This is a genomic window from Paracoccus caeni, assembly GCF_016629665.1.
Classification (GTDB): Bacteria; Pseudomonadota; Alphaproteobacteria; order Rhodobacterales; family Rhodobacteraceae; genus Paracoccus; species Paracoccus caeni.
Genome location: NZ_JAEPRQ010000006.1, coordinates 1 through 56,269 on the forward strand (window position 1 = coordinate 1; position 56,269 = coordinate 56,269).

The 56,269-nt window shown below is 62.2% G+C and carries 49 protein-coding genes and 1 pseudogene; 20 read left to right on the forward strand and 30 right to left on the reverse strand.

What is annotated here, in order from left to right; genetic code table 11:
* The first annotated feature begins 419 nt into the window (after positions 1–419).
* Positions 420–890, forward strand: coding sequence for a hypothetical protein (locus tag JJJ17_RS14610; RefSeq protein WP_200687719.1), 471 nt, complete (start codon positions 420–422; stop codon positions 888–890).
* Between the two features lie 293 nt (positions 891–1,183).
* Positions 1,184–1,654 (forward strand): hypothetical protein, encoded by a 471-nt coding sequence (locus tag JJJ17_RS14615; RefSeq protein ID WP_200687721.1) that lies wholly within the window; start codon positions 1,184–1,186, stop codon positions 1,652–1,654.
* A 115-nt stretch (positions 1,655–1,769) separates the two neighbouring features.
* On the opposite strand, the pseudogene JJJ17_RS14620 reads toward JJJ17_RS14615, so the two are convergent.
* A pseudogene (locus JJJ17_RS14620) lies at positions 1,770–2,042 on the reverse strand (integrase core domain-containing protein); the annotation flags it as partial.
* Between the two features lie 258 nt (positions 2,043–2,300).
* Between JJJ17_RS14620 and JJJ17_RS14625 the strand changes: the two are divergent.
* On the forward strand, positions 2,301–2,624 hold the full coding sequence (locus JJJ17_RS14625; RefSeq protein ID WP_200687722.1) for a hypothetical protein: 324 nt from the start codon (positions 2,301–2,303) through the stop codon (positions 2,622–2,624).
* A 165-nt stretch (positions 2,625–2,789) separates the two neighbouring features.
* On the opposite strand, the gene parE is transcribed toward JJJ17_RS14625, so the two are convergent.
* Together parE and JJJ17_RS14635 are read right to left on the reverse strand one after the other, a co-directional pair.
* Positions 2,790–4,751, reverse strand: a complete 1,962-nt coding sequence (gene parE / locus JJJ17_RS14630; protein WP_200687723.1) for a DNA topoisomerase IV subunit B — start codon at positions 4,749–4,751, stop codon at positions 2,790–2,792.
* Positions 4,752–4,895: 144 nt separating this feature from the next.
* Positions 4,896–5,555: a glutathione S-transferase family protein gene (locus tag JJJ17_RS14635; protein WP_200687724.1), complete on the reverse strand. Its 660-nt coding sequence runs from the start codon at positions 5,553–5,555 to the stop codon at positions 4,896–4,898.
* 115 nt (positions 5,556–5,670) lie between these two features.
* Between JJJ17_RS14635 and JJJ17_RS14640 the strand changes: the two genes are divergently transcribed.
* Both JJJ17_RS14640 and JJJ17_RS14645 read left to right on the forward strand, forming a co-directional pair.
* Positions 5,671–6,351, forward strand: a complete 681-nt coding sequence (locus JJJ17_RS14640; protein WP_200687725.1) for a DUF1007 family protein — start codon at positions 5,671–5,673, stop codon at positions 6,349–6,351.
* The gene (locus JJJ17_RS14645) at positions 6,348–7,280 is read left to right on the forward strand and encodes a nickel/cobalt transporter (RefSeq protein WP_200687726.1); all 933 of its coding nucleotides are present in this window, start codon (positions 6,348–6,350) and stop codon (positions 7,278–7,280) included. Before JJJ17_RS14640 ends, JJJ17_RS14645 begins: the two co-directional genes overlap by 4 nt.
* A gap of 60 nt (positions 7,281–7,340) precedes the next feature.
* Here JJJ17_RS14645 and JJJ17_RS14650 read toward each other — a convergent pair whose 3' ends face one another.
* Entirely contained in the window at positions 7,341–9,026 is a 1,686-nt protein-coding gene (locus JJJ17_RS14650; protein WP_200687727.1) for a D-alanyl-D-alanine carboxypeptidase family protein, read from the reverse strand.
* Between the two features lie 273 nt (positions 9,027–9,299).
* On the opposite strand from JJJ17_RS14650, the gene clpS reads away from it, so the two are divergent.
* Genes clpS through JJJ17_RS14665 form a run of 3 tightly spaced genes read left to right on the forward strand, consistent with a single transcriptional unit; the run spans position 9,300 to position 11,449 of the window.
* Positions 9,300–9,617 carry an ATP-dependent Clp protease adapter ClpS gene (gene clpS, locus JJJ17_RS14655; RefSeq protein ID WP_234464132.1) on the forward strand — a complete coding sequence of 106 codons (318 nt, stop codon included), beginning with the start codon at positions 9,300–9,302 and terminating at the stop codon, positions 9,615–9,617.
* A 6-nt stretch (positions 9,618–9,623) separates the two neighbouring features.
* A complete protein-coding gene (locus JJJ17_RS14660; protein ID WP_200687731.1) occupies positions 9,624–10,646 on the forward strand; it encodes a class I SAM-dependent methyltransferase in 1,023 nt (340 codons plus the stop codon).
* Positions 10,643–11,449 (forward strand): SDR family NAD(P)-dependent oxidoreductase, encoded by an 807-nt coding sequence (locus JJJ17_RS14665; RefSeq protein ID WP_200687733.1) that lies wholly within the window; start codon positions 10,643–10,645, stop codon positions 11,447–11,449. Before JJJ17_RS14660 ends, JJJ17_RS14665 begins: the two co-directional genes overlap by 4 nt.
* Before the next feature lie 6 nt (positions 11,450–11,455).
* On the opposite strand, the gene JJJ17_RS14670 is transcribed toward JJJ17_RS14665, so the two are convergent.
* Entirely contained in the window at positions 11,456–12,055 is a 600-nt protein-coding gene (locus tag JJJ17_RS14670) for a hypothetical protein (protein WP_200687735.1), read from the reverse strand.
* Positions 12,056–12,170: 115 nt separating this feature from the next.
* Here JJJ17_RS14670 and xth point away from each other — a divergent pair, with 115 nt between their 5' ends.
* Positions 12,171–12,956 carry an exodeoxyribonuclease III gene (xth, locus tag JJJ17_RS14675; protein WP_200687737.1) on the forward strand — a complete coding sequence of 262 codons (786 nt, stop codon included), beginning with the start codon at positions 12,171–12,173 and terminating at the stop codon, positions 12,954–12,956.
* A 4-nt stretch (positions 12,957–12,960) separates the two neighbouring features.
* On the opposite strand, the gene JJJ17_RS14680 is transcribed toward xth, so the two are convergent.
* Entirely contained in the window at positions 12,961–13,221 is a 261-nt protein-coding gene (locus JJJ17_RS14680; RefSeq protein WP_200687739.1) for a hypothetical protein, read from the reverse strand.
* A 40-nt stretch (positions 13,222–13,261) separates the two neighbouring features.
* The gene (locus JJJ17_RS14685) at positions 13,262–14,149 is read right to left on the reverse strand and encodes a cation diffusion facilitator family transporter (RefSeq protein ID WP_325168826.1); all 888 of its coding nucleotides are present in this window, start codon (positions 14,147–14,149) and stop codon (positions 13,262–13,264) included.
* A gap of 191 nt (positions 14,150–14,340) precedes the next feature.
* Here JJJ17_RS14685 and JJJ17_RS14690 point away from each other — a divergent pair, with 191 nt between their 5' ends.
* Positions 14,341–14,679 carry a YnfA family protein gene (locus JJJ17_RS14690; RefSeq protein ID WP_234464133.1) on the forward strand — a complete coding sequence of 113 codons (339 nt, stop codon included), beginning with the start codon at positions 14,341–14,343 and terminating at the stop codon, positions 14,677–14,679.
* Positions 14,680–14,697: 18 nt separating this feature from the next.
* On the opposite strand, the gene JJJ17_RS14695 is transcribed toward JJJ17_RS14690, so the two are convergent.
* Both JJJ17_RS14695 and JJJ17_RS14700 read right to left on the reverse strand, forming a co-directional pair.
* Positions 14,698–15,027: a hypothetical protein gene (locus JJJ17_RS14695; protein ID WP_200687743.1), complete on the reverse strand. Its 330-nt coding sequence runs from the start codon at positions 15,025–15,027 to the stop codon at positions 14,698–14,700.
* A gap of 127 nt (positions 15,028–15,154) precedes the next feature.
* Positions 15,155–17,017, reverse strand: a complete 1,863-nt coding sequence (locus JJJ17_RS14700; protein ID WP_200687745.1) for an extracellular solute-binding protein — start codon at positions 17,015–17,017, stop codon at positions 15,155–15,157.
* 377 nt (positions 17,018–17,394) lie between these two features.
* Between JJJ17_RS14700 and JJJ17_RS14705 the strand changes: the two genes are divergently transcribed.
* Positions 17,395–18,177: a 3-hydroxybutyrate dehydrogenase gene (locus JJJ17_RS14705; RefSeq protein ID WP_200687747.1), complete on the forward strand. Its 783-nt coding sequence runs from the start codon at positions 17,395–17,397 to the stop codon at positions 18,175–18,177.
* A gap of 55 nt (positions 18,178–18,232) precedes the next feature.
* Here JJJ17_RS14705 and JJJ17_RS14710 read toward each other — a convergent pair whose 3' ends face one another.
* The 3 genes from JJJ17_RS14710 to JJJ17_RS14720 form a co-directional block, all read right to left on the reverse strand.
* A complete protein-coding gene (locus JJJ17_RS14710; RefSeq protein ID WP_200687749.1) occupies positions 18,233–19,396 on the reverse strand; it encodes an NAD-dependent epimerase/dehydratase family protein in 1,164 nt (387 codons plus the stop codon).
* 117 nt (positions 19,397–19,513) lie between these two features.
* Positions 19,514–20,188, reverse strand: a complete 675-nt coding sequence (locus tag JJJ17_RS14715) for an ABC transporter ATP-binding protein (RefSeq protein WP_200687751.1) — start codon at positions 20,186–20,188, stop codon at positions 19,514–19,516.
* Positions 20,185–21,699, reverse strand: a complete 1,515-nt coding sequence (locus JJJ17_RS14720) for a hypothetical protein (protein ID WP_234464134.1) — start codon at positions 21,697–21,699, stop codon at positions 20,185–20,187. The genes JJJ17_RS14715 and JJJ17_RS14720 overlap by 4 nt, the downstream gene beginning before the upstream one ends.
* A 119-nt stretch (positions 21,700–21,818) precedes the next feature.
* On the opposite strand from JJJ17_RS14720, the gene JJJ17_RS14725 reads away from it, so the two are divergent.
* On the forward strand, positions 21,819–22,658 hold the full coding sequence (locus JJJ17_RS14725) for an ABC transporter permease (protein ID WP_200687753.1): 840 nt from the start codon (positions 21,819–21,821) through the stop codon (positions 22,656–22,658).
* A 134-nt stretch (positions 22,659–22,792) separates the two neighbouring features.
* Here the strand turns inward: JJJ17_RS14725 and JJJ17_RS14730 are convergent, their stop codons facing one another.
* Complete coding sequence (locus JJJ17_RS14730) at positions 22,793–24,160, reverse strand: dicarboxylate/amino acid:cation symporter (protein ID WP_200687755.1); 1,368 nt, start codon at positions 24,158–24,160, stop codon at positions 22,793–22,795.
* 210 nt (positions 24,161–24,370) lie between these two features.
* Here JJJ17_RS14730 and JJJ17_RS14735 point away from each other — a divergent pair, with 210 nt between their 5' ends.
* Both JJJ17_RS14735 and JJJ17_RS14740 read left to right on the forward strand, forming a co-directional pair.
* Positions 24,371–26,065, forward strand: coding sequence for a sensor histidine kinase (locus JJJ17_RS14735; protein WP_234464135.1), 1,695 nt, complete (start codon positions 24,371–24,373; stop codon positions 26,063–26,065).
* Positions 26,062–27,402, forward strand: coding sequence for a sigma-54-dependent transcriptional regulator (locus tag JJJ17_RS14740; RefSeq protein WP_200687759.1), 1,341 nt, complete (start codon positions 26,062–26,064; stop codon positions 27,400–27,402). Before JJJ17_RS14735 ends, JJJ17_RS14740 begins: the two co-directional genes overlap by 4 nt.
* Before the next feature lie 39 nt (positions 27,403–27,441).
* Here JJJ17_RS14740 and JJJ17_RS14745 read toward each other — a convergent pair whose 3' ends face one another.
* The 5 genes from JJJ17_RS14745 to JJJ17_RS14765 form a co-directional block, all read right to left on the reverse strand.
* Positions 27,442–28,281, reverse strand: coding sequence for an ATP-binding cassette domain-containing protein (locus tag JJJ17_RS14745; protein ID WP_200687761.1), 840 nt, complete (start codon positions 28,279–28,281; stop codon positions 27,442–27,444).
* Positions 28,278–29,141, reverse strand: a complete 864-nt coding sequence (locus JJJ17_RS14750; protein WP_200687763.1) for an ABC transporter ATP-binding protein — start codon at positions 29,139–29,141, stop codon at positions 28,278–28,280. Before JJJ17_RS14750 ends, JJJ17_RS14745 begins: the two co-directional genes overlap by 4 nt.
* 3 nt (positions 29,142–29,144) lie before the next feature.
* On the reverse strand, positions 29,145–30,056 hold the full coding sequence (locus tag JJJ17_RS14755) for an ABC transporter permease subunit (protein ID WP_200687764.1): 912 nt from the start codon (positions 30,054–30,056) through the stop codon (positions 29,145–29,147).
* A complete protein-coding gene (locus JJJ17_RS14760) occupies positions 30,053–31,060 on the reverse strand; it encodes an ABC transporter permease subunit (RefSeq protein ID WP_200687765.1) in 1,008 nt (335 codons plus the stop codon). The genes JJJ17_RS14755 and JJJ17_RS14760 overlap by 4 nt, the downstream gene beginning before the upstream one ends.
* 79 nt (positions 31,061–31,139) lie before the next feature.
* Positions 31,140–32,720, reverse strand: a complete 1,581-nt coding sequence (locus JJJ17_RS14765; RefSeq protein WP_200688068.1) for an ABC transporter substrate-binding protein — start codon at positions 32,718–32,720, stop codon at positions 31,140–31,142.
* A 649-nt stretch (positions 32,721–33,369) separates the two neighbouring features.
* Between JJJ17_RS14765 and JJJ17_RS14770 the strand changes: the two genes are divergently transcribed.
* The gene (locus JJJ17_RS14770) at positions 33,370–34,128 is read left to right on the forward strand and encodes a hypothetical protein (protein ID WP_200687766.1); all 759 of its coding nucleotides are present in this window, start codon (positions 33,370–33,372) and stop codon (positions 34,126–34,128) included.
* Positions 34,129–34,154: 26 nt separating this feature from the next.
* Here JJJ17_RS14770 and glmS read toward each other — a convergent pair whose 3' ends face one another.
* Both glmS and glmU read right to left on the reverse strand, forming a co-directional pair.
* Positions 34,155–35,972 (reverse strand): glutamine--fructose-6-phosphate transaminase (isomerizing), encoded by a 1,818-nt coding sequence (glmS, locus tag JJJ17_RS14775; RefSeq protein WP_200687767.1) that lies wholly within the window; start codon positions 35,970–35,972, stop codon positions 34,155–34,157.
* Positions 35,973–35,976: 4 nt separating this feature from the next.
* Positions 35,977–37,317 carry a bifunctional UDP-N-acetylglucosamine diphosphorylase/glucosamine-1-phosphate N-acetyltransferase GlmU gene (glmU, locus tag JJJ17_RS14780; protein WP_200687768.1) on the reverse strand — a complete coding sequence of 447 codons (1,341 nt, stop codon included), beginning with the start codon at positions 37,315–37,317 and terminating at the stop codon, positions 35,977–35,979.
* Positions 37,318–37,430: 113 nt separating this feature from the next.
* On the opposite strand from glmU, the gene JJJ17_RS14785 reads away from it, so the two are divergent.
* Complete coding sequence (locus tag JJJ17_RS14785; protein ID WP_200687769.1) at positions 37,431–38,105, forward strand: HAD hydrolase-like protein; 675 nt, start codon at positions 37,431–37,433, stop codon at positions 38,103–38,105.
* A 6-nt stretch (positions 38,106–38,111) separates the two neighbouring features.
* On the opposite strand, the gene JJJ17_RS14790 is transcribed toward JJJ17_RS14785, so the two are convergent.
* Both JJJ17_RS14790 and metE read right to left on the reverse strand, forming a co-directional pair.
* Positions 38,112–38,594 carry a DUF2867 domain-containing protein gene (locus tag JJJ17_RS14790; RefSeq protein ID WP_200687770.1) on the reverse strand — a complete coding sequence of 161 codons (483 nt, stop codon included), beginning with the start codon at positions 38,592–38,594 and terminating at the stop codon, positions 38,112–38,114.
* 133 nt (positions 38,595–38,727) lie between these two features.
* Complete coding sequence (gene metE, locus JJJ17_RS14795) at positions 38,728–41,007, reverse strand: 5-methyltetrahydropteroyltriglutamate--homocysteine S-methyltransferase (protein ID WP_200687772.1); 2,280 nt, start codon at positions 41,005–41,007, stop codon at positions 38,728–38,730.
* Between the two features lie 95 nt (positions 41,008–41,102).
* Between metE and JJJ17_RS14800 the strand changes: the two genes are divergently transcribed.
* Positions 41,103–41,981 carry a LysR family transcriptional regulator gene (locus JJJ17_RS14800; RefSeq protein ID WP_200687774.1) on the forward strand — a complete coding sequence of 293 codons (879 nt, stop codon included), beginning with the start codon at positions 41,103–41,105 and terminating at the stop codon, positions 41,979–41,981.
* Between the two features lie 30 nt (positions 41,982–42,011).
* Here the strand turns inward: JJJ17_RS14800 and JJJ17_RS14805 are convergent, their stop codons facing one another.
* From JJJ17_RS14805 to JJJ17_RS14830, 6 genes are all read right to left on the reverse strand, one after another.
* Positions 42,012–42,482, reverse strand: a complete 471-nt coding sequence (locus JJJ17_RS14805; protein ID WP_200687776.1) for a CinA family protein — start codon at positions 42,480–42,482, stop codon at positions 42,012–42,014.
* The gene (locus tag JJJ17_RS14810; RefSeq protein ID WP_407673369.1) at positions 42,479–42,982 is read right to left on the reverse strand and encodes a phosphatidylglycerophosphatase A family protein; all 504 of its coding nucleotides are present in this window, start codon (positions 42,980–42,982) and stop codon (positions 42,479–42,481) included. Before JJJ17_RS14810 ends, JJJ17_RS14805 begins: the two co-directional genes overlap by 4 nt.
* Before the next feature lies 1 nt (position 42,983).
* Complete coding sequence (locus JJJ17_RS14815; RefSeq protein ID WP_200687778.1) at positions 42,984–44,132, reverse strand: bifunctional 2-C-methyl-D-erythritol 4-phosphate cytidylyltransferase/2-C-methyl-D-erythritol 2,4-cyclodiphosphate synthase; 1,149 nt, start codon at positions 44,130–44,132, stop codon at positions 42,984–42,986.
* Positions 44,129–46,309, reverse strand: a complete 2,181-nt coding sequence (gene purL / locus JJJ17_RS14820) for a phosphoribosylformylglycinamidine synthase subunit PurL (RefSeq protein WP_200687780.1) — start codon at positions 46,307–46,309, stop codon at positions 44,129–44,131. Before purL ends, JJJ17_RS14815 begins: the two co-directional genes overlap by 4 nt.
* Positions 46,310–46,481: 172 nt before the next feature.
* Positions 46,482–47,024, reverse strand: coding sequence for an RNA 2'-phosphotransferase (locus tag JJJ17_RS14825; protein WP_200687782.1), 543 nt, complete (start codon positions 47,022–47,024; stop codon positions 46,482–46,484).
* A gap of 455 nt (positions 47,025–47,479) precedes the next feature.
* A complete protein-coding gene (locus tag JJJ17_RS14830; RefSeq protein WP_200687784.1) occupies positions 47,480–48,385 on the reverse strand; it encodes a LysR family transcriptional regulator in 906 nt (301 codons plus the stop codon).
* Between the two features lie 161 nt (positions 48,386–48,546).
* Here JJJ17_RS14830 and JJJ17_RS14835 point away from each other — a divergent pair, with 161 nt between their 5' ends.
* The 3 genes from JJJ17_RS14835 (at position 48,547) to ccmE (ending at position 53,282) form a co-directional block, all read left to right on the forward strand.
* Positions 48,547–51,936 carry an indolepyruvate ferredoxin oxidoreductase family protein gene (locus JJJ17_RS14835; protein WP_200687786.1) on the forward strand — a complete coding sequence of 1,130 codons (3,390 nt, stop codon included), beginning with the start codon at positions 48,547–48,549 and terminating at the stop codon, positions 51,934–51,936.
* 65 nt (positions 51,937–52,001) lie between these two features.
* Positions 52,002–52,814 (forward strand): glutamate racemase, encoded by an 813-nt coding sequence (locus JJJ17_RS14840; RefSeq protein WP_200687788.1) that lies wholly within the window; start codon positions 52,002–52,004, stop codon positions 52,812–52,814.
* A gap of 18 nt (positions 52,815–52,832) precedes the next feature.
* Complete coding sequence (ccmE, locus tag JJJ17_RS14845; protein ID WP_200687790.1) at positions 52,833–53,282, forward strand: cytochrome c maturation protein CcmE; 450 nt, start codon at positions 52,833–52,835, stop codon at positions 53,280–53,282.
* Between the two features lie 52 nt (positions 53,283–53,334).
* On the opposite strand, the gene JJJ17_RS14850 is transcribed toward ccmE, so the two are convergent.
* Entirely contained in the window at positions 53,335–54,009 is a 675-nt protein-coding gene (locus tag JJJ17_RS14850) for a YjbF family lipoprotein (RefSeq protein WP_200687792.1), read from the reverse strand.
* Positions 54,006–56,186: a YjbH domain-containing protein gene (locus tag JJJ17_RS14855; protein ID WP_234464136.1), complete on the reverse strand. Its 2,181-nt coding sequence runs from the start codon at positions 56,184–56,186 to the stop codon at positions 54,006–54,008. Before JJJ17_RS14855 ends, JJJ17_RS14850 begins: the two co-directional genes overlap by 4 nt.
* Positions 56,187–56,269: the final 83 nt, after the last annotated feature.

The following is a 56,269-nucleotide window of genomic DNA, read 5'->3' on the forward strand; positions in this document are numbered from 1 at the left end:
CCTCAAAGAAGGCCCACTCATCGTCGGATATCAGGTTGCGCGCCAAGCCCATCTCCCAAGTAGAGATGAGCTTGAATCATAGGACGCCTGCCAGCGGAATCCCTTTTGTCAACACAATCTAGGCGAGTTTCCACGCATCCAGTGGATGCGAGAATTAAACGATATAAATACAGATTGCCGGATCGTGGGACAGGGAGAATGCGGAATTGGGATCCGAAATATGAAAAAACAACTTATGATATGGGTATGGAGGAATTTCTTAAGCATACTCGTGAGGCATTGAGAAACGCTATAATCAATCAGAAGGGTAAGTTCCCCGGGAGAGAGTGGAGCGGAGTTTCTCGAGGAGGTCTTCGAATGGAAGGCTACGTAAAGCAAGCAGGACCAAACACATTTGAAGTCCAAACGGGATATTTTGTATGGTGAACATAGGTAAAAGACAGCCGACTTGGGGTGAGCGTGTTGCGTTGGGAAAATATATTTCCGTCATTTTTTTATCCGATATGCCGGCGATAGCTATCGGTGCTGCTTTTTCGCGTGGTTCAGATATGACCGAGGGGATATTGAAGGCTGCTGCGGAGGGTAGAGACGGCATGGCAATCAACGACTCCGTCGTCAGCTTTCCGAATGAACTTGCGAGCGAATATGGCGGACCAGAAGAGAGGTTCGGTTACGTCGAGATGGGAAATATGGCTTTCGGCTACGATGATGGCTTGGTTAATGTTCCCTTCGCCGAAGCATTGAAAATGTTTGAGATCTTGGGAAAACATTACTTGGCCTACCGCCCCGACCGAACAAAAGAAGTTAACGAACTACTGGCTCAGGCGCGCATCACTTTTGCACGGATGCAGCGTGACCACGAAAGGTGGAAAGGTCAAAACACACCTTGATCCTGGGGCTGAATCGACCTGTGATGTTGCGCCAGTCCTACGGGCCAATTAGAAAATGCGATGTAAGTCCTCACGGCGAGGAATTGGAGAAATATAAAATTCTGGTAAGCATACAAATTTCAGCGGTGTGGCCGCAAGATTTTTTCTGCGTATATTGATAAGGCGTAATGAATTGTTCTATAAATAATATGCAATGGTTCCCGAGGAATATTGAGGCGTATTTCCCGGTGCGATCTTCTGGCGAGGATATATAAAAAGGCCTGAGTTAATTTTTGATACAAAAATGTTTTTTTATGATGATGGAATACCGAACCCGTCCAACATGGGACGAACAAGTGGCACTTGGAGACGAGCTTAGAGAAATTTTTTCTTCTAGCATGCCGATGGCGGCGTTGGGCGTGGCATTTTCAGACGGACCAAAAGCTACGGAAGGAATATTGAACTCTGCTGCGGAAGGAAAAGATGGCATGGCAATCAACGACTCTATCGTCAGCTTTCCGAACGAACTTGCGAGCGAAGATGGTGGACCGGAGGAGAGGTTCGGTTATGTGGAGATGGGAAATCTCGCGTTTGGGTTCGAAGAAGGTTTGGTTAATGTTCCCTTCGCTGAAGCATTGAAAATGTTTGAGATCTTGGGGAAACATTACTTGGCCTACCGCCCCGACCGAACAAAGGAAGTTGACGAGTTACTGGCTCAGGTGCGCATCACCTTTACACGAATGCAAAGTGACCACGAAAGATGGAAAGGTCAAAACACACCTTGACCCTGGGCCTCAAGCGGCTGGTTCTGCCGTCGAACGCTCACCGTCCGTCGTCAGAACATTTGGCGCATATCGGGTCGTAGATTAGCGGAGAGTGGGCGTCGTCTGGGGTTTGGTGTTATGCGGCGATCTTTCGGTGCTGCAAGCGCCGATGTTCGATGGTCTGTCGCTTGATCCTTTCGCGCTGTTCGATGATGGCCGGTGCTCTACCGAAGTAAGCATCGGCAGGCGTCACGTTGACCAGGCTCTCGTGGTAACGCTAATGGTTGTAGTGCTCGACGAAGGCCTCCATCTGGGCTTCGATGTCGCCGGGCAGGAAGTCGTTCTCCAACAGGATGCAGCTCTTCAGGGTCGGGTGCCCGCGCTCGATCTTGCCCTGGGTTTGGGGGTGAGCGTGAAACACAAGGCCACGGACAAGGGCATCCATTTTATCAACACAATCTGGCCGAGTTTCAGGGGAAACTCGCCCGTTAATCATAGATTAACACTCTCATTTTACACATATATTTCTTGATCGCGAAACTCGTTGCAACTTACTGGCCAAACGGGTGCCTGCAAGGAAGGATATGATATGCGTCGCTTGGTGTTGGTGGTGATGGGGTGTGTGGCCCTTGTTCTCGGGGGCTGCGCCCATACCGAAATTCAACCGATGACAAGGGACACGTTCAAGGTCGCGACCCATGCGGCCCCGGCCTGTGGTCCGGCGGGCGCGCGCAATGTCGCCTTCAAAAGCGCCGCGATCGAGGTGATCCGTCGGGGTAGCGACAAATTCGCGATTCTTGGCGATCAAAGTGACAGCGGCTTGCAGGGCAACTTCTATTCCGGCTTCCAGCAGAACTATTCGCAAGGGATGGTGGTGAAGATCATTCCCGAAAACTCGCCCGAGGCGCGGAATGCCCTGTCGGCGCGCGAGACGCTGGGCGCGGATTGGCAGGAAATCGTGGCCAAGGGGACGCCGACGACTTGTGAGTAGGGATTTCAAACCGGCGCACACCGCGCCGGTTTTCCGCTACGCTGGATGAATGCAACGGGCTTCCGATGGGCTGCCGGGGACTTGGTTGAAATTCAGATGCCGCGGATCGGACGTTCAGGCAACACGCGGGCGTTGCCTGTCAGGCTGCCGCGCAGAAGCAACTGGTCAAACGTCCAGCTCTTCCACGAAACGGGCGTTTTCCTGAATATATTCAAAGCGCAGTTCCGGTTTCTTGCCCATCAGACGCTCGACCAGATCGCCGGTTTCGCCACCTTCATCATCATCGATAGAGACCCGGATCAGCTTGCGCGTTTTCGGGTTCATCGTCGTGTCCTTCAGATCCTTTGCGTCCATCTCGCCCAGACCCTTGAAGCGTTGCACGTCGATCTTGCCTTTGCCGCCAAGACCTTTGGCCAGCATCTTTTCCTTCTCGGCATCGTCGGCCACATAAATGCGGTGCGCGCCCTGCGTCAGCCGGTAAAGCGGCGGGCAGGCGAGATAAAGATGCCCTTTGTCGATCAGCGGGCGCATCTGGGTGAAGAAGAAGGTCATCAGCAGGCTGGCGATATGCGCGCCATCGACATCCGCGTCGGTCATGATGATGACCTTGTCATAGCGCAGGTCATCGACGTTGAATCTGGAACCCATGCCGACGCCAAGCGCCTGACAAAGATCGTTGATTTCCTGATTAGCCCCCATTTTCGACGACGCCGCGCCCAGCACGTTCAGGATCTTGCCGCGCAACGGCAGAAGCGCTTGATTGGTCCGCTCTCGCGCCATCTTGGCGCTGCCGCCCGCGCTGTCGCCCTCGACGATGAAAAGCTCGGTCCCGTCGCGATTGGTGGCCGAGCAATCGACCAGCTTGCCCGGCAGGCGCAGCTTCTTGGTTGCCGATTTCCGGGCGGTTTCCTTTTCCTGACGGCGACGCAGACGCTCTTCCGCGCGCAGGATCAGGAAATCAAGGATCGCGCCTGCGGATTTCGTATCCGCCGCCAGCCAGTTGTCGAAATGGTCGCGGACCGCACCTTCGACCAGACGCGCCGCCTCGGTCGTGGCCAGCCGATCTTTGGTCTGGCCGACAAATTCCGGCTCGCGGATGAAGCAACTGACCAGCGCGCAGCCGCCGGTCAAAAGATCGTCGCGGGTGATGTTCGCGGCCTTCTTGTTGCTGACCCGTTCACCATAGGCGCGGATGCCCTTCAGGATCGCGGCCCAGAAACCGGCCTCATGCGTGCCACCTTCGGGCGTGGGCACAGTGTTACAGTAGGACTGGATGAAACCGTCGCGCGAGGGTGTCCAGTTGATCGCCCAATCGACCTTGCCGGGCGCGTTGAAACGCTTGAAATCGACGCTGCCCGCGAAGGGCCGTTCGGCATAGGTGGACGCGCCGGTCAGCGTCTCGCCCAGATAATCGGCCAGACCGCCGGGGAAATGGAACACCGCCTCTCGCGGGGTTTCGCCGTCGTCGATTTCGGATTTCCAGCGGATTTCGACGCCCGAGAACAGATAGGCCTTGGATTTGACCATCTTCAGCAGCCGCGCGGGCTTGAAACGGTGATGGCCGAAAATATCCTCATCGGCGTGGAAGGTGACGGTGGTGCCGCGCCGGTTCGGGGCGGCACCGATCTTTTCGACCGGGCCCTGCGGGATGCCGCGCGAGAAGCGCTGTTCGAACAGTTCCTTGTTGCGCGCGACCTGCACGATCATGATGTCCGACAGCGCATTGACCACCGAGGCGCCGACGCCGTGCAATCCGCCCGAGGTCTGATAGGCATCGCCCGAGAACTTGCCCCCGGCATGCAGCGTGCAGAGGATCACCTCCAGCGCCGATTTGCCCGGAAATTTCGGATGAGGATCGATGGGGATACCACGGCCATTGTCGCGGATGACCACGCTGAAATCGGCCAGCAATTCGACCTCGATCCGGCTGGCATGGCCTGCGACCGCCTCGTCCATCGAGTTGTCCAGAATTTCCGCGACCAGATGGTGCAGCGCGCGTTCATCGGTGCCGCCGATATACATGCCGGGCCGTTTGCGCACCGGCTCCAACCCCTCCAACACCTCGATCGAGGCGGCGGAATAGTTGCTGACGCTCGCATCGGCGGCGGAAAGAAGATCGTCGGCCATCGTTCTGCTCATCTTGTTTTTCTGGGCTTGCCCCGACTATCTCACGCGCGGGGGCACCACGGCAAGGGGTTGTGGTTCATTGCAAGGGACGGCGCAAGGTGTAGCGCCGCCCTGATGCCATTCAAAGGGGCAGGGGTCCCAGCCTTATTCCGGCTCTGCCAGACGCTCGACCCACATCTTGCGGAAGGCGGGGCGAGCCTGACAGCGGTCAAGCCATTCGCGCAACGCCGGAAACTGGCCCATCAGCTCGTGATCAGATTGGGCATAACGCAGCACCTCGGCCATGTTCAGATCGGCGACGGTAAAGCGGTCTCCAACCAGATATTTGTGGGTCGCCAGATGCTGTTCAAGCGCCAGCAGCGGACGGACCAGACGTTCGGCCGCGTTGGCGACGATGGCCGCATCTTCGCCGGACTGCTGCTGGCCGGGTTTGTGCAGGAACAGGATGGTCAGCGCGTCCGGCTCGACCGCGGTGGCGGCGTAAAAGCTCCATTGCTGCATCAGCGCGTCTTCGGTCGCGTCGGCGGGGCCGATGGGGCTGCCGGATTTGCGGGCCAGATGCAGCGTGCAGGCAAGGGATTCGCTCAGCACCAGATCGCCGTCTTCAAGCACCGGGATCGCACCGGCGGGGGAAAGCTCCAGAAAGGCGGGAGAGCGGGTGTTCAGCGGCGCGTCCGGGGCGTCGGGATCAGGCAGGCGGTAGGCCTGAATCACCGGGATCTGCCGGAAGGGCAGGTCGAGTTCGTGGCACAGCCAGATGATGCGCGAGGCGCGCGACCGGGTGACGCCGTGGATGGTCAGCATGCGGGGCTCCTTCTCTTGCGCGCAGGTTATGCGCTGCGGCGATGGATTTGCAATCACGTGAATTGCGCGCGGGAAGGGGGCGGTTTAACAGTCCTGGACCCAGAATGAGAGCGATATGCTGACCCAGCCGATCCGATCCCTGTTGTCCCTGCCGCTGCTGCTAGGCCTGCCGCTGATGGCCACCGCGCATCCGCATGTCTATATCGATGCCGGCTTAGGGCTGGTCTATGACGGGCAGGGGCGGCTGACCGGGGTCGAGGTCGAATGGGCTTATGACGAGCTTTATTCGCTGCTGATCGTCGAGGATCTGGGACTGGATCAGGACGGCGACGGTGTCCTGCCCGAGGATGAGCGGGCGGCGCTTCAGGGCTTCGATACCGACTGGGAGCCGGGCTTTGACGGACGGTTGTATCTGCTGGTCAACGGGCAGCGGCAAGAGCTTTTGCCGCCCGAGAATTTCGACGCCGATTATCGCGATGGCCGGGTGCTGTCCCGACATCTGCGACCGCTGGCCCAGCCTTTGGCGGGGGATGCGGCGCTGACCGTTCAGGTGCATGACCCGGAATTCTACGTCGATTTCACCATTCCCAAGGAACCGGGGATCAGCGGCAGGGATGACTGCGACACGGTTCTGGTCCATGGCGATCCCGCCGCCGCGCCCGCCGCCTATCGCGACGCGGTCAATGCCGCGCTGGCCGAGGCGGATGATCCGATGGTCAACGAAGAGGTGCTGATCGTCGATATCGGCGGCGTCGGTGGTGATGAGGTGCAGGTGCAATGCGGAGCGGCGGAATGAAGGCGGCGCGGATCTTGGCGCTGATCGGGCTTGCGGTCGGGCTGTTGCTGGTGGCGCTGTGGTATAGCGGGGCGTTGAGTGGGTTGGAACGCTGGGCCGCCGATCAGCAGCGTGAGGCGCAGACGCTGATGGCGGGCGCGTTGCGACGGCTGCGGGCCGGAGAGCCGGGGGCGACGGTGGCGTTGCTGTCGATCTGCTTCGGCTATGGCGTGGTTCATGCGATCGGGCCGGGCCATGGCAAGGTCTTGATCGGCGGTTATGGTTTCGGGACGCAGGTGCCGCTGGCGCGGCTGGCGGGCTTGTCGATTGCGGCGTCTTTGGCGCAATCGCTGGTGGCGGTGGTTCTGGTCGCGAGCGGGATCAGCCTGCTGAACCTGTCGAGAGAGCGGCTGACCGCGCTGTCAGAGGATCACATGGCCGATCTCAGCGCGATCCTGATTGGCTGCGTCGGGCTGTGGCTGATCTGGCGTGGTATCCGGCAGGTGCTGGTGGCCGCCCGGCCTACGCCTGCGCATCATCACCATGATGATCACCACCACCACCATCACCACCACGACGAGACCTGCGGTTGCGGTCATTCTCATGGGCCGAGCGTCGAAGAGGTCGCGCGGACCCGCAGCCTGCGTGATGCGGTTCTGCTGATCGCGGGGATCGCGATCCGGCCCTGCACGGGGGCGTTGTTCCTGCTGATCCTGACATGGCGCATGGGCATTTTCGGGCAGGGCGTCGCCGGAGCCTTCGCAATGGGCCTTGGCACGGCGGTTGTTTCACTTGCCGTTGCCGGGTTGTCGGTCTGGGCACGGCGCGGTGGCATGGCGATGCTGCCGCAAGAGGGCCGGTTTGCCGAGATGGCCAGATGGCTGCCGGGGGTGATGCAGCTTGCGGCGGGTAGTGTCGTGGCCTTGGTCGCAATCGCCCTGCTGCGATAAAGCGGAAACGAAAAAGGCGGGCCGAAGCCCGCCTTTTCGATTGCGACAGATGCCTGTCTATCAGGGACCGACGACCTGGCATTCGCGCGACTGGGCGCGGAACCGTTCACAGGTCAGTTGCGCGTCGGATTTGGTCAGGTTCACGAAGCTGGCCTCGAACCCCCGATTGGTATCCGCGATCCTGCGGCTGGCGCCGTCCAGCGTGGCACCATCGCTCAGCGCGGTTTGCACCAACAGATGCTCGGCCCCCGCACGCGAGGTGAACATGCCCAGCGTCACCCCCCAGCTACGACCGCTATTGGACGGGCGGGACACGATCTCGACCGCTTCCGGGTTGGCAAGATCGCCTTCGCCCATCGCGGCAAGGATCACGCCTTCCGAACGCGGCTTTGGAGCGGGCGAGGCCATCAGCGACATCGATGTGCCACCACCGCTGCTGGGCACAGCCTCGGCAACAGCGCGGGCGATGTCGTCGGGATCGGTGCCGGAATTGCCGGTCGCCGGGGCGCTTGCCACCAGCGAGGCATTACCGCGAGAGCGTGGTGCAGGCACCGGGCGCAGCGAGGCGGCCAGAACCGCCTCTTTCGCAAGGCTTGCAGAGGGGGCGGCCTCTTCGGCGCTGGCAACGGCTGTCGCCACCGCATTCTCGACCGCAGCGGGCGAGGCGCCTGGACGCAGCAAGGGACGAGCGCTGGCCGCAAGGGCAAGACCGCCGACTGCCGCAGCGGCAGGTGCCGCCGCAACCGGGGTCGCTGCGGCGCGTTCGACCGCTTCGCTCAGCGCGTCGCGGTTGACCCGCACCGGCGGCAGCGAGGTTTGCAGGACCAGTCGTTGCGCAACCGGCTGCGTCGCCGCCGGTGTCGGCTCGACCTGCGCGCGGCGCACGACGGTCTGGGCCAGAAGGCGCGGGCTTTCAGGGCGGACTTCGCGAACGCGGTCGGGCACGCGGCTGAAGCTGGAATCCAGCAGTTGCGCCATGGTCTGGTTACGCTGCGCGGTCGAGGTGCCGCCGAACACCGTGGCGATCAGCCGTTTGTTCCCGCGTTGTGCCGAGGCGGTCAGGTTGAAACCCGCAGCCCGCGTATAGCCGGTCTTGATCCCGTCGGCGCCCGGATAGTCGTCCAGAAAACGCTTGTTCGTGGACGAGACCTGCGCAATCCCCGCATCGGCCGAGCGGCGCGAGAAGATGTTGTAATATTGCGGGAAGTCGTAGAACAGCCGACGCCCCAGAATGCTCATGTCATGGGCGGTCGAATAATGTCCCTCGGTCGTCAGGCCATGGGCATTGCGGAAATTGGTGTTCTGCATGCCAAGCGCGCGCGCCATCTGGGTCATCTGCTGGGCGAATGCTTCTTCCGAGCCCGCCAGACCTTCGCCGATCGTAGTGGCGGCGTCATTGGCGGATTTGATCGCGGCGGCGCGGATCAGGTAGCGCAGCTCGATCCGCTGCCCGGCGCGAAGGCCAAGTTTCGACGGCGGTTCTGCGGCGGCGTTGGATGAGACAAGGAACTGCGAATCCAGCCGGACCTGTCCCCGTTCGATGGCGGTGAAGGCCAGGTAAAGTGTCATCATCTTGGTCAGGGACGCGGGGTGAAGCCGCGTATCTGCGTTCTGGCGATAGATCGGCTGGCCGGTTCGCGCATCCATGACATAGGCGGCGAAAGGGGCAGCCGACAGGCTGGCCGGTACAATCGCCGCCAGCAGGATGAAAGCCCACAGCCGGGCTGTCTGGGAAAATCTGGTCACTGTCGCGGTCTCTCTGCCTCAAGCAGGCGTGTCATTTGTTGCACACCCGTCATTAATAAAGCGACAATAGCACGCAAACTTTCGTCATGAAACCTCGCATTTGAGTTATTTTGCGCAGGATGCAACAACCCGCGCGGGGGTTTTATCGGCCTCGAAATGGATTATATTGTTGCGCATCCCCGGCCTGCTGCGCGTATTGCAAGCAAGGGTCGATGGTGAAACACCTGACATGAAAGCGCCTTGCCGCGCATACGGATCGTGATGACGCATTGGATGACTGACAGCGACAAGCCCGATGACCAGGTCGAACTGGAGGTGAAGCCGCGCGCCAAATCTCAGCGTCCGCCGCTTTACAAGGTATTGATGCTGAACGACGACTTCACGCCGATGGAGTTTGTCGTGCATGTTCTTGAACGGCTGTTCAGCATGACCCACGCTCAGGCGATCGAAATCATGTTGACGGTTCACCGCAAGGGAATCGCAGTGGTCGGCGTCTTCTCGCATGAGATCGCCGAGACCAAGGTGGCGCAGGTCATGGAACTTGCCCGCCGCCAGCAGCATCCGCTGCAATGCACCATGGAAAAAGAGTAGGCACCGATGACATCGCGATTGTCGCTGGCCCTTCCGGATGGACCACCCGGAGGCAAGGTTCTGGTTATCGGCGCGCGTGGCGATGCCGATCTGACGGCGCTCGATCCGGCGCAGACTACCATCCTGCAGGGACATTTCCCCGATCACCGGGCGCTGTCGGGACGCGGTTTCAGCGTCTCGCCCAAGGTTGAGGGCGGTTTTGACATGGCGCTCGTCTGCCTTCCGCGTGCGAAGGCACTGGCGCGGGCCGAGATTGCCGAGGCGGCATCGCGACTGCCTGCGGGCGCGTCGCTATGGATCGACGGGCAAAAGACCGACGGCGTGGATTCGGTGCTGAAGGATATTCGTGCGCTGGCCCCGGTGGATGAGGTTCACAGCAAGGCGCATGGCAAGATTTTCAAGGTCGTGATCCCCGACGCTGACTGGTTGCCCGCCGACTGGGCGGCTGCGGTGCAAGAGATTGCGCCCGGCTTCGTGACCCGGCCGGGGGTGTTTTCGGCCGACGGCATCGATCCCGGTTCGGCGATGCTGGCGCGGCTGCTGCCGGAACGGCTGCCGACGCGGTTGGTCGATCTGGGGGCAGGTTGGGGCTGGCTGTCGGCGCAGGCGCTGCAGCATCCGGGCGTCGAAGTGATCCATCTGGTCGAGGCCGATCACGCCGCGCTGGAATCCGCGCGCGATAATATCCACGATCCGCGCGCGCAGTTCCACTGGGCCGATGCCCGCGATTTCACCCTGTCCGATCCGGTGAATGGGGTCATCATGAACCCTCCATTCCATGACGGGCGCACCGCCGATCCCCGGCTGGGCGGTGACTTCATCGCCGCTGCCGCGCGTCTTCTGACCGGGGCGGGGCGGCTGTGGATGGTCGCGAACCGGCATCTGCCATACGAGACGATGCTGGCCAGCCATTTCGCGCAGGTGCAGGAACTTGGCGGCGATAGCCGTTTCAAGGTGTTCGAGGCCAGCGGGGCAGGGCGGGGAACCGCCCGGATTGCCCGGAAAGCGAACGGGAAAGGGCGCCGATGAGCCTGTCGATTCAGGGCAAGACGGCAATCGTGACCGGCGCCGGGCGCGGCATTGGCCTTGCCATTGGCCAGTATTTCGTCGAACGCGGCGCGAATGTCGTCTTTGCCGACAAGGACGAGGCGGCGCTGGATCAGGCGCTGGAGGAATATGGCAGCGACAATCGGCAGGTCCGCCGTTTTGCCGGGGATCTGGTGGAAAAGCTGGCTCTGGCGAATCTGCTATCGACCACGATTGATGCCTTCGACCGGGTGGATATTCTGGTCAACGCGCACCGCCAGATGAAGCGCGGCGATGCGCTGGATACCGATACCGATCTGGTCGATCAGATGCTGCGGCAGAATCTGCTGTCGGCCCATCGGCTGTCGCAACTGGTGGCGAAAAGGATGATCCGGCAGTCGGAAGAGGCGACCGAAACCGGCGAGGCCGGGGCGATTGTCAACCTGACCACCATGGCGGCGGATCGTCCGACGCCCTCGATGCTGGCTTTTTCCATTGCCAGCGCCGCGCAGGAACAGGCGACACGAGGGCTGGCACTGGTGCTGGCGCCGCATCGTATCCGGGTGAACGGGATCAGATTCGGCAGCGTCATGTCGCATGATCTGCAGGCGGCGTTGAAGGAAAAGCCCGATCAGCGCGATTTGTTCATTCAGGGGACGCCGCTTGGTCGCATCGCGTCACCCGACGAACTGGTCGAGACGGTGCAGTATCTGGTCAGCGATGCCGCGCGTTTCGTGACCGGGCAGATCCTGACCGTCGATGGCGGCAGGTCGCTGATCGATCCGGTCGCGGCGCAGCTTTTCTGACCGCTATCAGCCGCAGAGGATCTGACGCAGCTTCAGATCCTGATCGAGATAAAGCAGATTGCCCCGCAGCCCGTCCTGACCCTCGCCCGCCAGCAAAGGTCCGATCTGGTCGCGGAGCCGGTCCCAACCGTGCCGCGTGGTTCGCCAACTGGCGATTTGGCAAAAGGTCTGGTCGGCGGCATCGGCCACCACCATCCGCCCATTCTGCTCGATCAGCGTGACCACATGGCCGTGGCGGCGGGCGGTGCTGGCGCGGAAATCCAGCGGCGCGTCAAGCTGGGTCCAGTCGGTCTGATCGCCGAAAAGATCGACCTCGCTCTGCCAGTCGCTGCCGAAGGCGAAACGCAGCGTCCAACTGCCCGGCGGCACCAGCAGGCGAAAGAACTCACCGCCCCGGATATAGGCCGCCATCACCGCGCGGTCGGTCTCGGGATCGGTGACGTAAAGGACGTAATCCTTGCCGGGAAAGGTCTTCACTTGCAGCGGCAGGGTCGAGGGAAGGCCGCTTTGATTCCACAAAAGACCCGCGCGCGGACGATCCTCCGCAAAGGCGGCGGGTGCAAGCAGGGCAAGGCCAAGCATGAGGACCGACAGGAACTGGCGCATGCGGTGATGATACCTCGAACGCGGGCGGCGTGCCATATGGCCCAATGGGCCGAACAAACGCGCCGCCGTTTCGCCGGTGGTTGCCAATCCTTTTCGCCCGGCTAATGATGCGGCCATGAAAATAGCCAGCTTCAATATCAACGGCGTCAAGGCGCGCATCGAGGCGCTGACCGACTGGTTGAACGCGACCGATACCGATGTCGTCGTCCTTCAGGAAATCAAATCCGTGGACGAGGGTTTCCCGCGCGAGCATTTCGAGGATCTCGGCTGGCGGGTCGAGACCCATGGCCAGAAGGGCTTCAACGGCGTCGCCATCCTGTCGAAACTGCCGCTGGAAGATATCAGCCGCGGTTTGCCGGGCGACGATGCCGACGAACAGGCCCGCTATATCGAGGCGACGGTGATCGGCGAAACCGCCATCCGGCTGGCGGGGCTGTATCTGCCGAACGGGAATCCCGCGCCGGGGCCGAAATATGATTACAAGCTGGCATGGATGGAACGCCTTGCCGCCCGCGCCGCCGAACTGCGCGCGACCGAGATGCCGGTGGTGATCCTTGGCGATTTCAACGTGATACCAGAGCCGCGCGATGCCGCCAATCCGCAGAACTGGGTCACGGATGCGCTGTTTCTACCGGAAAGCCGTGCGTCCCTGCGGCGGATCGCCTTCGACGGCTGGACCGATGCAATCCGCATTCGCGACCCGTGGGCCACGCGCGGCCCGTTCACCTTCTGGGATTATCAGGCCGGAGCGTGGAACAAGGACGACGGCATCCGCATCGATCACCTGCTTCTGTCGCCGCAGGCCGCCGATCTGCTGGTCGATGCCGGCGTGGACAAGGAAACGCGGGCTGGCGAAAAGCCCAGCGATCACGTTCCGGTCTGGGTCCGGCTGGCTGGCTGAGGCCTTATTTCGTCCGCCGGTCGATCCACGGGTCGGACAGCATCGTCTCGATCAGGTCCAGCGCGTTGCCGACATTCTGATGCAGATCCGCATGGGATCGCTGATGCGGATTCGCCAGAAGCTCGCGCAGCTCTGACAGGGTGTTCATCAGCGTGGCGTTCTTGAACATGAGAATGCCGATCTCTTTCGACCGCGCCTCGCTGACCGCTTTGCAGCGCGAGGGACGGTCAGATTTCTCGGCTCCGGTTTTTTGAGTCTCGGTCATATTCGCAATCCGGCAATTCAGGCGGAAAGGGGTAGTCCAATCACAAAACCAGCACGCCCGAGTGCTTGGCCTTGTGTTCGGGTTCGACATGGATGGTGATTTCCGCCTCGGGCAGCTTGGCTTTCAGTGCCGCCTCGATCCGGTCGCAGATTTCATGGGCGCGGGCGACCGTGGTTTCGCCCTCGACGACAAGGTGGAAGTCGATGAAGGTGGCGCGTCCGGCATGGCGGGTGCGCAGATCATGCGCCTCGATCGCGCCGGTCGCCCGGTCCGAGATGATGCGCCGGATCGTCTCAAGGATATCGTCGGGGACCGCCTCGTCCATCAGCCCGCTCAGCGACGAGGCCATGACCTTCCAGCCTGACCACAGGATGTTCAGCGCGACGATTCCGGCCAGCAGCGGATCAAGGAACCACCAGCCGGTCCAGACGGCCAACGCCACGCCAAGCACCACCCCTGCCGAAGTGACCACATCGGCCAGCAGGTGATGGCCGTCGGCGACAAGGGCAGGGGATTTCAGCGTCCTGCCGCGCGTGATCAGCACCCGGCACCACAGCGCGTTCAGCACCCCGGCCAGAATGTTGATCATCAGGCCCGGCAAGGGTGCATCCAACTCGCGGGGCGCCTGGAATCCGTGCCATGCCTCGCGCAGGATCAGCAAAGCGGCGACGATGATCATCACCCCTTCAAGAACGGCGCTGAAGAATTCGGCCTTGTGGTGACCATAGGGGTGATGGTGATCCGCCGGACGCGCGGCGATGCGGATCGCCACCAATGCGGCGATGGCGGTCGCCACGTTGACGGTGCTTTCAAGCGCGTCGGACAGCAGAGCGACGGAACCCGTCAGCCACCAGGCAAGCGTTTTCAGCATCAGCACGATCAATCCGACCGCAATACTGCCTGCGGCGATCCTGATCGTAGTGGTCATGGCGGGGTTGGACATGGCCGGTCTTTCGAAACATCCGCAAGATGCGACGGTGTGTTTTGGCGGTTTGTCAGAAGTTTGTAACGATCTCAATGCCGGGTCGGCCCATCATGGCCCGTCTGCGTCAAAAATCGCCATTGTTGCGTCAGGGTAACGCGCCGCGCCGCCGCTGGACGCCGGAAAGCCGCTGCCTTATGAGCGAACTTATGCAAACCGTCGCGATCTATTTTCTTGCAGCCATTGCCGAAATCGTCGGCTGTTTTGCCTTCTGGGCCTGGTATCGGCTGGAGAAATCGGCGCTTTGGCTAGCGCCGGGGATGCTGTCGCTGGCGCTTTTCGCATGGCTGCTGGCGCTGAGCCCGGCTGAACATGCCGGGCGTGCCTATGCGGTCTATGGCGGCGTCTATATCGCCGCCACGCTGATCTGGCTAAGGGTGGTCGAGGGGCAGCGGCCCGACCATTGGGATCTGATCGGCGGCACCGTCTGCCTGATCGGCGCGGCGATCATCCTCTGGGGGCCGCGCGCGGCCTGATCCAGACTGTGGCCGCAGTCAGTCCTCGTTCGCGTCGTCGTCACCGAACCGGGCATCGTCGTCATAAACGTCTTCGCCCTCGTTCACGTATTTCGCGCTCAGCGAGATCGAGTGATTGTCATGGGTCGGGTCCATGATCACGTCCGAAGGGATCTCACCGGCCAGCCATTCCCGAAGCTCCTCGCGGATTTCGGATGTCTCTTGCCCGGTCGCATCGGCCAGATAGGCGATGAATGCGCGCTGATCGCCATCGACCTCGTCCAGCTCGGATTCATCGGCCTCGGGCCATTTCTCGAGGATCGCTTCGTAGAATGCCGTCCAGTTTTCCTGAACGTGATGCCACTTCATCAGTACGAGCTCCCTCCCAATCCGGTCTGCGCCCATGTGGCCATCCCGGTAATGTCTTCACCGACGCCAGCGACGGTATTGCACCCCGCCAGCAACGCACAGGCCAAGACGGCCCCTATGACTGCTCTCATTTTTCTGCCTCCTGCCACCAAAGCTCGGGCAAGAAGCCCGGCCAATCTCCGTAAAGCGGCGTTGTCGCTTCAGGATAATGCAGGTTTGCGGAATGAGCCAGACGTGACGTTGGCGAGAAACTGACCGGGATGACATAGCGGCCACTGATCAGAATGCGGTCAAGCGCCTGCGCGGCAGCGATAAAATCTTCGCGAGATTCAGAACCGACAATATCGCGGATCATCGCATCGACCGCCGGGCTTTTGATCCCCATCAGGTTGCGGCTGCCCGGCTGATCGGCCGAGGCGACGCTCCAATACAACATCTGCTCGTTCCCCGGCGACAGCGACAGCGCCCGTTCAAACCAAGTCATGTCGAATTCGAAATTGTTGGTGCGCTGAATGAACTGGGCCGCGTCCAGCAGGGTGATCCGCGGCTCCATCCCCAGCTTGCGCAGCGATTCCACATAGATGTCGGCGAATTGCTGCGTCTCGGACGCGGTCCGCATGGCGCTGCCCGACTGATTGAGCAGGATCTCGAAGCGGAAGGGCCGACCGTCGGCATTCCGCAGGACGCCATTTTCGACCCGCCAGCCAGCCTCTTCCAGCAATGTCACCGCGCGCAGCAGCCCGGCTCGGTCCAGCGGGCGGTTGTCGCCCTCGGGCAGGGTATAGCCCTCGATCGCACCGGGCGGCAAATCGGCGGCATAGGGTTGAAGCAGGTCCAGCACGCGACCCTCTGCCGGGCCGGGGGTCATGGCCAGATCGGAATTGGAGAAATAGGAACTGATGCGCGGCTCTGCCCCGGCGTTCAGCGCGGCATTGATGAACTGGAAATTGAACGCCTCGATCATCGCCTGCCGCACGCGCCAGTCGGCAAACAGCGGATTGCGGGTGTTCATCGCCAGCCCCATCATCCCGGAAGGCCGACGGTTCGGGATCTCGGCCTTGAGCGCCTTGCCCTGCGTAATCAGCGGGAAATTGAACTCAAGCTCCCATTTGCGCGGCGACAATTCGCGCCAGATGTCGATGACGCCCGCCTTGAACGCCTCGAACATGGCATTGGCATCGCCGAAATAATCATAGCGGATCACGTCGAAATTGTTCCGCCCGCGATTGATCGGCAGATCGTTACCCCAATAATCGGGATTGCGGCGAAAGGTGATCGAGCGACCTGGATCGACGCGATCAATCACGTAGGGGCCAGACCCGATTGGCGGTTCCAGACCCGATTGGGCGAAATCCTTGCCCTCCCACTGGGCCATTTTCAGGATCGGGCGAATGCCCATCAGCATGACCATTTCCCGGTCAGGCTCGGTAAAGGTAAAGCGGACGCTGCGCGGCCCGGTCTTTTCCATCGAAGCGACCTTGGACCAGCTTGCCAGATAGCGGGGATGGCCCTCGGTTCCCATCGTTTCATAGGACCACATCACATCCTCGACAGTGACCGGACTGCCATCCGAGAAGCGCGCTTCGGGGCGAAGGGTAAATTCGACCCAGCTTCGCGACTCGTCCGTCTCGACCGTTTCGGCAAGCAGGCCGTAAAGCGTGAAAGGTTCATCCAGCGAACGATACATCAGCGTCTCGGGCACATGTACGCCGACCGCCCAGACCGCATTTCCCCTCAGAATCCATGGTTTCAGGGAATCGAAACTGCCCGGTTCCGCCATGCGAATCGTTCCGCCTTTCGGGGCGTCAGGATTGGCATATGGCAGCCTCTCAAACCCATCTTCGAGAGCAGGTTTTCCATACATTGCAATGCCATGGACCGGCTCGGCAAGGCTTGTCAGCGGCATTGCTGCAACACCCGCGACAAGCGCCGTCAAGGCGAAAAAACCTCGCCTGATCGCGCATTTGTTAGGGATTCTGAAGATTCGCATTGCCCGCTGCCTTGTCGTTCTTGTTTTCGGCACGATTTCAACAATCTCGGCCCGCGGGCGTCAATGGCAGGCCAAACTTCGGTGTTGGACTCGGGCAGGGAGTCGCGTATAAATGTGTCACTGCTCGATAGGTTTCTTGCCTGTATGAAACCTGCCTCATGACTTGCGCCCGCCTTGTGCGGGCGCTTTTTTTTGGCCCGATGCTGGCGTAAATCGGTGAGGGCTGATTGTGCAATTGGCCCGTCTGCGGCCACACCGCGCCGCCGTGATCACATTCAGGCACGCCTTTGTGACACCGCAATTCGGGGGCGTTTCGGGCTTCACACCGCGACTGCGAGGATTAGGGTGATGCCCGAACGCGAGTATTGGAGGATTCCATGTTCCAGAAATTTCTGACCGGCAAGACGGCAATCGTCACGGGTTCCAATTCGGGAATCGGTCTTGGCGTGGCCCATCAGTTGGCCAAGGCGGGCGCCGATCTGGTGCTGAACAGTTTCACCGACCGGGACGAGGATCACGCCCTCGCCGAAGAACTGGCGAAACAGCATGGCGTCAAGGTGCGCTATATCAAGGCCGACATGTCCAAGGGCGAGGAATGCCGGGCGCTGGTCGAGAAGGCCGGGGCCTGCGATATTCTGGTGAACAATGCGGGCATTCAGCATGTCGCGCCGATTCAGGATTTCCCGACCGAGAAATGGGACGCGATCATTGCGATCAACCTTACCTCCAGCTTCCACACCACCGCAGCCGCGTTGCCGATGATGCGCAAGGCCGGTTGGGGCCGGATCGTCAATATCGCCTCTGCCCATGGCCTGACCGCCAGCCCGTTCAAATCCGCCTATGTCGCGGCCAAGCACGGTGTCGTCGGTCTGACCAAGGTGACCGCGCTGGAGACGGCACAGGAAAAGATCACCTGCAACGCCATCTGTCCGGGCTATGTGCTGACGCCGCTGGTCGAGGCGCAGATCCCCGACACGATGAAGGAATACAATATGAGCCGCGACGACGTGATCAAGAACGTCATGCTTCAGCGGCAACCTTCGAAGGAATTCGCCACGGTCGAGGAGTTGGGCGACACGACCGTGTTTCTGTGCAGCGACGCGGCGGCGCAGATTACCGGCACGACGATCAGCGTCGATGGCGGCTGGACCGCTTTGTAAGACAAAAAAGAGCGCCGGAAGGCGCTCTTTCTTCATCCGATCCTAGGGGCGGTTGTCAGGCCCGCCGCCATTGCGACACGCAGGGAATTTTATCCCGGTCGCAGCGGTCGGCATATTTCTTTGCGATCTCCTGCACCTCGGCCAGCAGCCCATCTTCCAGCCGGATCGGGTCCAGCCCAAGGCCCAGAAAACGGTCATTGGCGACGTGCAGGTCGTTCTCGTCAGCCTCGTTGCGGGGGTTTTTCAGATAGGCGATCTCGACCCCGGTCTTGTCAGCGATCATCTGCGCCAGATCGCGGACCCGGTGCGTTTCGGTCATCTGGTTCAGGATCGACACCCGCTCGCCGGGCGCGGGGGCATTGGTCAAGGCCAGCTCGATACAGCGGCAGGTGTCCTGAATATGGATGAAGGCGCGGGTCTGGCCGCCGGTGCCGTGGACGGTCAGCGGATAGCCGATAGCGGCCTGCATCAGGAAACGGTTCAGCACGGTGCCGTAATCGCCGTCATAATCGAAGCGGTTGATCAGGCGGTCGTCCAGCCGGGTTTCCTCGGTCTGGGTGCCCCAGACGATGCCCTGATGCAGATCGGTGATCCTGACGCCGTCATTCTTGTTGTAGAAATAGAAGAACAACTGATCCTGGGTCTTGGTCATGTGATAGATGCTGCCCGGATTGGCGGGATAAAGGATCTCCTGCCGTTCGGTGCCGTTTTCCGTCTCGACGATGATGTCCAGATAGCCCTCGGGGATCTTCATCCCCGCCGTGCCGTAGCCATAAACGCCCATGGTTCCCAGATGGACCAGATGGATGTCCTGCCCGCTTTCCACGATGGCGGCCAGCACGTCATTGGTGGCGTTCAGGTTGTTGCTGACGGTGTAGCGCTTGTGCCAGCTTGATTTCATCGAATAGGGCGCGGCGCGCTGTTCGGCGAAATGGATCACCGCATCGGGCTTTTCCTGCTGAAACAGGGTCAGCAGGCGGTGATAATTCTCACCCACGGTAAAGTTCTCGACCCGGATCTGGTGGTTGGTGACTTCGTGCCATGCTTTCACGCGCTCGCCCAAGGGGCGAATCGGGGTCAGCGAGGTCACCTCCAGCTCGACATCGATTTTCCGGCGCGACAGGTTGTCCACGACGATGACATCATGGCCGCGGGCCGACAGGTGCAGGGCCGTTGGCCAGCCGCAAAATCCGTCTCCGCCTAGAACGATGATCTTCATGCGATTACCCTCATTGCGACTTTAGAGGGTTGTAGTCCGCGCTTCCGGGGGACGCCAGATCCGCCATCAAGGCGTCACGGTCCTGTCGCAAATGCCCGCCGACAGGGGGGCGGAACCTCAGCCTTGGACGGCCAGATTACGCTCCATATTGGACAGATGCACGTCGATCGCGTCTTCAACGTCGTGGTAATAGGACAGCGTGCCGCCTTCCAGCACCGCGCCGGCCTGACAGGTCTGCCGCAGCATCGTCATCGAATGCGACACCACGATGGCCCCGGCATTCGACATGCGGTCGTTGAAGACCCGGTTCGACTTTTCCCGGAAAGAGGCATCGCCGACCGCAGAGACTTCATCCACAAGATAGGTGTCAAAGGGCACTGCCATCGAGACACCAAAGGCCAGCCGCGCCCGCATCCCCGAGGAATAGGTGCGGAAGGGCAGGTAGAAATGGTCACCCAATTCAGCAAAATCCTGAACGAAATCGCGCATCTCGTCTGTATCGACGCCGTAAACCCGGGCCACGAAGCGGCAATTCTGCTCGCCCGTCAGGTCGCGGTTGAACGAGCCCGCAAAGCCCACCGGCCAGCTGATGGTGCCGGTGGACAGGATCTGCCCGGAAGTCGGCAACATCGCGCCCGAGATCATCCGCAACAGCGAGGATTTCCCCGCGCCGTTCCGACCCAACAGAGCCACTGACACGCCTGTCGGAAAGACCGCGTTCAGGTTGCGGGCGACGATTTTCGTGCGCCCGTTCAACTTGTAGCTTTTGTAAAGTTTGACCAGCCGGATCATCGCCGGTCGCGAAGGCTGTAGAAGACCATGACGCCGATGATCCACAGGATCAGCAGAAAGCCTGCGATCATGAACATCAACTGCGACTTCTGCGGGAATTCCGGCTCTTGCGCCAAGGTCGGCTGCACATAGGCGGCCAGATAGCGCGACTGCCGCGCGGCTTCGGCGCGGGCGCTGTCATAGGTGGCCAAAGCCGCCGTATAGCTTTGCTCGGCAAATTCCCGATCGACCGACAGCCCCTCATACTGACCGACGACTTCGGACAAAGCCTCGCCCGTCGCGGTTTCCGAGCCGAACTTCTGCCGCTCGGCGGCGATCTGTTCGCGGATCACATTGATGCGAAGCTGGGTCTGCGAGATACGCGGATCTTCGGGCTGGGCATTGGCCTGCAGCAGGCCAAGCGCCACCAACTGCTCGGCCAACTGCGCCTGCAACGTGCTGACCACACCGACCTGACCTTGCACATCCGCCGTCGGATCGACCAACTGGTGGCGGTTGCGGAACGCGGTAACGGCGGTGCGCGCTTCCTTCAGCCGATCGACCGCCCGGTCCAGTTCCTGACGGGCATAGCGCAGCGCATCTTCGCGGGCGATGTCGTTCAACTGATTGATCAGAATGGTGCTTTCGTCATAGATCGCCTGCGTGATCGCCTGCGAATCCTTCGGATCAAAGGCCAACACGCGCAGATCGATCATGCCGTTATCGTAGTAGATCTTTACCTTGCCGGACCATTCCGACAACAGATCCTCAAGCGACTGGTTGCCGGAATAGTTGAAGACCGGATCGCCCGGAGCCTTCGACCAGATCTCGCGCAGGTTCAGTTTCCGGTCCACGCGTTCGACCAGATCATGGCTCTGGATGAACTTGTAGAGAATATCGGTATCGGTCGCACCGCTGCTGGTGCCGCCGACCATCGAGGTGATGCCGCCCAGCAATTCAGCCGAACTCTGGCCGGATTCCGAGCGGACCGAGAAACCAAGATGCGAGGCATATTGATCGGCGGCGCGGGCATAGAGATACCATGCGCTGACCAGAACCGGCAGCAGCACCACGAGAACAAAGCCCAGCACCACACCAAAATGACGACGCAGGAAGCGGGCGGGGCGAGCAGTGGGACGGACCGGACGGGCAGGGGCGGGCGTCGGACGCTGTGCGGCCTTCAATGCCTGAGCGCGCCGGTTCGCCTGCCGCCGCCGCTGTTCGATGGTCAAAGCGGGGCTGTCGCCCTTGCCGCGGGGACGACCTCTTGCCGCGCCGCCAGCGGGTGCGGCAGCAGGTGGCGTCTCTTCGGCGGGTTCTTTTGCGGCAGGTGCGGGCTGAGCCTTGGGCTCTGCCGCTGCCGCTGCCGCCCCGGCGGCGGGCGCAGGTGCGGCTTCAGCCTGCTGCGGCCGGGCTGCGGCCGTCAGGGGCGAGTTGAAATTCGGGCGGCGCGACTCGGTTTCGTTGCTGCCATCGCCTTTATCGCCAGCACCTGTTGCGGGCTTTCCCGGCGAATCTTTGATATCGGACATGCGCGCGGACTCGTGCCTGCTGTTAATTCTCTGCGCGCTGTCATACATAAAGCCGGAACGTAGTTCCAGCATCGATGCCAAACGGGATCGTGAACAGCCCAATCTTGCAGGCCCAGCCTATGACCAACGTCCCCCTTCCGACCCGCCGCGTCACCGCTCCCAACGACGGCAAGCTGCGCCCTGTACACAAACATCGCAGTTACGCCACGCTGCGCGCCATCGGTGCGCTGATCCTGCGCGAAGTGACGACGATGAAAAGCGGCACCTCGGGCGGTTATCTCTGGTCGATTGCTGAGCCGGTGGGCGGGGTGCTGATCCTGACGCTGATCTTTTCGCTGGGCTTTCGGACGCCGCCGATGGGCACGAACTTTGCCATCTTCTATGCGACCGGCGTGGTGCCTTTCACCATGTACATGGCCATGTCGGGCCGGATCGCCAATGCGATCACCTCGACCAAATCGCTGTTGGCCTATCCGGCGGTGACCTTTGTCGATGCGCTGATCGCGCGCGCCTTTGTGATATCGATCACGCAGATCCTGATCGCGGCACTTGTCTTTACCGGCATTGTTCTGGGCATGGAGACCCGCACTGATCCGCAGATCGAGGGGATCGTGCTGTCGATCACGATGGGCCTGATGCTTGGGCTTGGTGTGGGGGTGATGAACTGCTTCCTGTTTTCGGCCTTCCCGATCTGGGAACAGCTATGGTCGATTATCACCAAGCCGCTGTTTCTGGTGTCCTGCATCTTCTTCATCTTCGACGAGGTGCCAGAGCCGATCCAGAAATACCTGTGGTTCAACCCGCTGGTCCATGTCGTCGGCGAGATGCGCAAGTCCTTCTACCACTCCTATGTGGGAGAATATGTCAGCCCGACTTATGTTTTCGGTGTCAGTCTGGCACTGATCGCCTTGGGCCTTGGTCTGCTGATCCGCTATCACCGCGACCTGCAGAACAGCTAAGTCGAACGCCAGCATCGGGGGAGGCCCTCTGCTTGCCTTGCCCATGAAAAAAGACCGGAACGGCGGCAGCCATTCCGGTCTTCGAGTTTGCGGACCCGGTGGTGGAGAAGTAGGCCGGGTCCGCCTGGCGCGTTTTAGTCCGCGCTTTTCTCGCCCAGCCGCAGGCCAGCAGGGGCCGGGGTCAGGTCTTCAAAGGGTTCGGCATCGCCCGGCTCTTGCCCGCCAAGGACGGCGTGCAGACGCTCGGTGTCGAGCTTGCCTTCCCAACGGCTGACCACCACGGTCGCCACGGCATTGCCGATGAAGTTGGTCAGCGAGCGGCATTCCGACATGAAGCGGTCCACGCCAAGGATGATCGCGATCCCGGCAACCGGCACGGTCGGCACGACCGACAGCGTTGCGGCCAGCGTGATGAAACCGGCACCCGTCACACCCGCAGCGCCTTTCGACGACAGCATCGCCACCAGCAGCAGCAGGATCTGATCGCTCAGCGACAGGTCGATATTCGTCGCCTGAGCGATGAACAGCGCAGCCAGCGTCATGTAGATATTGGTGCCGTCAAGGTTGAAGCTGTAGCCGGTCGGCACGACCAGACCCACGACGGGACGGGCGCAGCCAGCCTTTTCCATCTTCTCCATCAGCGACGGCAGCGCCGATTCCGAGGACGAGGTGCCCAGAACCAGCAGCAGTTCGGCCTTCAGATAGGCCATCAGCCGGAAGATCGAGAAGCCGTTCATCATGCAGACGGTGCCGAGGATGACGATCACGAACAGCGCCGAGGTCAGATAGAAGGTGCCGACCAGAGCCGCGAGATTGATGATCGAGGCGATGCCGTATTTGCCGATGGTGAAGGCAAAGGCACCGAACGCGCCGATCGGTGCGGCTTTCATCAGGATATCGACGACGCGGAAGACGGCATGGCTTGCGGCTTCCAGAATGGCGACGACCGGCTTGCCCTTTTCACCCACCAGGATCAGCGCCACCCCGAAGATGATCGAGATGAACAGAACCTGCAGGATATTCCCGTCCACGAAGGCCGAGGTGAAGGTGGTCGGGATCACGTCCAGCACGAAGCCCACCAGCGAGCTGTCATGCGCCTTGCTGGCGTAACCGGCGACGCTGTTTGCATCCAGCGAAGCGGGGTCGATGTTCATGCCCGAACCGGGCTGAATCACATTCGCGACGATCAGGCCGACAATCAGTGCCAGCGTCGAGAAAAAGAAGAAATAGGCGAATGCCTTCCCGGCGACCGAGCCCACGCCTTTCAGCGAGCCCATTCCGGCAAGGCCGGTCACGATGGTCAGGAAGATCACCGGCGAGATGATCATTTTCACCAGCTTGATGAAGCCGTCGCCCAGCGGTTTCATCGACTCGCCGATATGTGGCCAGAAATGGCCCAGCAATGCACCGGCGACGATTGCCACGAGAACATGGAAATACAGGTGACGATAGAATGGCTTCGGCTGATGCGGGACATGCGCGGCGGATGTATCGATCTGCATAGGGGCCTCCTCAAACCTGCGGATCACATTTGTGAGGGCATCTTACGAATCGAGATTTGTCAGACGACATTTGACTGAAAAAACAGCAATTGTTTGTTTTCGTGACATTTTCGTGAAAGATGATACGTCAATATGTTTCGTTTTCCGCACAGTTGAAATCGCACTGTGCGGGATATGAAACAACTGCTAGACTGGCGCGGGGGAGGATCGATGACTGGAATCGCACAGGATGGCGTCACTGATACGCAGGCCGGTTCGCGCCGTTTGCCGGCGGTTCTGCGTGTCCTGACGCTGCTTCTGGCGGTCGTCTTTCTGGCGGGGCTGTTCTGGCTTGTCCGTGCTACCGGGATCGAGGGCATCCGCGCCGAAAGCACCACCGCCGCCAGCCTGCGGGTGCAGGCACTGGAAAGCGTGCTGGCGAAACAGCGGGCGGTGGCGGCGGTTCTGGCGGATGACGATACGGTGCGGACCGCGCTCCGCACCGGCAGCAGCGCCGCCCTGCAATCGGTATCGCAGAAGCTGGAGCGGTTGCACCGTGAGACGCAAAGCTCGGTCATCTATATGCTGGACTTGACGGGCACAGCCGTCGCTGCCTCGAACTGGGACGAGCCGGTCAGCTTCGTCGGGCAGGATTACAGTTTCCGCGAATATTTCGGCGTAGCTTTGCGCGACGGGCAGGCCCGCGAATATGCGCTTGGCACGATGAGCAACCAGCCCGGCCTTTACCTCTCCAGCCGCGTTGACGGGCCAGAGGGGACGCTGGGCGTCGTCGTGGTGAAGGTCGAATTCGATCCGTTCGAGGCGTCATGGGCGCGTTCGCCCGACGACACATTGGTGACGGCGGCGGATGCGACCGTGGTGCTGACCAGCGCGCCCGAATTTCGCTTTCAGCCGCTGCCCGCGCTGCCTTTGGACCAGATCGAGGTAAGAGAGCCGGTGCCGGGCGCGGATTGGATGCTGCTTCTGCGGACCTCGAAATCCTCGGCGACCGAGGCGGCGGCGGTGGCGACCGTAGCGGTTGCGGCGGGAATGCTGGTTGTCGCCTTGTGGCTCAGCCGTGCGCGGCAGGCGCGTCGCAGGCGGTTGGAGCGTGACGAGAACGAGCGTCGTTACCGGATCGATCTGGAACATGCCGTTGCCCTGCGGACGCATGAACTATCCGACGAAATGCGCGAACGCCGGGTGGCGGAACAGAGATTGGCCAGCATGCAGGCCGATCTGGTGCAGGCCAACAAGCTGGCGACGCTTGGGCAGGTGACGGCGGGTGTTGCGCATGAGGTGAACCAGCCCCTCGCAACGATCCGGCTGCTGACCGAAAATGCGCGCGCCCTGTTGCCTGCGACGACCGATGCCGATGTGCGCGACAATCTGGCCAAGATCGTGCAAATGACCGACCGGATCTCGCAGATCACCACCGAATTGCGCGGCTTTTCCCGCAAGGCCACCGGGCGCTTGGAGCCTGTCGGTCTTGCCGAGGTGCTGGAAGCCTCGTTGCTGCTGACCGCCAGCCGCCGCCGCGCCGATAGCGGGCAGATGGTGCAGACCGCGATCCCGCCGGGCCTGAAAGTCATGGCCGAGGCGGTGCGGCTGGAACAGATCCTCGTCAACCTGATCCAGAACGCGCAAGAGGTTCTGACCGACCGCCCCGATCCGCGCATCCGCATCGCCGCCGAGCGCCGGGGCGATCTGGTCGAAATTACCGTCGCCGATAACGGTCCGGGCCTTCGCCCGGAAATCTGGTCGAACCTGTTCATCCCGTTTTCGACCAGCAAGCCTGACGGGTTGGGGCTTGGGCTGGTGATCTCGCAGGACATCGCCCGCGATTTCGGAGGCGAACTGACCGCCGAGCCGCCGGTCGAGGGGCAGGGCGCGACTTTCCGGCTGATCCTGAAGGCTGCGGAATGAGCGCGCCCGGTCCTCTGGTCCGGCTGGTCGATGACGATGCCGATCTGCTGGCGGCGACGGCGCAGGCGCTGAAGATTGCCGGGTTCACGGTCCAGCCCTTCGGCTCTGCCGCCGAGGCGCTTCAGGGGCTGGACCGCGATTATCCGGGGGTGGTGCTGACCGATGTGCGGATGCCGCAGATCGACGGGTTGGAGCTCTTCAACCGGCTGAAGGCGCTGGACCCGGAACTGCCGGTGATCCTTCTGACCGGGCATGGCGATGTGGAAATGGCCGTCGCCGCGCTGAAGGCCGGGGCTTACGATTTCCTGACCAAGCCCGCAGGCGCCGATCAGCTTGCCGCCGCACTACGCCGCGCCTCGGCCCAGCGGGCCTTGGTGATGGAGAACCGCCAGCTTCGCCAGCTTCCCCGTGCCTCGTCCGAACGAGAGACGCTGTTGGGCGACAGTGCCGTGATCGAGCATCTGCGCGAAACCGTGGCGCGTGTCGCCGAAACCGGTGTCGATGCTTTGATCACCGGCGAGGGGGGCGCGGGCAAGGAAACCGTGGCCCGTGCCATCCACCGCCAAAGCCCGCGCCGGGCCCGCGCTTTCGTGCATGTCGCCTGTGCCGCGCTGGACCCCGACCGTTTCGAGCTTGAATTCATCGGCGCAGAACCCGGCCAACCCGGCGCGCCGCGCCATCAGCGCCTTGTCGGTCGTCTGGAAAAGGCGCATCGCGGCACTCTGTTTCTGGCCGAGGTGGACGCCCTGCCTCTGCCGCTGCAAGCACGCCTGCAAGCGGTGATCGAGGCGGGTGAGATCAGCGCCCCCGGCAGCGCCACTGCCCGAGAGCTTGATCTGAGGGTGTTGGCCTCGACCCGGCGCGACCTTCAGGGGTTGGTCCGGCAGGGGCAGTTTCGCGCCGATCTGTATTACCGCCTGTCCGGGGTGATCCTGCAGGTGCCGCCGCTTTCGGCCCGGCGCGAGGATATTCCGCTGCTCTTCCGGCATTTCGTGCAGGATGCCAGCGCTCGGCTGAACCTGCCGGTGCCGGTGCTGACCGCGCTGACACTGGCGCGGTTGCAGGCCCATGACTGGCCGGGCAATCTGCGGGAATTGAGGCAATTCGCGGAAGGAACCGTCTCGGGCGTATCGGCCTTTGGCGGGGCCGGACCTGCCGAGGCGCGGCCCGGTCTGGCCGATATGCTGGCGACCTACGAATCCGAGATCATCCGCGAGGCGTTGCGAATGGCGGGCGGCAATGCCAGCCGGGCGATGGATGATTTGAAGCTGCCGCGAAAGACCTTCTACGACAAGCTGGCGCGGCACGGCATCAAGGCCAGCGATTTCCGCGGATAGGGTGCCCGCCAAAGCGACGGTCACCGCAATTTTTGACGTTCAGACGGCGGCGCGCATCGCTGCCCGCTTCTCAACCCTTGCCCGGATCGCCTCGATATCCGTCACCGGGGTCGCGGCGAAAAGTGAGCGGGTATAGGGGTGCTGCGGGTCCGAGAACAGCGCCTCGCGGCTGCCCTGTTCCACCGCCTCGCCTTTGTGCATCACCAGCACATCATCGGCGATATAGCGGACCACCGACAGATCGTGGCTGATGAAGACATAGGCCAGATTGAACTCGTCCTGCAAATCGGCCAGCAGGTTCAGCACCTGCGCCTGCACCGACAGATCCAGCGCCGAAACGGGTTCGTCCAGCACCAGAAGATCGGGGTTCAGCATCAAAGCCCGCGCAATCGCGATCCGCTGCCGCTGCCCGCCCGAGAACATATGCGGGTAACGGTTGTAGACCTCGGCGGGCAGGCCGACCTTGACCAGCATCGCCTCGGCCCGTTCGCGACGCTCGCGGGCGGGGGTGTTGGTGTTCAGCGCCAATGGCTCGGTCAGCACGTCGCCGATCTTCTGGCGCGGATTGAGGCTGCCATAGGGGTTTTGGAACACCATCTGCACTTTCGAGCGCATCTCGCGCGTCGGGCGGTGTTGCAAGATGTCCACCGGCTTGCCGTCGATCAGCAATTCTCCCCCCGAGGCCGGATCGATCAGCGCCACGATCCGTGCCAGCGTCGATTTGCCGGACCCGGATTCACCGACGATGGCAAGGGTCTTGCCCGCCTCGACGCTGAAGCTGATGCCTTTGACGGCTTGGATCAGCTTGGCCTTGCGGGTCAGCGAGCCGGGGACCAGATAGTCGCGGGTCAGCGCGCGGCCTTCGACAACAACGCTCATGCCGCACCTCCTTCCGCTGCGATCTGCGCATCGGCGGCCTTGAAGAAATCCGAGACCGTGGGCAGCCGGTCACCCGTCGCATTTTCGGGCAAGGCCGACAGCAGGGCGCGCGTATAGGGGCTTTGCGGGTTCTCGAACAGCGTCAGCACATCCGATTCCTCCATCTTGTGACCCTTGTACTGCACCATCACCCGGTCGGCGGTTTCGGCGACCACGCCCATGTCATGGGTGATCAGGATCAGCGCCATGCCGGAATCCTCTTGCAGCTTCATCAGCAGATCAAGGATTTGCTTCTGGATGGTCACGTCCAGCGCCGTGGTGGGCTCATCCGCGATCAAAAGGCGCGGATTGGTGGCGATGGCCATGGCGATCATCACCCGCTGCGACTGCCCGCCCGACATCTGGTGCGGATAGGATTTCAGCCGCTGTTCGGGTTCGGGAATGCCCACCGCGTCGAACAGCTCAATCGCGCGGGCGCGGGCGGCCTTGCGGCCAAGCCCGGCATTAAAGCGCAGAACTTCCTCGATCTGATAGCCGACGGTGAAGGACGGGTTCAGCGAGGCGATCGGTTCCTGAAAGATCATGGTGATCTCTCGCCCGATGATGCGGCGGCGCTGACGCGGGCTCATCGCCAGCATGTTTTGTCCGTCGAAGGTCATCTCGTCGGCGGTGACGGTGGCGGTGTCGGGCAACAGCCCCATCACCGCCAGCATCGCCACCGACTTTCCCGAACCGGATTCGCCCACGACCGCCAAAACCTCGCCCTTGTCCACGCGGACATCGATGCCATCGACGGCGGTGAACGCGCCGGTCGAGGTGGCAAAGCGGACGGTCAGGTTCCTGATATTGAGAAGGGACATGGCTCAGCTCCGCTTCAGTTTCGGGTCAAGCGCGTCCCGCAGCCCGTCGCCCATCAGGTTGATGGCAAGGACCGAGATCAGGATGGCAAGACCGGGGAAGGTGACGACCCAGGGTGCGCGCATGATGAATTCGCGCGCCTCGGCCAGCATGGTGCCCCATTCCGGCGCGGGCGGTTGCGCGCCCATGCCCAGAAAGCCCAGTGCCGCCGCATCCAGCACCGCGGATGAGAAGGACAGGGTTGCCTGCACGATCAGCGGCGCAAGGCAGTTGGGCAGAATCGTCTTTAGCATCAGCCGGATGTTTCCGGCCCCCGCCACGCGGGCGGCGGTCACATATTCGCGCTGCTTTTCCGCCATGACGGCGGCGCGGGTCAGACGCGCGAAATGCGGCTGATAGACGATGGCGATGGCGATCATCGCATTGGTCAGCCCCGGCCCAAGCACCGCCACCAGCACCAGCGCCAGCAGCAACGACGGGAAAGCAAGGATCACGTCCATCACCCGCATGATGACGGTATCGATCCAGCGGCCATAAAAGCCCGCGATCAGACCGATGATGATCCCGCCCGACAGCGCCACCGAGACGACGACGATGCCGATAAACAGCGAATAGCGTGCGCCAAAGATCAGCCGCGACAGCATGTCCCGACCAACTGCATCGGTGCCAAGGATGAAGCCCGCGCGGCCACCCTCTTGCCAGACCGGCGGCACCAGCAGCGCATCGCGATATTGCTGGGTCGGGTCATGCGGCGCCAGCAGCGGCGCGAAAATCGCCGTCAGCACCAGCAGGATAAAGACGATCAGGCCCAGCACCGCGCCCTTGTTGCGGCTGAAGTAGAACCAGAACTCTTTCAGCATCCGGCGGCGGATCGCGGCGTCGGACAGCTTGACTGCGGTTACGGATGTATCTGTCATTTGTGCCGGATCCTCGGGTTGATGAGACCATAGGTCAGGTCAACAAGCAGGTTCACCACCATCACGATCAGCGCGATCAGCAGCAGCCCGCTTTGGACCACCGGATAATCGCGGCGCGAGATGGAATCGATCATCCATTTGCCGATGCCCGGCCATGAGAAGATCGTCTCGGTCAGGATCGCGCCCGCCATCAGCACACCGACCTGCAGGCCGATGGTGGTGATGACCGGGATCATCGCGTTCCTGAGCGCATGGATACCGATGACCCGCGACGGCTTCAGCCCCTTGGCGCGGGCGGTGCGGACATAATCCTCGCCCATCACTTCCAGCATGGCCGAACGGGTCTGCCGCGCGATCACCGCCAGCGGGATCGTTGCCAGCACCACCGAGGGAAGGATCAGATGCGATACCGCCGAGGTGAAGGCGCCTTTTTCGCCCGACAGCAGGCTGTCGATCAGCATGAAGCCGGTCACGTCGGGGAAGTAATACATCAGCGAGATGCGCCCCGAAACCGGCGTCCATCCCAGATAGCCCGAGAAGAAGATGATCAGCAGCAGGCCCCACCAGAAGATCGGCATCGAAAAGCCGACCAATGCGCCGGTCATCGAGATCTGGTCGAACCACGACCCGCGCTTGATCGCGGCCAAGACGCCCACCGGCACCCCGATCAGCGTCGCAAGGATGATCGCGACGACCGCCAATTCGACCGTTGCCGGGAACAGGGCCATGAATTCATCCATGACGGGCCGCTTGGTGACCAGCGAATTGCCCAGATCGCCCTGCAACAGATTGCCCAGATAGGTCAGGTATTGCTGCCAGACGGGTTTGTCGAAGCCCAGTTGCTCGGCGATGACGGCGTAACGCTCGGGCGAGACGCCGCGCTCACCTGCCATCAGCAGAACCGGATCGCCCGGCAACAGCCGGATGAAGCCAAAGGCCACGATGGTGATCCCGATGAAGGTCGGGACGAGATAGAGAAGTTTGGATAGGATGAATCTGATCATCTTGCCCCCCAGCTTGAAAGGTCGCGAGGGGTATTGAACCCTTCGCGACCCATGCAAGGTTAAGCCGAGTATTCGACCATTATTCGGTGATGTCTACGCCTTCGAAGGTATAGTCACCAAGCGGGGACTGAACAAAGCCGGTCACGTTGCTGCGCATCGGCACATATTGCGTCGAATGCGCGATCGTGGCCCAAGGCGCCTGATCCTTGAAGATCACCTGTGCTTCTTCATAAAGTTTGGTGCGCTCTTCGGTGTCGGTGCTGGCTTTCGCCTTGGCCAACAGGTCCGAGAATTCTTCGTTGCACCAGAAGGCACGGTTCGCGCCGCCATCTTCGGCCGAGGCGCAGGACAGCAGCACCGACAGGAAGTTGTCAGGATCGCCATTGTCGCCGGTCCAGCCAAGGATCACCGCACCTTCGCGGCCCGGTTCCATCGACTTTTCAAGATATTCGCCCCATTCGTAAGAGACGATCTCGGCGTTGACACCGATCTTCGAAAAGTCCGACTGCATCAGCTCGGCGGTGCGGCGGGCATTCGGCATATAGGGCCGTTGCACCGGCATCGCCCAGATCTGCATGTTCAGACCGCTGACGCCTGCTTCCTCCAGCAGCGCCTTGGCCGCTTCGGGATCATAGGCGTCATCCTCGACGGCGTCGTTATAGCCCCACATGGTCGGCGGGATCGGGTTCTTGGCGACCTCTGCATCGCCCTGGAACACCGCATCCACGATGGCCTGCTTGTCGATGGCCATGTTCAGCGCCTTGCGGACGCGGACATCATCGAACGGCGCGACGGTGGTGTTATAGGCCAGATAGCCGACGTTCAGACCGGGCTGTTCGTCCAGTTTGAGGTTCGGATCGTTGCGGATCGTCTCGATATCGGCGGGCGAGGGGTAGGGCATCAGGTGGCATTCGCCTGCCTGCAGCTTCTGCAAACGAACCGAGGCATCGGGCGTGATCGCAAAGACCAGTTGGTCGATCTTCGGCGCTTCGCCCCAGTAATCGTCGTTCCGCTCGTAACGGATCACGGCGTCTTTCTGATAGGCGACAAAGCGGAACGGCCCGGTGCCGATCGGATTGTTGTTCAGCCCTTCGCGGGTGCCGGCGGCGTCAAGCGTGTCGGCATATTCCTGCGAGACGATAGACAGGAAAGGCATGGCGACGTTTGCCAGGAATGGCGCTTCGGGGGCGGTCAGGGTGAATTTGACCGTGTTGTCATCGACTTTCTCGATGCTTTCGATCAGCTTCGCCATCTCCATCGAGCTGTAATATTCGTAGGTGATGCCGGGGTTATACTGATGCCAGGGATGGTTCGGATCGCCCTGACGCTGGAAGCTGAAGATCACGTCATCGGCGTTGAAATCGCGGGTCGGGGTGAACTGGTCGTTCGAATGGAACTTAACGCCCGGACGCAGGTGGAAGGTGTATTCCAGACCATCCTCGGACACGTCCCAGCTTTCGGCCAGCGCGGGTTCAATCTCGGTGGTGCCGGGCTTGAACTGCACCAGACGGTTGTAGATGGCGTGCCCCGAGGCGTCGAACGTGGTGCCCGACGTATAGGGCGCGGCGTCGAAGCCTTCCGGCGAGCCTTCCGAGCAATAGACGAAGGTCTTTGCCGATAGCGGCGCTGCAGCAATCATGGCAAGCGCCGAGGCTGCCATCAGATAACGAATGTTCACGGTGAACCTCCCTTTTTGTTATGCGCCGCTCCGCCAAGGGCGAGCGCGCAATATCCCGTGATTTGGACCTAGAATCAGGTGAGGTTCAAGAGCCGAAGGGGCAGGCAGATTGCCATATCCAAAGTGACCATGCGTTAAGTCGCAGCCCAAGGATTCCGGCTGTCTGGGCGCTTTGAGGAAGGCTGTCGCAGCTCGCGCAACAGATGATACAAGACCGCATGACTTTGACGCGAAATGGTAATCACAGCGCGCCGCGACGGAATATTCTTGCGTCTCTGTCCGCCCTGTCTCGCGTGCGGCGGGGCAAACTTTCGCGCGGGCTACAGCAAGACCGTCACCCGAATTTTGCAATTCGCCTCGAAAAACTTCTGCGGGCTGCGGATTTTCGCCAATTTTCGTGCAGCTCGGCAGGCTTCACGACCCCGGATTTACGCGAGGGCTATCTTCAACAAGCTGTTCGAACCGGACTGATCGGCCCGGTATCAGAGGATCCTGTGAGCCGATTGCGGCGCCCCGAAAACACCCAAAGCGCAGCAGATGCCATCCTTTCGCGCCTCAGATTCTGGCTCCATGCCCGGAAGCCAAGGCCTCGGATGCTCATCAGCGCTGTGAAAATAGCGCTGGCCCAGCCATGACCCAAACCGACAATCGCCGCCTTGTCAGAGCGGACAGGGATCAGCCGGTCCATGAATATATCATCGTCCTCTTCACGCTGCTGATCCTGTTCAATGCCTACCCGATCTCCGTCGCGGGCTTTCATTGGATTTGGCTGCCTGCCGTCATCATCGCGGCGTTCAGCATCGCAAAACTGATCGAGCGCCGTTTCCCCAGCAACCGTTTTCACCTGCTGGTTCAGGCGCCGATCCTGCTGGTCGGCCCGATCTGGCTTTGTTCGGTCGGGCTGACGCTTGAGACTGCGGGACGGATGCACGGTCTTTGGCTGATCCTGCTTATCCTTGGGGTGTTGCACGCCGTGATCGTCAACGCGCTGGTTCTCAGGTATCTGAACCTCGACGGGATGATCCAGACAATGGTGCGCAGAGGCTGGATCACCGCATCGGACGGCATTGTCGAATTCGTGCTTCCCTATCGTCTTGATCGACGCGCCGGCCTGCCTGATTGGCTCTATCGCCTCATTCTGGCCGGGCGGATTTTCTGGATCGCGGTCTGTGTGTTTGGCGCGGTGGCCTTTGGCGGCGGCGTCTATTCCAGCGTCAACATCACCGAGCGTCTTTTGAATACGACCGGAACCTTGGCATTGGGCATGGCGGTCCTGTTCACGAGGCTCTGGCAAACCACGCTCTTTCTGGCCGTTCAGCGCAAATTCGAAACGGGCCCGCTTTCGCCTTCACTGCGCAAGAAGCCTCGATACAAGGTCGTCCAGCTATAGATCCGGCAGCACCGTCGGCGCGCGGCCTATTCCACCGTCACCGACTTTGCCAGATTGCGCGGCTGGTCCACATCGGTGCCCTTGGCGACCGCCGTGTGATAGGCCAGATACTGCATCGGGATCGCATAGAGGATCGGTTGGAACACACCACCGCCCGGAGGCATCGGTAGCGCGGCGCGGACGCCCTCGCCGCCAGCGGCAATCCCGTCCCGGTCCGAGATCAGCAGGATCTGCCCATGACGCGCCATCACCTCTTGCATGTTCGAGATGGTCTTTTCGAACAGATGATCATGCGGGGCCAGCACCACCACCGGCAGGTCGCGGTCGATCAGCGCGATCGGGCCGTGCTTCAACTCGCCCGAGGCATAACCCTCGGCGTGGATATAGCTTAGCTCTTTCATCTTCAGCGCGCCTTCCAGCGCCACCGGGAACAGCGAGCCGCGACCGAGATAAAGAATGTCCTGCGCCTGAGACAGCCATTCCGACAGCCCCCGGCAATCGTCCGACAGGTTCAGCGCCTGCTGCATCAGCGCCGGAATGGCGCGCAGATCGGCCAGATGCGCGGCCAGCGCGGCATCGTCCAGACGCCCGCGATCATGCGCGGCCTTCAGGGCCAAAATCGCCAAAGCCGTCAACTGACAGGTGAATGCCTTGGACGAGGCGACGCTGACCTCGATCCCGGCCATCGTCGGCAGGGCGATGCTTGCATCCCGCGCGATGGCCGAAGTGCCGACATTGACCAGGCCGACCGTCTGCGCGACCCGGTCCTTGGCGTAATGCAGCGCGGCTAGCGTGTCCGCCGTCTCGCCCGACTGGCTGATCGCGATGAACCAGCTTGTGGGCGACAAAGGCGGCTCGCGATAGCGGAATTCGGATGCCACATCGATGTCGCAGGGCAGGCCGGCCAGTTGCTCGAACCAGTATTTCGCCACATGGCCCGCATAATGGGCGGTGCCGCAGCCGACCAGCGACAGCCGGTCAACGGCGCGGAAATCCAGCCCGTCGGGCAGCACGATCCGGTCGCCCTTGATGTAATGGTTTAGCACGTCGCCGATGACCACCGGCTGCTCGGCGATCTCTTTCGCCATGAAATGCCGGTAGCCGCCCTTGTCGATGGCGGTTGAACCGACATCGATGCGGCTTTGCGCGCGATTGGTCTGGTTACCCTCGACATCGAAAATCTGCAGCGAATTGCGGGTCAGGACGGCGCAGTCGCCATCCTCAAGATAGGTGATCCGGTCGGTGAACGGGGCCAGCGCCACCGCGTCCGAGCCGATGAACATCTCACCCTCGCCATGACCGATCGCCAGAGGGCTGCCCTTGCGGGCGGCGATCATCAGATCGCCCTCGCCGTCAAACAGGAATGCCAGCGCAAAGGCGCCATGCAGGCGGGCCAGCGTGGCGCGGGCTGCGGAGACGGCGTCCATTCCCTCGGCCATGTGATGCGCGGTCAGCAGGGCGACGGTTTCGGTATCGGTCTGCGATTGCGGCTGAAAGCCAAGGCCGATCAGTTCCTGACGCAACTCGCGGAAATTCTCGATGATGCCGTTATGGACCACGGCGACCGGGCCGGATTTATGGGGATGGGCGTTCACCTCGGTCGCGGCACCATGGGTGGCCCAGCGGGTATGGCCGATACCTGCATGGCCGGGCAGGGGATTGTGGACCAGCAGATCCGACAGGTTCACCAGCTTGCCGACCGCGCGGCGACGGTCCAGCCGTCCTTCGGCGTCGATGGTGGCGACGCCCGCGCTGTCATAGCCGCGATATTCCAGCCGCCGCAGCGAATCCACCAATTGCGGCGAAACCTCGTGTTTACCCAGAATACCAATGATACCGCACATGGTCCTATTTACCCTTCTTGGCCCGCAAGGCCTGCATCAATCGCACACCAAGACCCGGCTTCGTCGCCTGCCGCGCCCGCCCGATCGCCAGGGCGCCATCGGGAACATCCTCGGTGATGACCGAGCCAGAGCCGGTCACCGCTTCCGCCCCCACCGTCACCGGCGCGACCAGCATCGTATCGCTGCCGATAAAGGCATGCGCGCCGATGGTGGTCCGGTGCTTGGAAACGCCGTCGTAATTGCAGGTCACCGTGCCTGCGCCGATATTCGTATGCTCGCCGATCTGCGCATCACCCAGATAGGTCAGATGGCCGACCTTCACGCCCTCATCCAGAACCGAGTTCTTGATTTCGACGAAGTTCCCCACATGCACATCGCCACCCAGTTCCGCACCGGGACGCAGCCGGGCGAAGGGACCGACCGTCGCGCCGGAAGAGACATGACAGCCCTCAAGGTGGCAGAAGGGCAGAATCTCGGCCCCCGATTCAACCGTGACGCCCGGACCGAAAACCACATTCTGCCCGATCACCGCATCCCGCCCGATGGCGGTGTCGAGTGCGAACCAGACCGTGCCCGGATCGCTTAGCGTGACGCCATTCTCCAGCGCTGCCGCACGGGCGCGGCTCTGGAATGCGGCTTCGGCGGCGGCCAGTTCGGTGCGGGTGTTGATGCCCAGCGTCTCGGCCTCGTCGCAGGTGACGACATCGGCGCGGCGACCCTCGGCCCGCGCCAGTTCCACCAGATCGGTGAGATAATATTCACCCGAGGCATTGTCGTTCGACAGCCGCACGATCAACTGTCGCAAAAGCCCTGCATCCAGCGCCATGACCCCGGAATTGCACAACGCAATCTCTCGCGTGGCCTCATCCGCGTCCTTGTATTCGACGATCTTCTCCAAGCCCCGCGAGGTGACGACCAGCCGCCCGTAACGGCCCGGATCTTCGGCCTCAAAGCCCAGCACGACCACATCGGCATGATGCGAGGCCAACGCGGCAAGCGTATCCTCGCCAATGAAAGGGGTGTCGCCATAAAGGACGATCACCTTGCCCTCGAAACCCTCAAGTTCCGGCAGCGTCTGGCGGACGGCATGGCCGGTGCCAAGCTGTTCGGTTTGCAGAACGATCCGCGCCTCGGGGTCCAGCTTGCCGACGGCTTTCGTCACCGCCTCGGCCCCGTGACCGGCGACGACCACCACCTGTTCCGGCTCCAGCGTGCGGGCCACGGCCAGCGCATGCCCGACCAAGGGGACGCCGCCCAGACGGTGCAGCACCTTGGGCAGATCCGATTGCATCCGGCTGCCTTGTCCCGCCGCCAGAATGACCACCGCTACCGGATTGTCCGTCATGCCCGCCTCTTTGCCTGTTCACCTTTGTCGCATGGCGTTTTAATCGGGGACGGTCGGGCAGGGAAGGCCCAGAACGATCACCTTTGTTGTCGGATCATTGCGGAGCGTAAGGCATGAGCAGAACAGTCGTTTTCGACCTTGATGGCACGCTTGCCGATACATCGGGCGATCTGATCGCCTCGGCCAATGCCTGTTTCGAGGCACGCGGCCTTGGCCCGCTTCTGGACCCGGTCGCGGATGCGCTGATCGCCTTTCATGGTGGCCGGGCGATGCTGCGCGCAGGCTATGGCCGGATCGGTGCGGATACCCTGCTGCCGCCCGGTGTCGAGGATGAGGATTATCCGCGCCTTCTGGACTATTACGGCGCGAATATCGCGCTGCATACCCGCCTTTATCCGGGCGTCGAGGCGGCGCTGTCCGAATTGCAGCGCGACGGCTTTCTGCTGACCGTCTGCACCAACAAACCCGAGAAACTGGCCGATGTTCTGCTGGAGGAACTTGGCGTAAGGCATTGGTTCGGTGGTTTGATCGGCGCGGACACCCTGCCGGTGCGCAAGCCCGATCCGCGGCCCTATCGTGCGGCTGTCGAAGCAGCGGGGGGCGCGGTTTCGCAATCCTTCCTCGTCGGCGACACCGAAACCGACCGCAAGACCGCCGCTGCGGCCGGGGTGCCGGTGGCGATGGTCAGCTTTGGCCCGGAAGGCGAGGCGATCTCGCGCCTCGCGCCCGAGGCGTTGCTGGCCCATTTCGACGATTTGCCCGCCTTGGCGCGGGAATGGCTGGCCTGAACGGTCTCAGGCCGGGTCGGGCTTCAGCGCAAGCCGCAACTTGCGCAACATGACCGCGACGATCAGCTTATGTGCGGGACCGACCACCAGCATATAGGCGCGCCCGAAGCTGTTATGCGTCACCACCGAGGCCGTGACGGTCAGTTTTCGTCCCGCCGTGGTGATCGTGGTCATCACATCCAGATGGCTGTCCCTTGCGGTCAGCACCAGCGCATCGGGCCGCGCCGCCTCGACGGTGAAGAAGTCCAGCCGGTCGCCTGCCGTCAGGTCTTTCCGAGGGTTGTCGGTGAACCCGCCGACGCGATTTGCCCCGAACCGCGCCGAGATGGCATCGCGAATCCGAAATGCCAGCCGCAGGACGGGCTGCGGTTGGGCCATCAGCAGGTTCCACGCCTCGATGGGCGATACCGCGACGGGCAACAGGACCGAGCGGCTGTCATAATAGTCCAGTTCGGGAAACGGTCGGATGGTCGGGATCGCAGGGGTCATGGCGCACCTCGCAAGGATCGGTGGCGCGATCATAGCGGCAATCGCGATGCCGCCAAAGCGATGATGCAGGGCCGCGCCGTCATGTCGCAGCGTGACGGGCGCCCATCTTTCAGACGGGCACCGCCATTGTCGTTCAGGCCTCGGCCAGTTCGGTCGCGCGCAGCTTTGTCGCCGCATCGACCATGTGCTTCAGCGATGCCTCGACCTCCGGCCAGCCGCGGGTTTTCAGCCCGCAATCGGGGTTCACCCACAGACGGTTCGCCGGGATCACCGCCGCCGCCTTGTCCAGCAGCTTCGCGAACTCCACGTCCGATGGCACCCGCGGCGAGTGGATGTCCCAGACCCCCGGACCGATCTGGTTCGGATAGTCGAAATCGCTGAAAACGTTCAGCAATTCCATATCCGATCGCGAGGTCTCGATCGAGATCACGTCGGCATCAAGTGCCGCAATTGACGGCATGATGTCGTTGAATTCAGAATAGCACATATGGGTGTGGATCTGGGTGTCGTCGCGAACCGGGCTGGACGACAGACGGAACGCATCGACCGCCCATTGCAGATAGGCATCCCATTCCTTGCGGCGCAGCGGAAGACCTTCGCGCAACGCGGGCTCGTCGATCTGGATCGCGGCGATGCCTGCGGCTTCCAGATCGGCCACCTCGTCGCGGATCGCCAGAGCGATCTGACGGCAGGTCTGCGCGCGGGGCTGATCGTCGCGCACGAAGGACCATTGCAGGATCGTCACCGGCCCGGTCAGCATCCCCTTGACCGGCTTGTCGGTCAGCGATTGCGCATATTCGGTCCATGCCACGGTCATCGGAGCAGGGCGCGACACATCGCCGAAGATCACCGGCGGCTTCACGCAGCGCGAGCCATAGGACTGCACCCAGCCAAGCCGGGTGAAGGCAAAGCCCGACAATTGCTCGCCGAAATATTCGACCATGTCGTTCCGCTCGAACTCGCCATGCACCAAAACGTCAAGGCCAAGGGTTTCCTGACGGCGAATGCAATCCTTGGTCCGGTCCTTCAGGAACTGGTCGTATTCGGCATCCGACAATAGCCCCTTGCGGTGATCGGCGCGGGCGCGGCGGACATCGCCGGTTTGCGGGAACGACCCGATGGTGGTGGTCGGCAAGGCAGGCAGGTTCAGTCGCGCAGTCTGGGCCACGCGACGGTGCGGATAGGACGACCGGCGGCGCAGATCATCCTCGGTCACCTTGGCCTCGCGCGCCTTCACCACCGGATCGTGAATGCGGGGCGACGTGCGGCGGCTTTCGATGGCCTTGGCGTTCTGGGACAGAAGATCGGCCACGGCGGCCTTGCCGTCGTTGATGGCGCGGGTCAGGGTGGTGATCTCGGCCAGCTTCTGATGGGCGAAGGCCAGCCAGTTTTTCAACTCGGCACCCAGTTCCTCTTCCTGCGCCAGATCGACTGGCACATGCAGAAGCGAACAGGACGGCGCAATCTGGATACGGTTCGAGCCAAGCACGGCGGCGGCCTTTTCGGCATTCGCCAATGCGGCACCCAGATCGGCCTTCCAGATATTGCGGCCATCGATCAGGCCCAGCGACAGCAGCTTGTCGGTGCCCCATGCCAGCAGCGCCTGAAGCTGTTCGGGCGCGCGGACCAGATCGGCATGCAGACCGGCGACCGGCAGCGACAAAGCCAGATCCAGATTGTCGTCCAGCGCGCCGAAATAGCTGGCAACCAGCAGCTTTGGCCCATGCTGTGCCAACTCGGTATAGGCCGATGTCAACGCCCGGCGCTGCGCATCGGACAGGTCGGTGACCAGAACCGGCTCATCGATCTGCACCCAATCGGCCCCTTCATCGGCCAGCCTGCGCAGGATCTGCGCATAGATCGGCAGGATCGCGGGCAGCAGCGACAGCGGGTCCAGCCCCTCGGTCTTGGCCTTGCCAAAGGAAAGCCATGTGACCGGGCCAAGCAGAACCGGGCGGGTGTGGATGCCCTGTTCGCGGGCCTCGATGAAGTGCTCGACAGGTTTCAGACAGGCCAGATGGAAGCTTTGACCTTCCTCGAATTCAGGCACGATATAGTGGTAATTGGTGTCCAGCCACTTGGTCATTTCCATCGCCGGGGCATCCGCAGAACCACGCGCCATCGCGAAATACTGCGCGGTCGAAACCGGCCCGGCGGTTGGGCCGAAACGGCGTGGCACCGCACCAAGAAGGCAAGTCGTATCAAGCACATGATCGTAGAGCGAGAAATCGTTCGACGGAATCACCTCGATCCCGGCATCACGCTGCGCATGCCAGTGGCGGGCACGAAGCGCCTTCGCCTCGGCTTCCAAAGCCCCGGCATCGGTCTGGCCTTTCCAGTGCAGCTCCAGCGCGGTTTTCAACTCTCGCCGCGCGCCGATGCGCGGAAAGCCAAGGTTTGCTGATTGTGCCATGTCGTGCCTCCTCTCTGCGTCAAGATCGGTGATAGGCATGGCGGGGCATGAACGGAAATGGTAAGTTCTCATCGACCAATGAATGAGGATCATACATGCTGGATCGTCAGCACCTGTCCATCCTGCGCGAGGTGGACCGTCTGGGCAGCGTCACCGCCGCCGCCGAAAAGCTGAACCTGACGCAATCGGCAGTCAGCCACACGATGCGCAAGTTCGAGGAACGCCACGGTGTCGCCGTCTGGCAGAAAGAGGGGCGGGGGCTGCGGCTGACGCAGGCGGGGGAATATCTGCTGGCGCTGGCGCAGCGCGTTCTGCCGCAGATCGACCATGCCGAAAGGGTTCTGGCGGATTTCGCCCAAGGACAGCGCGGCGCCCTGCGCGCGGGGATGGAATGTCACCCCTGTCAGCAATGGCTGATGCGGGTCGTCGCGCCTTATCTGGCGGCCTGGCCCGACGTCGATCTGGACCTGCGCAGCGCCTTTCGCTTTGGCGGTATCGCCGCGCTTCTGGGGCACGAAATCGACCTGCTGATCACTCCCGATCCGCTGGATCTGCCGGGGATCAGCTATCATCCGGTTTTCGACTATGAACTGGTGCTTGCCGTGCCGCAGGATCATGCGATGGGCGAGGTGGCGACGCCTTCGGACCTGACCACCGAGACGCTGATCACCTATCCGGTCGAGCCTGCGCGTCTGGACATTTTCACCCGCTTTCTGGTCCCCGGAAACTGCCTGCCGCGCCGCCATCGCACGGTTGAGACAACCGATATGATGCTGCAACTGGTTGCCTCGGGGCGCGGGGTCAGCGCGGTGCCGGATTGGCTGTTGCTGGAAGAGGGTGCGGGCCTGCCGGTCCGTCGGGTGCGGATTGGCGAGGGCATCGACAAGTCGATCCATCTGGGCACGCGGCGGGGGGATGAAAGCATCGACTATATCGCCGGTTTTCTGGAGCTTGCACGAAATACGCGGGCCTAAGGTCCGGCAAGACGCATAGCCATTCCGCGGCTATTTTTGCAATGCATCCAGAAGCAGTTGCAGCGCATGTTCGACCGTCGCCGCGCGCACATTCCCGCGGCCGATCGCGCCGAACTCGATGGTCTCGGTCGTGACCCCGAAAGGCTGCGCGATCCCGAAGCAGACCCGCCCCTCGGGCTTATGCTCGGACCCGCCCGGTCCTGCGATCCCCGTGACAGCCACCGCGATACCGGCGTCCGATCCCTTCAGCGCGCCCGAGGCCATCTGTGCCGCAACTTCTTCGCTGACCGCGCCGAAGGTCTTTATGATTTCGGCGCTTACGCCGATCATCTGGACTTTCGCATTGTTCGAATAGGTGATGAAACCGCGATCCACAGCATCCGAAGAGCCGGGGATTTCTGTCAGCGCGCCGATGATCAGCCCGCCGGTGCAGCTTTCGGCGGTCGAGATCAGCACGCCTCTGGCGCGGGCGGCATCCAGAACATCGGCGGCAAGGCTCATCGCGTCACCGCAATGATCGCGTGAAAGGCGATGCCGGTCGCGATCACCGCGACCCCGGCGAAAAGCCCGGCCCAAAGATCATCCTTCATCACCCCGGAAACGCCGCCCTCACGGTCGGCGATACCGATCAGCCACGGTTTCCAGATGTCGAAAAGCCTGAAGAAAACAAAGGCCGCGACCCAAGCCGGATAGGGGAAATCCGACGCGGGCATCCCGCGCATCCAGAAGGCGAAGGCCGGAAAACACAGCGCCAGCCATTGCCCCGCCACTTCGTCGATGACGATGTGGCTGGCGTCGGGATCGACCATGCCTGCGGTATAGCGCGGGATTGCCCAGAAGCCTGCCAGCGTCACCAGAACCGTCGCAATCGCCAGCGCCGGGAAATGTCCAAGCCGGTAGATGCCGATGCCAAGCGCAATCGCCACCGCCGAACCCCATGTGCCTGGGGCGGGCTTCAAAAGTCCTGCGCCGAACCATGTGCAGAGAAGTTTCTCCATCATCTCAGCCTTTCATCAGCGCGACAGTGGCAATCGAGGCAATCCCCTCACCACGCCCGGTAAAGCCCAGCCGTTCCGAGGTCGTCGCCTTGACGCTGATCCGGTCGGGATCGATGCCGGTAATCTCGGCCAACCGCGCCTGCATGGCGGCGGCATGCGGGCCGATCTTCGGATATTCGCAGATCAGCGTGACATCGACATTGCCGAAACCGAAGCCTTTTTCTGAAGCAAGTTCAACGGCATGTTTCAGGAAGATCGAGCTGTCGGCGCCCTTCCATTGCGGGTCGGAGGGCGGGAAATGGCGGCCGATATCGCCTTCGGCCAGCGCGCCATAGATCGCATCGGTCAGGGCATGCATACCGACATCGGCATCGGAATGGCCGACCAGACCAGCTTCGTGCGGGATACGGATACCGCATAGCCAGACGTGATCGCCCGGCCCGAAGGCGTGGACATCGAAGCCGTTGCCCATGCGAATGTCCATGCGCGTCTCCAGTAGTTTCTCGGCCCGTTGGAAATCCTCGGGCCAGGTGATTTTCAGATTGTCCTCGCTGCCCGGCGTGATGGCAACCCGGATGCCGGATTTCAGCGCCAGTTCCACATCATCGGCGGCATCGCCGGGGTGAAGCCGGTGCGCTGTGGATATTTGCGTGAAGAAGAAGCCCTGAGGGGTTTGTGCGCGGAAGAGGCCGTCACGGGGCGCGGTTGCGGTCACATGGCCATCTTCGCCGCGCCAAAGGGCGTCGGTGACGGGAAGTGCGGGGGCGGCGGCTTTTGCGCCGGATTGCAGTGCGTCGATGACGCCTTGAATGACCGCATCGCTGACCAGAGGACGTGCGCCGTCATGGATCAGCACATGGGTGATGCCGCTGCCTTCCAGCGTGTCCAGCGCTGCGCGGACCGAGGCGGCGCGGGTCTCGCCGCCGGTGATGATGGTGACGGGACCGGCGAAATCAACGATGGCGCGGGCCATGTCATCGGGATGGACGACGAGGATCACCCGCTCGAACCCCGCGAAGGCGTCGAGTGCCCGGGCAAGGATGCTGCGGCCTTTCAGCTCGCGCCATTGCTTCGGGATGCCGCCGCCCGCGCGGTTGCCGCGACCTGCTGCCGTGACGATGGCAGCGTAGCCCGCAGGCGCGCGGATGGTCATGCGTGATCCGGCGTGTCGCCCTTGATCGCCTTGCTGAAGGCGGTGCGGTAAAGCTGCGACAGTTCCGCCAGATCGCCTGCATCCTCGCCAAACTGCACAGCAAGCCCGCCGAAGCTGCCGACTTGCCGGGCCGGAACGCCAGCCTTTTCAGCGGCGGCCAGAAGCGCTTCGGCCCCGGCGGCGTCGCAGGCGACCAGATAGCGGGCCTGATCCTCGCCGAAAAGCTGGGCGATATCGTCAGACAGCAGGCGCAGGCCGGTGCCTGCCGCTTCGGCCATTTCAAACGCGGCCAGCGCCAGCCCGCCATCGGCAAGATCGGTCGCCGATTTAACCGAGCCGCGATGGGCGCGCAGAAACTCGCCATTGCGACGCTCGGCTGCCAGATCGACATAGGGGGCGTCGCCGGTTTCGATCCCGAAAGCCTCAGAGGCCAGTGCGGATTGGGCAAGGTGGCCCTTCGTCTCGCCGATGACGATGGCAACGTCGCCTTCTTCCGGCAGGCCCGCGATCAGATTATCGAGGTCGTCGATCAGGCCGACGCCGCCGATGGTCGGAGTGGGCAGAATGCCCTTGCCGTCGGTTTCATTGTAAAGCGAGACATTGCCCGAGACGATCGGGAAATCCAGTGCCCGGCACGCTTCGCCGATGCCTTTGATCGCGCCGACAAGCTGACCCATGATTTCGGGCTTTTCGGGATTGCCGAAATTCAGGTTATCGGTGGTGGCAAGGGGCAGCGCACCGACGGCGCAGAGGTTGCGATAGGCTTCGGCCACCGCCTGTTTGCCGCCTTCGAACGGGTTCGCCTTGACGTAGCGCGGGGTCACGTCGCTGGTGAAAGCCAGCGCCTTGTTGGTGCCGTGGACGCGGACCACACCCGCACCCATGCCGGGGCGGCGGATCGTGTCGGCACCGACCTGGGTGTCGTATTGCTCCCAGACCCATGACTTGTGGGCGTAGTTCGGGCTGCCGATCAGTGCACGCAGAGCGTCGATGGGCGTGATCGGGGGCAGGGCCGGGGCCGCATCCGCAGCAGGCGTTTCAACCCAGGGCCGGTCATATTCCGGCGCGCTGGAGGACAGCTTCGACAGCGGCAGATCGGCCTTCACCTCATTGCCGTGCAGGATCAGGAAGCGATCTTCGGCGATGGTTTCACCGACGATGGCGAAATCGAGATCCCACTTTTCAAAGATCGCCCGCGCCTCGGCCTCTTTCTCCGGCTTCAGGACCATCAGCATGCGTTCCTGAGACTCGGAGAGCATCATTTCGTATGCGGTCATGTTGGTTTCGCGCTGCGGCACATTGTCGAGGATCAACTGAATGCCAAGGCCACCCTTGTCGCCCATCTCGACCGCCGAGCAGGTCAGCCCTGCCGCGCCCATATCCTGAATGGAAATCACGCTGTCGGTTTTCATCAGTTCCAGACAGGCTTCCAACAGGCATTTTTCGGTAAAGGGGTCGCCGACCTGAACGGTGGGGCGCTTTTCCTCGATCGTGTCGTCGAATTCGGCGCTGGCCATGGTCGCGCCGCCGACGCCGTCGCGGCCGGTCTTGGCGCCCAGATAAACCACCGGCATGCCGATGCCCGACGCGGCCGAATAGAAAATCTTGTCGGCATCCGCCAGACCCGCCGCGAAGGCGTTCACAAGGCAGTTGCCGTCATAAGAGCGGTGAAAACGCACCTCGCCGCCGACATTCGGGACGCCGAAAGCGTTGCCATAGGCGCCGATGCCCTCAACCACGCCCTTCACCAGATGCGGGGTCTTGGGATGTTCGGGGCGACCAAAGCTAAGCGCATCCATCGCCGCAATCGGCCGCGCGCCCATGGTGAAGACATCGCGCAGGATGCCGCCAACGCCGGTCGCAGCGCCCTGATGCGGCTCGATATAGGAAGGGTGGTTGTGGCTCTCCATCTTGAAGACCACGGCCTGCCCGTCGCCGATATCGACCACGCCCGCATTCTCACCCGGTCCGCAGATCACTTGCGGGCCTTCGGTCGGCAGCGTGCGCAGCCATTTCTTCGAGGATTTATAGGAACAATGCTCGTTCCACATCGCCGAGAAGATGCCCAGTTCGGTGAACGAGGGCTCGCGTCCGATGATCTCAAGGATGCGGTCGTATTCGTCGGGCTTCAATCCGTGCGCGGCGATCAGGTCCGGGGTGATCGTCGGTTCCTGCATGATGAGCCCTTCCTCTGCGTGAATCAGCCGCCTTTTATGGCGGTTCAGCGAGCATTGGAAGGGTTGGCGTCAGAATCCATGGGTTCTGCCGTCAAGATGGTCTGGATCGCTTGTGTCGAGAGGTGGCGAAGCGAGGCGAGGCCGCGAACATGTTCCCCAATGGCGGCAGAGATTATGGCCGCGAGATGAAGGTTGGCGGCACGTGATCGGTCAGCCAGACCCGGTTGTCCGCCTGCCAGAACACAAGACCGGCACGATGCATGGCTGCGGCGTCGATTTGCAGCGCCACCGGCTTGCCGTGGCGTTGGCCCACCTTCAGCGTGGTTTCCAGATCGGCTGACAGATGAACATGCTGGCGGGAGCGGGGGTGCAGACCCTCTGCCATGATCTGGTCGAGATTGTTCACCGCCGTGCCGTGCCAGAGGATCGCAGGCGGGGTCGTCGGTTCAAGGCCAAGGTCCACCGCGACAGAATGGCCCTGCGCGGCCCTGATCTGCTTTCCATCTTCGGAGATCGTGAAGCGTTTCTTGTCGCTCTCGGCGACGATCTGATGCAGTTGATCGATGTTGAGCGGATGCCCGGCCTTTTCCAGCCCAGCCAGCAACTCGGTCACGCTGACCCAACCGCCGGGACCAAGTGTAACATGCGCGCGCTCGGGGCTGTGCCGCAACACGAGCGACAGGAGCTTGCTGTCATCCTTCGATGTCTTTGCCATAATGATGCTTCGAAATCTCAATCTGAGGAAAATCTCTCGCGGAGTTTCCTCTGTGATCCGCAGCACATCAATAGTCGTTCTGGGTTCGCGTGATCTTGTGGTGCGGAAGACCTGGCCCGGCAGGTAGGAGAAGGGCAGGGTCGGGCTGTGCAAAGCAGGCAAAACCACGCCACACCATTTTGGACAAAAAAAGAGCCGGGCATTAAGCCCGGCCTAAGTCCAACAGGGAGGTAGAAGGTGATTAACGCTTGCGCGCACCATCGCCTTCGACGCTTGATTTATGGGCAGGATGCGAACGGATCAAGGGGCGATAGGCTGCGTTCGCAGCAATGCTGCTATGCAGTGGCTGAATGGCTACACGTATAGGTTGATTTCAGCTAAAATAGTGCTTGAATTTCAGGCATTGCAGGCGGATTTCCGCCGTCATGCCGTGCCGCAGCGTTTGCGCTATCAGTTCAGCCCCCAAGGGCGTCCGATTGCATCCGGCGATAGGCCTGGATTTCCTCCAGCACGAAATCGCGGAAAACGGCAACGCGGCGGGTTTGGCGCAACTCTTCCGGGTAGGCGAGGAAGACCGGCACCTCTCCCGAATCCTTGTCGGGCAGGACACGGACCAGACGGTCGTGATCGGCGGTCAGGTAGTTCGGCAGAATGCCGATGCCGACATTGGCCAGAACGCCCTGCAGCACGCCGAAATAGTTGTTCACCGTCAGCGTCGAGGCGACGTTCTGGGCCAGTATCTCTTGCACCAGACGCGCGCCTGCCGCCACCTGCGGCTGATCGGGCTTCTGACAGATCAGCCGGTGGGCCGACAGATCGGCCATCGTCTGCGGCATTCCGGCATGGTCCAGATATTCCTGCGTCGCATACATCCGCATCCGGATGTTCAGCAGCCTGCGGCGGATCAGATCGGACTGGCTTGGCTCTTTCATGCGGATCGCCACGTCGGCTTCGCGCATCGGCAGGTCCAAAACCCGCTCTTCCAGCATCAGGTCGATCTTCAGGTCGGGATATTTCTCGTAAAGTTTGACCAGACGCGGTGCCAGCCACAGGGTGCCGAAGCCCACGGTCGTCGTGACCTTCAATTCGCCGAAGACATGCTCTTCGCTGTCGCGGATACGCGCAGCCGCCCCGTCCAGTTTGCGGGCCATGGACGAAGTCGCCTCGAACAGCAATTCGCCCTGTTCGGTGAGAATCAGTCCACGCGCATGGCGGTGGAAAAGGGTCGAGCCAAGCGATTCCTCAAGCGCCCGAATCTGCCGACTGACGGCAGATTGCGACAGGTGCAGCGTATCGCCGGCATGGGTCAGACTCCCTGCATCGGCGACCGCGTGAAAGATTCTGAGCTTGTCCCAGTCCATTGCTGTTACAATCCTAACAGGTCAGCCATGCGTTTTTTGCAGACCTAACCCGATTACGTGATTCCGGCAAGCCGGGCAAAATTACCGATTTTTCACTTCATCGGTCAGCATATCTGACCTATAATGTGAGCCGGCGCCTTTAGGTGCAGGAGGGGAATAGGATGAGCAAGCAAGAATTCTCGCTAGCCGATCGTTTTGACCTGACAAAGTCACACGTTCTTTTGAACGGGACGCAGGCATTGGTGCGGTTGATGCTGATGCAGGCGGCACGGGACCAACAGGTCGGGCTGAATACGGCAGGCTTTGTGACCGGTTATCGCGGCTCGCCGCTTGGGGCGGTCGATCTGCAGATGGCGCGCGAACAGAAGCGACTGTCGGCGGCGAATGTGCTGTTTCAGCCAGGGCTGAACGAGGATCTTGCGGCGACCTCTCTTTGGGGCGCGCAGCAGGCAGAGCTTCGCGGCGAAGGCAAATATGACGGCGTTTTCGGGCTTTGGTATGGCAAGGGGCCGGGCGTGGACCGCAGCGGCGATGTGATGCGCCATGCCAATATGGCGGGTTCGTCGAAACATGGCGGTGTCGTCATGGCGATGGGCGACGACCATACCGGCGAAAGCTCGTCGGTGCTGCATCAGTCCGACTGGGCGATGATCGACGCCTATATTCCGGTCCTGTCGCCCGCTGGTGTGCAGGAAATCCTTGATTTCGGGCTTTACGGCTTTGCGCTGTCGCGGTTTGCGGGCGTCTGGACCGGCCTCAAGACGATGAAGGACACGGTCGAGGCAACCTCGGTCGTCAATGGCGATCCGTTCCGGCTGCAATTCGTCACCCCCGATTTCCGCATGCCGGAAGGTGGGCTGAACATTCGTCTGGGCGACACGCCGGTCGCGCAGGAAGCGCGGATGATCGATTACAAACGCTGGGCGGCCGAGGCGTTCAGCCGCGCGAACCGTCTGGATCGCAAGGTCTGGGGCAAGTCCGGCGCCAAGATCGGCTTTGTCGCGGCGGGCAAGAACTGGCTGGATCTGGTCCATGCCCTGTCGCTTCTGGGCATCGATGAGGCCGAGGCCGAGCGGCTGGGCCTGACCACCTACAAGGTCGGACAGACCTGGCCCCTGGACATGAAGTCCATGCAGGAATGGTCCGAAAATCTGGACCTGATCATCTGCGTCGAGGAAAAGCGCAAGCTGATTGAGGTGCAGTTGAAGGAAGCGATTTTCGACAACCGCCACGGGCGCCGCGTTCATGGCTGGAAGCATGACCGCACCGGCGAAGAGCTGTTCCCGACCCGTCTTGCGCTGGACCCGGTAATGATCGCGCAGAAGATCGGCGCGATCCTGATCGAGGAAGGTCGCGGCACCGAACATATCAAGGCCGGGCTGGACCGCCTGAACGATGTGCTGCGCAACGACAACGCCCCCGAGATCGTGACCCGGACGCCGTGGTTCTGCTCGGGCTGTCCACACAATACCTCGACCAAACTGCCCGAGGGTAGCCGCGCCTATGCCGGGATCGGCTGTCACTACATGGTGCAATGGATGGGCCGCGAGACCAGCGGTTACACCCATATGGGGGCTGAGGGCGTCAACTGGGTCGGCGAAGCGCCGTTCAGCAAACGCCCGCATGTGTTCCAGAACCTCGGTGACGGCACCTATAATCACTCGGGCTCACTGGCGATCCGCGCGGCCATCGCGGCGGGGACCAACATCACCTACAAAATCCTGTTCAACGACGCCGTCGCCATGACCGGCGGTCAGCCGAACGAAGGCGGGCTGACCGCCCAGCAGATCGCGCGGGAACTGGTGGCGATGGGCGTCAAACCCCTTGTCGTGGTCCATGACGAGAAAGAGGACGTGGACCCGAAGCTGTTCCCCACCGGCCTGCGGTTCGAGGAACGCGACCAGATGGACAACGTCCAGAAGGATCTGGAGCAGGGTGAAGGCGTCAGCGCCATCCTTTATATCCAGACCTGCGCCGCCGAGAAACGCCGCCGCCGCAAGAAGGGTCAATTCCCCGATCCCGACCGCCGTGTCTGGATCAACCCTGATGTCTGCGAGGGCTGCGGCGACTGTGGGGTGCAGTCGAACTGCGTCTCGATCGTGCCGCTGGACACCGAACTGGGCCGCAAGCGCCAGATCGAGCAGTCAAGCTGCAACAAGGATTATTCCTGCGTGAAGGGGTTCTGCCCCAGCTTCGTCTCGGTCCGGGGCGGCAAATTGCGAAAGCCCAAGGCCGAGGCGTTCGATCTGCCCGACCTGCCCGCACCCATGCTGCCCGCGATCACCGGCACCCATAACGTCGTCATCACCGGCGTTGGCGGCACCGGCGTCGTGACCATCGGCGCGGTGCTGGCGCAGGCCGCGCATATCGACGGCAAGGGCGCGGGGATGATGGAAATGGCCGGGCTGGCTCAGAAGGGTGGCGCGGTCCATATCCACCTGCGTCTGGCCAACCGCCCCGAGGATATCAGCGCCATCCGCGTCGCCGTGGGCGAGGCCGATTGCGTCATCGGCGGCGATCTTGTGGTGACGGCGGGGGCAAAGACCGTCGGCCTGATGACCAAGGGCCGCACTGGCGCGGTCGTCAACGACCACGAGATCGTCACCGGCGATTTCACCCGGTTCCGCGATTTTCAGGTGCCATCCGACCGTCTGCGCCTGTCGCTGGAAGCGCGTCTTGGCGACAAATCCGCCTTCTTCGACGCCAATGATCTGGCGCAACGGATGCTGGGCGACTCGATCTATTCGAACATGCTGGTTCTGGGCGCCTGCTGGCAGTGCGGCCTGATCCCGCTGAGCTTTGACGCGATCATGGAGGCGATCCGTCTGAATGGCGCGAAGGTCGAGGAAAACCAGCGCGCCTTTGCCATTGGTCGCTGGGCCATGGCCTTCCCCGAACAGACCCGCAAACCGGCCGAGGTGACGCAACTGCCGCCCGATCCGGTCGAATACCGCGCCGCTCGCCTGATCGGCTATCAGGGCAAGCGGCTGTCGAAACGGTTCCGCAAGCTGGTCGATCAGGCGCCGAAACCGCTGCGGGAAAGCGTCGCGCGCGGCTATTACAAACTTCTCGCCTACAAGGACGAATACGAGGTCGCGCGGCTGCATCTGACCACCGCCGAACAGATCGCGGCTCAGTGGGAAGGGGACACGAAACTGTCCCTGCACCTCGCGCCGCCGATGCTGACCGGTAAGGATGCGAATGGCCGTCCGAAGAAGCGCGAATTCGGGCCGTGGATGCTGAAGGCGTTCCGGGTGCTGGCGGCGATGAAGGGATTGCGCGGCACGCCGCTGGACCCGTTCTGCTATTCGGCAGAGCGTCGTCGCGAACGCGCGATGATCACCGAATACGAAGGCGATATGCGCGAAATCCTTGCAGGTCTGACCGATGCGACCATGCCGATCGCCATCGAACTGGCGGAACTGCCGTTGACCGTGCGCGGCTTTGGCCCGGTCAAGGACGAGGCCGCCGACCGCGCGGCAGAGCGCCGGGCAGAGCTTCTGGCGCAATTCCGTGCCGGGGGCGCACCGATGCGTGAAGCCGCCGAGTGATGTTCTTATTTCCAAATCCCTCAGGCCGTCCTAGAAGAACTGCCTGAGGGTGAAGGAGCATCACAATGGCGGTAGGCGTTTTCGATTCCGGCTTGGGCGGGCTGACGGTGCATCAGGCCATTGCCGCCCGGCTGCCCGATCTGCCGCTGGTCTATCTGGGCGACAATGCCCACGCCCCTTACGGGGTGCGGACGCCCGACGATATCTTTGAACTGACCTGCGCCGGGGTCGAGCGGCTTTGGGCCGAAGGCTGCGATCTGGTGATCCTTGCCTGCAACACCGCCTCTGCCGCCGCGCTGAAGCGGATACAGGAAAAGTGGCTGCCCGCCGACAAGCGCGTGCTTGGCGTTTTCGTGCCGATGATCGAGGCGCTGACTGAACGTCGTTGGGGCGACAATTCGCCGCCTCGGGAAGTCGCGGTCAAGCATGTAGCCTTGTTCGCGACGCCAGCGACAGTCGCCAGCCGGGCCTTTCAGCGCGAACTGGCCTTCCGTGCCGTGGGCGTCGATGTCGAGGCGCAACCCTGTGGCGGCGTCGTGGACGCGATCGAGCAGGGGGACGAGATTTTGGCCGAAGCGCTGGTCACCAGCCATGTCGAGGCGCTGATGCGCCGGATGCCTTACCCCGAGGCGGCAATTCTGGGCTGCACCCATTATCCGCTGGTCGAAGAGGCGTTTCAGCGCGCGCTTGGCCCCGAGGTGAAGGTCTTCAGTCAGGCCGGTCTGGTGGCCGAGAGCCTGTCCGACTACCTGACGCGGCACCCGGAATTTCTGGGCAACGGCACGGAATCGAAATGCCTGACCACCGGCGATCCGGTGCGCGTTTCCGGCAAGGCCACGCAATTCCTGCGCCGTCCGATCCATTTCGAGGCGGCCTGAGGCGGAACGATGGCCGGTATGAAATCCCTGAAGAAGCGCCGCCGTATCCAGATTATTCTGGTGGCCTCGGTCGCGCTGCTTCTGTCGGTCGGGTTGATCGGCTATGGTTTCAGGGACGGCATCAACCTTTATCGCTCGCCCTCGCAGGTGGCGGCGCAGACGCCCGACCCGGATGAATATTTTCAGCTGGGCGGGCTGGTAAAGGAAGGCTCTATCGTGGGCCGCGACGGGGTGCAGTTCGATTTCGTCATCACCGACGGCGCGCAGGAAATCGCGGTCAGCTATCTTGGCCGCGACCCGCGCCCCGATCTGTTTTCCGAAGGGCAGGGCACTATCGCCAAGGGCCATTTCCGCAATGGCCGCTTCGAGGCGGTCGATCTGCTGGCCAAACACGACGAAACCTATATGCCCCGCGAGGTCGTCGATACGCTGAAGGAAAGCGGGCTCTGGCAGGAAGAAAACGGCTAGGCCAAAGGGGGGCGGAAGGGCGACCCGTGCCGCCCTTCCGCTCTATTTCGTCTCAGGGGCGCAGCGTCTGGATGGTCACATAGCCCAAAGCCGGGCCAATCCATTGCCGCGACACCGCGATCTGGCCGCCCTGAACCATATAGCTGTTCTGGAACGTCGCGCCGTGGCCTTCGCAATTCTCGACGATCACGCCCGGATTGGGACCCGCGCCGACCGTGCAGGCGAATTGCAGCGGGCGTTCCAGCCCGTCGCCGCTGAAATAGCGCATGACCCGCTGCCCGCTGCCCGACGCACCCGCGCGGATCAGCCCTTCGGTCTGCGGCTCGGCGACCGACAGGTCATTGCCCAGCCCGCGCGTCCCGACCAGCATGCCGCCGCGCAGGATCAGCGCTTCCTCGGCCGGCGTCATATAGGTCCGTAGCGCGCCATTCTGCCCGGTCATCGCCATCACCTGCGTCCGGTTCAGCGATTCAAACCCGGCCTGGATCAGCGGCCCCTGATTGACCCGAAGCGCCTCGGCGGCGGCTTCCTGGGGCGATTTCGGCGCGGCAGTCTCGGCAGGCGCTTCACCGCCGCCGCGCCGTTCCGCGACGACCTGACCTGCCACCTGACCAAGGGCGCCGAACACGCCGCCCTGATCGCCTTCACCCTGATGCGATCCACCGCTGCAGGCGGCCAGCGCGCCCAGCATTGCCGTCGCCAATGCGAAATTCCGTGCCGTCGTCATCGCCAGAACCTCCCCCAGCCTTCGTAAAGTTTGACCGAATGGCTGTCCCGGACACGGTCATAGAGACGCCCGTTGACATTCAACTGCGCACCGCCGTCACGCGACAGCGACCGCAGCGTGGTAGTGACCCGCTCACGCGAGGGCTGACCGGTGGCCCAGCCCAGCGGGATCGACAGGGTCACACCCTTGTCAAAGCTGCCTTCGCCGAATTCCTCGGCGCTGAGATCGGTCTTGGTCGCATAGGCTCCGATCCGCCAGCCATTGGCGAATTCGCGGGTCAGGGTCAGGGTCGCGCCCTTGTCCCCGGCCAGATATTTGCCGACATCAAGCTGCGCGGTGAAGCCATCCGCAAATTCGTAATAGGCCGAGACATGGCCCATCGTGACCTCGTAATCGCGGAAGTCGAAAAGCTGGTCGAAGTCGCGCTTCTTCACCCGGTTGATTTCCGCGCCAAAGGCCAGCGGCGAATTGACCGGCTTCCACAGCACCTCGCCCGAGACACCGCCATAGGCGCGTTCAAGCAGACCCGTGGTCACGCGGGTATAAACGGTCGGCGTGGGCTTGGCATACCATGCCAGCGTCAGTTCCGGGATCACCGGATCGCTGTTGCCGGTATACATCCGCGTATCCGACCGCACGCGGGGCAGACCCTCGGGCGTGGTTTCGAGGCTCGGATCGGCCAGATATTCCTCGGCGGTGTAATGCTCGCCGCGCTGACCCGGAATGCCCGGCCCGCGCTGGCTGATATCGCCAAAGGCCCGCTGACGCAGCGCCCCGGTCAGGATCAGGCCCGGCGCGATTTCATAGCTGGCCCGCGCCTCGGCGCCGACCTCATGGGTCAGGCCGTCCTCGGCGCTGAAGATGCCCAGATCGACGTAGGGCTTAAGCGCCCATTGGAAGCGCGGATAGGTCTCGGGGCTGCGCACCAGACCGGGGGCAGAGGCAGGCGCGTCGGACAGCACCGATGCGGCGGCAATCTGCCCGGCCTCGGTATTTTCCAGCCGTTCCACATCGGACCGGCGCAGCGTCACCGAGGATGTCGGCACGCCATCGGCGGTCGAGGTGATCACCAGCGTCTCGACCGAAGGCGGCAAAGCGCGGGTCATCAGGCGCGCGGTGCGCCCGATCGCCTCGGACTGATTGATATAGCGCTGATTGCGAATTCGCACCTCGGCCCGGTTGCCGGTCAGCGCCATCGATTCCAGCACCTGACCTTCCTTGGCCATCGCATCGCCAAGCGCGGTCTGGATCGCGGGTTGCGCGGTCGGATCCTGTGCCCATTGGCCGGACCAACCTTCGGGGTCGGCACTGGGCGCGGGGCGCGGACGAACCGGGGCAGGGGCCTTTTCCAGCCCCGACGGATAGGTCGCCTCACGCGGGTTCAGCGCCACGGTGAATTGCGCGCCGAAGGTCTCGCCACCAATGGTGTAAAGCCCGACCTGATAGTTCCGGCCAAGCTGATAATAAGCGGCAAGGTTCAGATTGCTGCCGGGCTCTTCATCGCCCTGCTGCGCCGGTTCAGAGCGGTCGCTGTAGAAGGTCTGATAGGTCTCGTTCGAATATTCGGCGACAAGGCTCAGCTTGTCGTTCACCTGCCAACTGACCGAGGCGAAGGGCTTTGCATCGCCCCGGAACCAGTCATCGACATTGGGCGTGCCGCCCTCATCCCTTGCATCGATGGTGCGCGGCTTGCCAGCCAGCGTGCCCCAGCCGATCCCCGCCGAGACCCGCACCGAAGGCGTGACCGTCTTGGTGGCGACAATATATTCGCCTGAATAAACCCCGGTCCCCATGAAATCCTGAAGCCCGACGGCCACGGCGGGCCGCCAGCCCTGTTCGTCCAGCACCTGAAAGCGCAGATCGAACGAACGGTCCGAGATATAGCCGTCGTTGCGGTAATCGTTGATCCCATCGACCCGCGAATAGCGCAGAACGGTGGTCAGCCGGGGAAAGGCCTGAAAGACCACGCTGCTGCGGCGGCCATAGTCGGACCATGACACGGTCGCGCCAAGTGTGCCGTCGGGCAGCGTCTCGGCAGTGGGCGTGTCGATACCGCCGGGCAGGCCATAGGTGGACCAGTTGCGGCCATACATCGGTTCGGCCAAGGCGGTCGATGTCACCGAGCCCATCAGCAAGGCGGCGGGCAAGGTCGTCGCCATCAGGCGTCTGATTAACATGGATCGGCGCATCAGGGGATTCCTCGTCAAACGGATGGCTGGATCATAACCAAGGATTGCGGCCTTTGCAGCCCGGCGACGCA

Coding starts and splice junctions, on each gene's coding strand:
- JJJ17_RS14635 (WP_200687724.1), bottom strand. CDS start 5,555: ATGCTGACCATCCACGGCGTCACCCGGTCGCGCGCCTCGCGCATCATC.
- ccmE (WP_200687790.1), top strand. CDS start 52,833: ATGAAATCCCTGAAGAAGCGCCGCCGTATCCAGATTATTCTGGTGGCC.
- JJJ17_RS14685 (WP_325168826.1), bottom strand. CDS start 14,149: ATGACCACTACGATCAGGATCGCCGCAGGCAGTATTGCGGTCGGATTG.
- JJJ17_RS14660 (WP_200687731.1), top strand. CDS start 9,624: ATGACATCGCGATTGTCGCTGGCCCTTCCGGATGGACCACCCGGAGGC.
- JJJ17_RS14735 (WP_234464135.1), top strand. CDS start 24,371: ATGACTGGAATCGCACAGGATGGCGTCACTGATACGCAGGCCGGTTCG.
- JJJ17_RS14810 (WP_407673369.1), bottom strand. CDS start 42,982: ATGATGGAGAAACTTCTCTGCACATGGTTCGGCGCAGGACTTTTGAAG.
- purL (WP_200687780.1), bottom strand. CDS start 46,309: ATGCAGGAACCGACGATCACCCCGGACCTGATCGCCGCGCACGGATTG.
- clpS (WP_234464132.1), top strand. CDS start 9,300: ATGACTGACAGCGACAAGCCCGATGACCAGGTCGAACTGGAGGTGAAG.
- JJJ17_RS14850 (WP_200687792.1), bottom strand. CDS start 54,009: ATGACGACGGCACGGAATTTCGCATTGGCGACGGCAATGCTGGGCGCG.
- xth (WP_200687737.1), top strand. CDS start 12,171: ATGAAAATAGCCAGCTTCAATATCAACGGCGTCAAGGCGCGCATCGAG.
- JJJ17_RS14705 (WP_200687747.1), top strand. CDS start 17,395: ATGTTCCAGAAATTTCTGACCGGCAAGACGGCAATCGTCACGGGTTCC.
- JJJ17_RS14750 (WP_200687763.1), bottom strand. CDS start 29,141: ATGTCCCTTCTCAATATCAGGAACCTGACCGTCCGCTTTGCCACCTCG.
- glmU (WP_200687768.1), bottom strand. CDS start 37,317: ATGACGGACAATCCGGTAGCGGTGGTCATTCTGGCGGCGGGACAAGGC.
- JJJ17_RS14765 (WP_200688068.1), bottom strand. CDS start 32,720: ATGGCAGCCTCGGCGCTTGCCATGATTGCTGCAGCGCCGCTATCGGCA.
- JJJ17_RS14695 (WP_200687743.1), bottom strand. CDS start 15,027: ATGAAGTGGCATCACGTTCAGGAAAACTGGACGGCATTCTACGAAGCG.
- JJJ17_RS14745 (WP_200687761.1), bottom strand. CDS start 28,281: ATGAGCGTTGTTGTCGAAGGCCGCGCGCTGACCCGCGACTATCTGGTC.
- JJJ17_RS14665 (WP_200687733.1), top strand. CDS start 10,643: ATGAGCCTGTCGATTCAGGGCAAGACGGCAATCGTGACCGGCGCCGGG.
- JJJ17_RS14710 (WP_200687749.1), bottom strand. CDS start 19,396: ATGAAGATCATCGTTCTAGGCGGAGACGGATTTTGCGGCTGGCCAACG.
- JJJ17_RS14700 (WP_200687745.1), bottom strand. CDS start 17,017: ATGCGAATCTTCAGAATCCCTAACAAATGCGCGATCAGGCGAGGTTTT.
- JJJ17_RS14610 (WP_200687719.1), top strand. CDS start 420: ATGGTGAACATAGGTAAAAGACAGCCGACTTGGGGTGAGCGTGTTGCG.
- JJJ17_RS14730 (WP_200687755.1), bottom strand. CDS start 24,160: ATGCAGATCGATACATCCGCCGCGCATGTCCCGCATCAGCCGAAGCCA.
- JJJ17_RS14825 (WP_200687782.1), bottom strand. CDS start 47,024: ATGGCAAAGACATCGAAGGATGACAGCAAGCTCCTGTCGCTCGTGTTG.
- JJJ17_RS14680 (WP_200687739.1), bottom strand. CDS start 13,221: ATGACCGAGACTCAAAAAACCGGAGCCGAGAAATCTGACCGTCCCTCG.
- JJJ17_RS14640 (WP_200687725.1), top strand. CDS start 5,671: ATGCTGACCCAGCCGATCCGATCCCTGTTGTCCCTGCCGCTGCTGCTA.
- JJJ17_RS14840 (WP_200687788.1), top strand. CDS start 52,002: ATGGCGGTAGGCGTTTTCGATTCCGGCTTGGGCGGGCTGACGGTGCAT.
- JJJ17_RS14615 (WP_200687721.1), top strand. CDS start 1,184: ATGATGATGGAATACCGAACCCGTCCAACATGGGACGAACAAGTGGCA.
- JJJ17_RS14625 (WP_200687722.1), top strand. CDS start 2,301: ATGACAAGGGACACGTTCAAGGTCGCGACCCATGCGGCCCCGGCCTGT.
- JJJ17_RS14855 (WP_234464136.1), bottom strand. CDS start 56,186: ATGTTAATCAGACGCCTGATGGCGACGACCTTGCCCGCCGCCTTGCTG.
- metE (WP_200687772.1), bottom strand. CDS start 41,007: ATGGCACAATCAGCAAACCTTGGCTTTCCGCGCATCGGCGCGCGGCGA.
- JJJ17_RS14645 (WP_200687726.1), top strand. CDS start 6,348: ATGAAGGCGGCGCGGATCTTGGCGCTGATCGGGCTTGCGGTCGGGCTG.
- JJJ17_RS14830 (WP_200687784.1), bottom strand. CDS start 48,385: ATGGACTGGGACAAGCTCAGAATCTTTCACGCGGTCGCCGATGCAGGG.
- JJJ17_RS14720 (WP_234464134.1), bottom strand. CDS start 21,699: ATGTCCGATATCAAAGATTCGCCGGGAAAGCCCGCAACAGGTGCTGGC.
- JJJ17_RS14770 (WP_200687766.1), top strand. CDS start 33,370: ATGACCCAAACCGACAATCGCCGCCTTGTCAGAGCGGACAGGGATCAG.
- JJJ17_RS14785 (WP_200687769.1), top strand. CDS start 37,431: ATGAGCAGAACAGTCGTTTTCGACCTTGATGGCACGCTTGCCGATACA.
- JJJ17_RS14690 (WP_234464133.1), top strand. CDS start 14,341: ATGAGCGAACTTATGCAAACCGTCGCGATCTATTTTCTTGCAGCCATT.
- JJJ17_RS14800 (WP_200687774.1), top strand. CDS start 41,103: ATGCTGGATCGTCAGCACCTGTCCATCCTGCGCGAGGTGGACCGTCTG.
- JJJ17_RS14755 (WP_200687764.1), bottom strand. CDS start 30,056: ATGACAGATACATCCGTAACCGCAGTCAAGCTGTCCGACGCCGCGATC.
- JJJ17_RS14715 (WP_200687751.1), bottom strand. CDS start 20,188: ATGATCCGGCTGGTCAAACTTTACAAAAGCTACAAGTTGAACGGGCGC.
- JJJ17_RS14790 (WP_200687770.1), bottom strand. CDS start 38,594: ATGACCCCTGCGATCCCGACCATCCGACCGTTTCCCGAACTGGACTAT.
- parE (WP_200687723.1), bottom strand. CDS start 4,751: ATGGCCGACGATCTTCTTTCCGCCGCCGATGCGAGCGTCAGCAACTAT.
- JJJ17_RS14740 (WP_200687759.1), top strand. CDS start 26,062: ATGAGCGCGCCCGGTCCTCTGGTCCGGCTGGTCGATGACGATGCCGAT.
- JJJ17_RS14815 (WP_200687778.1), bottom strand. CDS start 44,132: ATGACCATCCGCGCGCCTGCGGGCTACGCTGCCATCGTCACGGCAGCA.
- JJJ17_RS14725 (WP_200687753.1), top strand. CDS start 21,819: ATGACCAACGTCCCCCTTCCGACCCGCCGCGTCACCGCTCCCAACGAC.
- glmS (WP_200687767.1), bottom strand. CDS start 35,972: ATGTGCGGTATCATTGGTATTCTGGGTAAACACGAGGTTTCGCCGCAA.
- JJJ17_RS14670 (WP_200687735.1), bottom strand. CDS start 12,055: ATGCGCCAGTTCCTGTCGGTCCTCATGCTTGGCCTTGCCCTGCTTGCA.
- JJJ17_RS14835 (WP_200687786.1), top strand. CDS start 48,547: ATGAGCAAGCAAGAATTCTCGCTAGCCGATCGTTTTGACCTGACAAAG.
- JJJ17_RS14760 (WP_200687765.1), bottom strand. CDS start 31,060: ATGATCAGATTCATCCTATCCAAACTTCTCTATCTCGTCCCGACCTTC.
- JJJ17_RS14805 (WP_200687776.1), bottom strand. CDS start 42,482: ATGAGCCTTGCCGCCGATGTTCTGGATGCCGCCCGCGCCAGAGGCGTG.